Source organism: Telluria sp. ZB4P34, assembly GCF_059686055.1.
On sequence record NZ_JCASIF010000018.1, the window covers coordinates 1 to 57,671 of the forward strand.

The window sequence follows — 57,671 nt, forward strand, 5'->3', positions numbered from 1 at the left end:
ATTCTGCGCTCGGCTACAAATCGCCGCGCATGTTTAGGAAAGAGCGACGCCGTCAGGCTCTGGAAACTGACGCTAAATAGGCATCGGGCTGTGTCTGGGAAAAGCGGGGCAAGATCATGGACATTCGCCTGAGGCTTCAGACAAAGTAGGTCAGGTTCCTATAAGTGCGACAGGATGCGTGTTTGCTGACACCGAATTGCTGCCTGCACTAGAGACCTACGGAAAATTCCTCGACCAGGAGCTGTTCAGTAGCTAGGACTGTCAATCGCGAGCAGGGACTTAGGGAGAGATGCCCGGCTCAATCAGCTCACCAATTTTAGAAAACGCACAATTCGTCGAGGTGACGTACTGATTCTTCCCTAGTGTCTTTGCCCTGTACATCAACTGGTCTGCTGCTTTGAACGCGAATCGCGAAGTCGTTGCGGCCCCGGCATTCAGGTAGTAAACGCCAATGCTTGCGCCGAGTGGACTGTCAAAGAGCCTGCCGACTTCTGCTATTCGCCCTAGGAAGCGTTCTAGTGCAGCTTCTAACTCGTCACGACTCTGCATAGAGTTAGCGATGACGGCGAACTCATCGCCGCCAAATCGTGCAGCAGTGCCGTACTGACTCAACTCTACGCTGAGCCAGTATGCAACATGCTTGAGTACCAAATCGCCACCGTCGTGCCCTTGGACATCATTAATTTGTTTGAATCCGTCCAAGTCGAGAAGGATGACGGCACTGTCGCGCTTGGCGGTAAAGCTGCTATTGCATGCCTCATCTATGAGCTCGTCGTAGCTGATTCGATTCCGCAGCCCTGTCAGTGAATCGGTGCGCATCTTTAAGGCGAGCGCGTCAGTTAACCTGAAGACATAGAAGGGGAGGATGATGATAGCAACCATGAGCCCAACCCGAATGGCTGGGAACTGGGCCCAGTAAGGCGAGTACAGCAGCGCAGCACAGGTGAGCGTTGAGCCGACCAGCTTCGAAAAAACGGCGTGAGTTCGGCCAAACCGTAGACCAGTTCCGAACGTCTGCATTAAGGGTATGAAGATAAACGGTGCTGCAATTTCCCCGGTGAGGTAGAGCAGAGCCGCAAAGTGTGCATGGTCCAAGAAAGTCGAACTCATCTGGCGCACATTGAAATTACCTAATTTCGAGTAGACAACGCACCAAGCGATGACTGCGTACAAAAACTGCGCGGTTACAAGAAGCCATGCCGACGCTACTTCGGGGGTGTTGTAAAATTGGTCATTTAACAGAAGATAGATTGTGAACGCTGGCGCCCAGCACAGGCGTGCGGTAGCTTGACCAAGCTCGGTAGCGAGGCCAGGTATGACAAAGAAGGGAGCTGGTTTTAGCTTACGGAGCGTGAATCGAGGCATGGATTGTCAATTTTTACGTCAGTATTGTCGCATGGCATCCTTCAGTTATGCTTGGCAATTCGTTTTTGTCCCGCTTAAGTTTCTTCTTATGGCATCCAGAGCAAGGTTGAGTAGGATACGAAGTAGGTAGATTGAATGCGCTCCGACAACAAGAAAGCGGTAGCAAGACTGTCAGTTGGAACATGGACCTATGTCGGTTAAGGCTTCCTACTGCTGACTTCAATGGATAAAGAGCCCCCTTGAGCAGTTGCTCAGGGGGCCAATGACATCCCTATCATAGCTACTTATACCAGGCGCTGAATTGCCTCTCGAGCTTAGCTCGTCGTCGATGCCGCAGCATCGTTTCATACTCGCGCCGGTCCAGTTCCCTTTTGTCGGGATACTTCGGAGGTTCGTTCACACGAGTGTAAGCGCCGGTATAGATGCCGAAAGCGACAAGTGCTGCAGTGGGCGAACAGATGAGAAAAATGATGCCAGCATTTAGGAGCAAGTCTTGCATGTCAGCCTTTTGTTGTTGACCTGAAATGTATAGCGACATGCGTGAATTGTTCACTCCTAGACTAGCAACTCACTTCAGCTCAGCTGAACCGTCTGCGTTTAGCAACTTGTATCGCATAGGTGACTCTTCGAGCGCATTTGTTCGGCGAAGCGTTTCGATTAAGGCGTCTAGATTTGCATAGTCAAACTGGGCACACCACCTAGCCATCTTAGCCAAAGCGCCTACAAATCCTTCTGGTTCGTTGTTCCTAGTTAGAACCCGAGCACAGTCAACGTACTGTGGATGGTAGAGAGTTGGAATGATGATGCGGCTTAGTCCAACGCGCGTAAGCTCTGCGTTCATGACCAAGCGAGATAGCCGACCGTTACCATCTTCAAAAGGATGCACTTCTGATACGAGGAAGGCGTAGTAGACTGCACGAGCAAAACCTTCTGGAACGGACAAAGCTAGTCGGGAGCCTTCTTCTAACGTTCCGCGGACCATACCCGGGTCAACGAACTTGGTTGTCCCTGCATAGTTCACCTGAAGCTTTGGCTTGCCTGGATTGACTTCTGGCCTCTCCCGAAGCATGTCTGCATGCCATGTCTCCAAGCCAGTCAAGAAATCTTCGCCAGCAACTGGAGGACTGTTTCGATAGGGGACAGTTGTAGCCAAACGGAACACGCCAAGAATGTCGTGGGAATCCTTCGGACGCGTTTCTACAACTCGATTGTGTAGAACGATGTCCCGGGCTTCTTCAATGTCGAACTTCGTTCCTTCGACATAGTTAGAGAAGTAGGATTCGATGAATGCAAAATTGTGACGTGGGTTCCCTGGTGGGAGTGTGCTTGCGATACTTGGAAGTGCAGTGCCTCGAAGACAGTTTGCCAACACTTCAAAGCGATGCATACGCTCGGTATCGACGGGAGTCCCTTTTAGTAGAAGATGCCCATCTTTCGTACGTAGCTCACCTCGCTCGTGTGTGCCAAGCAGGGCGCCGATGATGGTTCGGAACAAAGACACTTCGTCGTGTCGACCTAGGGGCTCGGCCAGCGCGGCAGCTTCATCCCTTAGTTGATTCAACGCTTTCTCGCCAGTTGCATTCAGGATTGTGATGAGTTGATGCTCTACTGCTTCACGGCCGGCTTTACTTGGCGCCTTGCGCCCCAGGTTCTCTAGCAGCATTCGAGCACGTCCAGCCCAGTACAAACCAGTGCTACCTAACGGCATGTCGCTAGCAAATGGTCCTGGTCCTTGAATCAGAACGATGGTTAGGGCAGGCAACTTGATAGTTTTCCTGTAGAGCGTTGGATGTGAAAGCGTCAACGTACCATCTGCTTGAAGACCTGAGGTCATTGCGCTGATGTGAGAAACGACGCCTCCAGGTACGATGGCTCCTGCAATGCGTTGCCAGTTGCGTCGTACACAGCCCTCAATCTCGTCTACGGTAGGTCCACATTCGAGGTAGACACTCGAGTGTATTTTTTGTATCTCACCAGCCTTAACACGGCGCTGCATTGACCTCAGCTCAGCAGCGGAGAGTGAGGCTCGGAGAGTGACTTCCTGCAATGGTTGTCGCTTCTCTGCGAAGTTAAGGCTACGATTCATAAGAAATGTCGTGTTCGAGCGAAGAAGTTAGAGTTTTTGTCGTAATTTAGCGAAGATACCTACGGTATGTTGTTGTTGCAAGTGTAGAAAGGCCCAAGTGTCGTAACTTAGCGAAAAACTGAGGGATAGAGATGTAATTTGTCGCTTTATGGCGAAAAAGATGGTCAAGTTGTCGTGTAATGGCGAAGTTAAATAAAAAATAGGGAGGAGTTGTAGCTACCTACCTATCCATAGATGCTCAACAATGGGGTGACACTCATGCCTGCTCCTACTGACACGAAACTCTAACCTACTGTTGTTGAAGTAACTCTATAGTTGGCCGAGTATCGCTTCAAGAACAGGACACGGCGGGGCGTCGCAGTTTAGTCAAAGGAAATCTGAGCTCACTCAAAGCTAGTCATAACAAGCGTCAAATTTCGCAAATTCGTGCGTATGGTTGCAAAAATGTAACGCGCTTCCTCTATACTTCTCTGAAAATCTTCAGCTCTATCAAAGGTACAGAAAGTATGGGTTCATCTATAGTTCCGGCACACACCTTCTTAGCGAACGGCGGGGATGTAGGAGCCATGCTGCGGGACCACGACTGGTCAGGCTCGCCTCTTGGTTCCCCGGACTCATGGCCACAGTCGCTGCGGACCATTGTGAGCATGATGTTGAACTCGAAGTTTCCTATGTTCGTTGCTTGGGGACCAGAGCTCGGCCTTCTTTACAATGACGCCTATGCGAAAATTCTGGGGAGGAAACACCCCACTGCGCTAGGTGGTCGCTTTCAAGAAATGTGGTCCGAGATTTGGGATGACATCCTGCCTATCATTGAACAGGCCCTGGAAGGACATGCGGTCTATTATGAGAACCTGCCTTTCACGATGAACCGGAACGGACACGACGAAAAGACCTGGTTCACCTTTTCCTATTCTCCCGTACGTGATGAGGACGGCCAGGTAGGAGGTATGTTCTGCGCTTGCACCGAGACAACTGAGCAGGTGCTTGCAGAGCGACATCGTGCTGAGGAACTCACCCGCCTGCAACAGCTTTTCCAGCAAGCTCCGGGCATTATTGCTGTCTTGCGAGGGCCGAATCATATCTTCGACATTGCGAATGAGGCATACGAGCTACTCATCGGTCATCGCGACATTCTGGGGAAGCCAATTCGTGACGCTCTCCCTGAGCTGAGAGGCCAAGGCTTCTTTGAACTTTTAGACGAGGTCTATGCTACTGGCCGGCCGTATTTTGGCAATGAGGTACCGGTTAGGTTGCAGCGGCAATCCGATAGCGAGCTTGAGGAACGATTCGTCAACTTCATCTACCAGCCGACGTATGACCATCGTGGGAACATCACTGGTATTTTTGTAGAGGGAAGTGATGTAACGGATTCAGTAAAGGTTCACCGAGCGCTTCAGAAAAGCGAGAGTGAGCTACGAGCAGCCAGTCGACGAAAGGACGAGTTCCTGGCTATGCTGGCACACGAGTTACGCAATCCCCTCGCCCCCATCGCTACTGCTTCAGCCCTACTTAGCGTAAGTCCTCAAAACGAAGCGATTGTTCGAAAGAGCAGTGAAGTCATCACTCGTCAGGTTGAGCATATGACTGAGTTAATTGACGACCTGTTGGATGTGTCGCGTGTGACGCGAGGCTTGGTGACATTGCAACAGGAAACGCTCAGCCTTGCGAGTGTGCTGGAAGGAGCTCTTGAGCAGGTGCGCCCGCTCATCGAAGCTAAGCAGCATAATCTCGTCATGCAGCTGCCAGATGAGGCACTGTTCATAGATGGAGACCGAACCCGCATGATTCAGGTCTTCTCAAACATTCTGAACAACGCTGCGAAGTACACACCACAGTGCGGACATATTGCAGTATGCATCGTGCCTGGTGAGGAACACGTGGATGTTGTTATAGAAGACGATGGAATTGGAATTGCACCCACTTTGCTCCCCCATATCTTCAACTTGTTCACTCAAGCAGAGAGGTCACCGGACCGCGCGCAAGGCGGACTTGGACTAGGACTCGCGCTCGTAAAGAGTCTGCTTGAGATGCAGGGTGGAAGAGTCACGGCATGGAGTAAAGGGCTGAACAAGGGGAGTCGCTTTACGGTGTGGCTACCTCGAGTGTTGTCGAACAATTCAGTTTGCGACTTGACCGTTGAGAACTGTGTACAACCAGACCCCGCAGGGAGAAAAGTGCTTGTTGTTGACGACAACCAAGACGCTGCAGAGACACTGCAGTTGCTGCTGGAAGCAACAGGCCATGAGGTTTATATCGCCCATAGTGCAGAAGAAGCATTGAGGCTTGCGAGTGAGGTGTCGCCGGCTGTCCTCTTCTTAGATATTGGTTTGCCAGGTATGGATGGGTATGAGCTAGCGCGACGTCTTCGTACCTATCGTTCGACAGCGTGTTCCAAGTTCGTTGCCTTGACAGGATACGGACAGGCTGACGACAGGCAGCGTGCCCATGAAGCAGGCTTCGACGACTTCTTGGTCAAGCCTGTCATGCTAGATGATGTACTAGCTACGATTGTTAAAGCGAATCCCTAGCGGAACGTCACTTGCTGCCAGACTACCTCACCATGCTTTTGAGCTGTAGATGGACTTGTGCTAACATCGGCTCAAGGCATCTGGGCCCAACCTGCTCCCGGGTTAAAGCAGACTTCTAAGCATACGTAGCACTCGCATTCCATTCATCGGGTCACAGTGCGTAATCGGGAGACGCGTCGACCTTAACGACTAATGACTGGAATTTCACCGTGGCCAACTTCGCTTTGTCCCAAGTGTCAGTGCGTTCGCTCAAGAATGCCTTGCAAGACCGGTTCCCCTTCGTAAAATCTTCTCATCTCAGCGAAGCAATTGCCGCAACGCTTGGTTTTCGCACACATGCTGCTCTGCTAGCATTTACCTCACGTACTACGGCTGTACCCCTCGTCTTTCTGGAACACGAACCATTCATCCAACGGTTGCAAGAACTCGGCTACCCGAATGTCGAGCCATTCGAGTTCAGTTCGGTATGGTTAGGTGGAAAAGGCGTCCCAGACGAAGCTCGAAGTTTGATTGCACAGCTGCTCAAGCTGGAAGAGCGACCAGAGGGCCGGCGTCATCAAATACATGCTCTAGGTCGTGAATGCGCTACGTTGTTCGCCAAAGCCTTTGACCTCGGATATGTTGAACCGCATATCGACGATAAGCTGATGGTAAAGCGTCTGGACCGCGGCGTTGACCATAATACATGCCGTCTAGGCTGGGGCAAGGCAATTAACACGAATCAGCCTTCGCTAGACTTCCCTGGTAGTGACCACCAGGTTCGCTTCTACAAGCGACTGCCGCTTTCCAACGGGAAGTACGTTGAGTACAGCACTGCCCTTGTCTCAATGCCCTACAAGGGGTCGTTCCGAACCGATGAGCTCCCAGCGGCTCGAGCATTGGCTGAGCAGGTAGGTTGGCAGTGCGAAGAGTTGCCAGACTGGACTTGGTATGCAGCACATGCTACTACGCTCATCTTGTTCCACCGAACGACCACGCACGACGAGATGCTCAGAATGTGGTCAACGTCCTTCAAGCGCTGGCTCATCGAAAACAAATCTCGGCTGTACAGAGGGGCTAGCTTTGAGCGGCGCCACGTCATCGATGACGCTATCGACTGCCAGCACTTACCTTTGGATGTCGAAACCTGGGATGAACTGCGGGAACGCTACCTGAAAGAATTCGCTCCCATCATGTACTACATCGAAGACGAGCCAATGGCACGCGCGTTCAAGAAGCTGTTCGACAAGTGGACGAAGGAGCGAACGACATCAAGAAGGAAGGTAGCTTAACCAGTCCATCGGACTCGCAACACAGTTTTACAAGCGAGCTAAAATTCAATTTTTTTGTTGGCTGTCTCTGGTGCCATGACTTCTGCTGTGTATGTCTAATAAAAAAGCCGAGCAATTGCTCGGCTTTTAGGAAGATTGTATCTTATACCTCAAACGAAGTGGCGATTAGGACTTGCGACGCCTCACTGCACCAGCTGCGACCAATCCGAGACCAAAAAGTGCTACGGAAGTTGGTTCTGGGATATCAATTGGACTATTAGCCGGGATATCGATTAATGTATTAGCAGGAGCAGGAGCGGGAGCGGGAGCAGGAGCAGGAGCAGGAGCAGGAGCAGGAGCAGGAGCAGGAGCAGGAGCAGGAGCAGGAGCAGGAGCAGGAGCAGGAGCAGGAGCAGGAACAGGAGCAGGAACAGGAGCAGGAGCAGGAGCAGGAGCAGGAGCAGGAGGAACTGTAGTTACTTTCATGCTATTCTCGCTTGCAGCAACATTGAGAGTTTTTCCGGTAGATTGCTGACCCAAGTCAGCAGCAAACCTATAGCCACCATTGTTTGAAATAAAGTTTTCAATATTAAGATTGTTCATGCTAACAGTGAACGTGAGCGGGGTACTATAAGCTGCGCTCATGCCATTTCGGATAGCACTAGCGAAGTCAATAGCGTGGCCAAATTCCCCGAAAGGAGCTTGGCGGAATGACGGACCACTCATCACAAGGAAGTCGCTAGCATTTTGACCAGTCAACGAGACAGCGGCTCTATCGAAACCGGAAGAAAGGTTGAAAGCAAACTGGAAGTGGGGGCCTTTGGTATTTGCAAATAAAAAGCCTGTACTTGGAGCGACAACGAAATCCACTGCTCCATTACGCTGTGTCATCTCTACCGTTGCGTATGAATTTGTAGAGAGGCTACCCAAACTGTCGACGACATCAAGCTTATAGCTAACGGTTTGCCCGACTGATAACGGAATAGCATGGCTAGTATTCAAAGAAGCAATGCCAACAAAAGCTATAACGAGTGACCTCGTGAAGAGTGTCAAAATTTTCATAATCTCTCTCGAGCGATATTGTAAGAAGTGACAACTCAGTCAAGGGTAATAAACCCGATTTCCAAGAGTCTTCGGTCGCTCATGTGGCACTGCGCACCTAAGTTCAGAAACAAGAGCACCAAGCGGAAGAGTGGACTGTATTTATAACTACAGGTCCAAATGTCAGAGTGTGTAGGAATCATCCTACGTGCAGTGTCGGCTGACGAGGCTTAATTTGCAAGTAAATTAAGCAAGCTCAACATGAATACAACAATTATCTGGTGGAAGTTATGTCATAAATGCAACAATGTCAGGGGGCGACCGTTATTGTCAGCTGCCTTCAAAAGGTCAGGATTGAATGCTGTTGCGCCTCCATCTGAGTCATCTCCCATCCGTTGTTGCCAAACTTTTGGAAGAGGCGGCCTCGACGAACGAGGCTCCTAGGTTCAAAGCTACTATCTATAAATATCCACCCAAATGGACTGGAGTCGAACGCACCAGGAAGATGCTTCAGGTGTTCGGGCGCCTCAATCAGGGTGGCTTGGGACATAGCCGGTGTTGGCCATACCGGATGGGTCGGTCCATCCATCCCTTCATAGATGAGTCCGGTCCGCCTATCGAAGCCGATTCTTGCCATGTTCAACCCTATGTTTAGAGGTCTTCAAACGCTTGCGTTTTGTTTGAAATCTATGATTCCTCAATCTGCATCAGGCTTTGCCTATTGAGGATGCTGCGTGCAGCACGTAACCGAACACCAGTAAATCCAACCCAAGCGTCGCAAAAGACGGTTTTTTTTTCGAGCCACGAACCAACTAACGCTCCTCCTGAAGTCTTGTCGTCGATGATGACGTATGCAGGGGAGGCCGCAGCGTTCTTGTCGAGCCAAGCTTCGATTTCGCTTAGTCGGCTCGACGCACCGTTGCGCGGAGTACACCACTGTTCGCAAAGGTTTTCTTGTACAAACTGCAGGCCTGTACGGTCCAGAACCTCAGTGATTTGTTCTCGAGTAAGGTACGAAGCCCAGGTCGAGGTAATCACGTAGTTTGGGATAAACTCATTGTGCAGCGCAACTAGATTGCGCTTCGCAACCGTGTCAAAAACGTCGTGCCACAGGTCGGGCATAGCATTCGTTGCTTTATTGGCAAACGAATCTATAACTTTATAAACGTTCTGAAAATGATGTACAGCTAGTACGTCATCAAAATCCAAAAATACCAACGATTTCATAATCCTGGATTTACAATGTCTTCTAGTGCTTCACGTTCCGCGTGCTTACCGGCCAAGACCCAAAGTCTTAACCACACTTAATTGATTCGTACGATGTGTCAAGCTTAGGTCGTGAAACCACTTCTAATGTTAGAGGCTATTAAACTGCTAACTGAATAAGTATCGCGGCCCGCCTTTTTTGCACGATACAACGCGGCATCAGCAGATTCCATCATTGTCCGAGGCGCAGCGAATGCGCAGTCACTCAATGCAGCTCCAATAGTCGTTGTTACACTAAGAACCTTACCTTCCACTACAAAGGGCTCGCGAACTGACGCAAGTATTTTTTCTGCTACCAATTCGACGTCGAACAGGCCTCGTACATCGTTGAGCAGAACAGTGAATTCGTCTCCTGCAAGTCGAGCGACCAAATCCGAACCACGAACAGCCGCCCTCAAGCGTGACGCGAACTCAACAAGCACAGCATCACCTATCGCATGGCCATGTCGGTCATTAATTCCCTTGAAGTGGTCGACATCCAGGTAGAGCAGGGCAGTATAGCTTTCCGGCTGTACTGCTCGCTCACTTACAGCGTTCAAGGCGCTCTCAAAGTGGCGCCGATTTGGTAAAGAAGTCAGGGAATCAGTGTGTGCCAGTGCATGCAGGCTTCTCTCATGCATGCGGGAGGTAGTGGCATCTGTTGTAAGGACATACACGCCTACGACGACACCGTTTCGCTTTTGCGGCAGGAAGATAGAGTGAACAATGCGTGTATGCTTGTTGCGCACGATTTCATGCTCACACTGTGAAGCGCTACCACCCCAGGCGCGTTCAATTGTCTCCTTCTGCTGTTGGTAGTAGCCTGTTCCAAAGGCCTCCTCCATCGTCTGTCCAAGGATGTCCTGTGGCTTTTTGCCAAGCCAAGCTGAGTGAATTTCGTTGGCAAAAGAGTATCGCTGCTCTGCGTCTAGCTGAGCAATGAGGACAGGAACGTTATCAGTAATGGTCCGCAGCCGTTCTTCACTGTCGGCCTGACGCATCTCGCTCAGACGCCGGGCAGTGATGTCGTATGCCATAGCGAAAAAGCCGTCAGATTTTCCGCTGGAACGTTGTGGAACGAAGCAGCACTGATAGTACTTTTCACGATTTTCTTTCTTTTCCACGTATTCGAAGAAGACTCGTTCCCCCGTACGAACTCTATTGATATAAGGCTTAATTCTCTGGAAGTCTTCAGCACTGTAGGCACACTCGACCTCTTTACCGATGAGCTCAGCTTCACTCTTACCGTAAGCCTCAAGAGCATGTCGGTTTAAGAACACAAATCGACCTTCGGCGTTGACCTTGCCCATCATCGCAGGAAGGTTCTCAGTCACGGTGCGCAGCCGGCGCTCGCTAACAGCAAGGCGCTCACGAGACGCGTTAAGCTCTGTGATGTCCTTCATGGCTACAACTGCACCTAACGCGCGACCAGAAATTCCGCGGAGTCGTCTGCCACTAGCCAAGACAGTGTGAGCCTCGCGATTCGCCGGAGCGATTACAATAGCTTCGTCGCGTACTGGGACGCCTCTCAAGACCCGGATTAACGGAACGTCGTCCAGTTCGAGTGGCGTTACGCCGTTAGCCTGGAAGAGCGAATAGTATTTGGGCCACTCGGCCGACGCGACTGGCTTCATGTCCAAACCGTGAAGTGCTCGCGCCGCTCGGTTGAACAGCGTCAAGTTACCGGCAGCGTCACAAGCTACAACGCCAACATCAATGGATTCAAGAACTGCGTCTAGTAGCTCCTGCTTCTCTTCCAGCTGTTGTTGTGTACGAATGCGCTCGCTGATGTCATTGAGGAAGGCGCCGAAGCACCGCTTTCCCTGCCATTGATAAGTGCTAATCGTCATCTCAACAGTAATTTGCTTACCGCAGGCTTTCAGCGCAGGTAGCTCAATGCTTTTGTTGATTACCGGGCCTTCACCAGTCTCTAGATAACGTTTCATGCCTCGGCTGTGCGCTTCACGCAGACTTGCCGGTACGATTAATTCTGCAAGCGAGACGCCAACTGCTTCTTCGCGCGTCCAGCCAAAAATCCGCTCAGCTGAGCTGTTCCACTCAATGATGGTGCCATCTTGGTCAGCTGCGACGAAACCGCTGTACGACGACGCGACAATCGTGCGGTTCCAGTCTCGCGTTTGGCTAAGTGCCTGCTCGACAGCTTCGCGTCGACTGATTTCCAAAGACAGCTCAGTAACTTTGTTTTCAAGGTCGAGCGTTCGAATGGTGATTCTTGACTCTAGTTCAGCGTTCAATGCCTTAAGGGCATGCTCTGCAAGTAGCTTGGCTGTTTCGACCTTAGCATGCACAAGTTCTTTCTCGACAAGAAGTGCGAGGTCGATGAGGCATAGACGTTCATCCTCCGTAATTTTTCTCGGAATCTGGTCGACGACACATAAGGTGCCAACTGCCTGGCCGTCACTATAGATAGGTTGACCGGCATAGAACCGAACATTTGCTTCACCTGTAACGAACTCATTCTCTGCAAAGCGAGGGTCATTCGTAGCATCTTCGACAACTAACATCTCGCCAGCGGCGACGGTATGGCTACAAAAGGCAACTGAACGTGAAGTCTCTGTAACGTCTACACCGCAACGAGACTTAAACCATTGGCGGTTCTCATCAATGAGCGCAACTACAGAGATTGGTGCTGCGAAGCACTTTGCAGCTAGGCGGGTGAAACGGTCGAATCGCTCTTCTGGCGGAGTGTCTAGCACCGATAGTGCATGGAGTGCCACTAGCCTTTCGGCCTCATTCGAACAAATAGGGTGAGTCACGCTAACTCCAGAGGGGAAACATTGCCCGGCATGGCTCGTACATACTTAGGCATTAGAACTGACGATTTCATCCTAACACGGCATGCTCCCTGGAAACAAAAATGTTGGATTTGACGAAGATAGTTGTTGCGCCTTCCCAACATGACGAAAATGACGACCGTCTACGATATGTTCCTTCACTAGCTATGTTAAAAAATGTCATTGTTTGCGAGAGCTTGCAACAGAAATGCTTGCGCTAGCGATTCAGTGTGAATTTTGTGTTGACCATGCGCTGCTACGTGTGCAACGTGCGCGCCGTAGAGCGGATGGCGACATTGAACACCGACGTTGCGTGTGCAGAAAACACTAGGTTCGAAGACGCCTAACTTCTTCATTAAAGTAACTGTAGGGGTTGAAGTTGGGCGCGACGACCTGTGTAGCGATACCAATTTATTCTTTTTTGCGCGCGTTCCATAACCAATTTAGGCATGCGGCTGTGATGCGGCGGAGATGCTGTCCCTAGTTACCAAGTGGGGTATGCGAAGATTTCGAATGCATGATACAAAAATCGACGCTGTCACTGTTTTTTTTAATAGCAACATCGCACTATCCAAGGGCCGTTACAGTGTCAGACCTGATGTCTCCTAGGCGCGCCTGTCGTACTGTCCGCGGTAACCCTACCTAGCTGGAATTAAGACAATATAGCGGCAAATGTCACCTTGAAAGAAATTCAATGGCCTGCGACAGCAGCTTTCCTAGCGTAGAAAGCAGATACGGCCTCGATTTCCTCAACAGTCATAAGTCGTGCGACGTTGCGCATTTGCTGCTGTCCATCGTTGCGACGAGTGCCTTCTTTGAAGGCATGCAACTGCTGAACAAGATATTGCTTTGGCATGCCTTCTAGCCAAGGTGCGCCCAGCTTCTGGTCCACACCACCATGGCAGGAAATGCATGGCGCGATGTTTCGCATGGGGTCTCCAACTCGCACAAGGGCCGGCAACGTCTCATCATAAGTTGTAGGTGCTGTGCGTGCCTTCGGCAAGCTGGCGTAATAAGCTGCAAGGTCACTCATGTCCTGCTCCGACAGGTTTTTCGACAAGGCGACCATAATCGGATTTGCGCGGTCCTCATTTTTGTAGTCGACGAGCTGCTTACGGATGACTTCCGGATACTGACCAGCCAGATTTGGCGCGTCGGACCGACTCATCCCTTGCGCACCGTGGCACATCGTACAGTTCAGTGCAAGAGTTGCACCGCGGCCGACCGAGGCTGACGACGCCTGTTTCGCCATCGCAGGCAGGAGCACCACGTTCGTGGATATGACGGGGGCCTTCTGGTCGGGGCTATCAAGCCACTTACTAGGTACCCCAGCAGCGCGGCAAATGCTGTCCCAGAGCCCCTGGGCTCTGAAGTCAGCCTGGGCGGATGGCAGCAGTCCAAAACCGATGAGGATAGATGCTGCAGTAAGGGCCACAAGCGCAACGACGCTTACCCAGGTCCACCTGTTCTTCCGGGAGAAAAATCCGTGTTCTCGCATTACCGTTCTCCGACAGGGACAATAGGAACTGAAGCTTCTGGAGTTAGCGCGAGCTGTACGATAGGGTAACCGTAGTTGACGACCGTAAGCGCTATCATCATCGCGACCCATAGACCCAAGCTGTTGAGAACCGCAGGAGGTTTCGTTCCTGGATGAACTGCTTTACTAAACGCGAATTCCGGCACTAGGGCAGACTGTCGCTTAGCCGTGGCAAGGATGTACAAGAACATCGCCGCGGAGATAACCAGGAGGAGGCCACCGAACGTGGAAATCGTGACCGTTATCGCTTGAGGTTCAAGCGCCGGGTGTGTGTAATCGTAATAGGCCATGCGGCGAGGCGCACCCAGAAGACCAACCAGGTGCCAAGGCATCGTAAGAATCATCATCCCCACGAACCAGAGCCATAGCTGTGTCCTCACGAGCTTTGCAGACAAGGGTCCTGAGTTTCGGAGCTGAGGCCACAGCTCGTACGCGACCATGAAGTACATGATTACGATAGCTCCGGCGAAAATCAAATGGAAGTGCCCTGTGACCCACTGCGTGTTATGGATGGATTCGTTAAGTTGGTAACTCATGTTGATGATGCCGCCGGCGCCTCCGAATCCAAGCATGATGAAAGCAAAGGTCACTGCGAGCATCATCGGATTATCCCAAGGGAGAGCCTTTACCCATCCGAAGGGTCCTTTGCCGCCCCGGAGCCGGCCAACTACCTCGGCCGAGGCAACAATCGTAAAGACTGTCAACAAAGTTGGTATCGACACCATGGCCGTCATCGCCGCGTGCACGAACTTGAAGCCGGCACCCACCTGCGGGTCGGCGAAAAGGTGGTGAATGCCGATTGGCATCGAAAAAACTAGGAAAAGTGCGAAGGCTACCCGGCCCATCGTATCGCTGTAGAGCCGCCCGCCAATGGCTCGAGGGAAGAGTGTATAGAAAGCGATGTATGCAGGCATGAGCCAGAAGTAGACGATGGCATGCAGCGTCCAGGAGAAGAATACTCGCGCCAGGCCAGCGTTAATTGTGTCGGTAAATCCTAGAGATGCCGGCAAAATGAGCGTCAGGATTTCAACAGCTGCGCCAACGGATGTCCACGCCCACAGATAGGCGCCCGCCACATTGCCGTACATGGCTAAGGGCACGGTCGCGCCAAGGTTGGCCTTTTTCCAGGCATACAGGTTCACCGACATTAAGGCAACCCATATCCACGAGCCGACGACGACTAGCACGATGCCAAGATAGTAGAAGCTGCTAGCAATCATCGGTGGGTAGAAGGTATAGAGCACTGACGACTTGCCAAGTGCAGTCGTAACGGCAGCCATCAGAGTTCCTGCAATTACGAGCCAAAAGCCAGCCCAGGCCCAACGCACGCCTTTAAGAGGCTGCTTGAGAGATAGCTCTGAAATTGCATAGCCAAAGCCCATGGCGACCAATGTCGGTAGCACGTATCCCATGACTGTGCCGTGAGCGGTAACTGAGCGATAGTAGTGCTCAGGGTTGTTCACCCAGGGGGACAATGGACTGCGAACGTACATCTGCCACTCGCCCAGCAGAATGGCGGCAAAAAAGGCAATAAACGCTACCCAGAAGTGTGCTAACACTAGTCTCTTAGCGAGATACACAGCTCAACCTTTCTGCCGCTTTTGCTTTGGCAAAGAACTCGTCGGGAGGGATGACTTGAACCTTGGCCCACATAGCTTCGTGTCCAGTGCCGCAATATTCGTGACACGGCATAAGCTGCTCGCCGGTTTTCGGGAAGGACGTCGTAAAGGTCGATACAAAGCCCGGAATGAGCATTGTGTTGGCGTTCGTACGACCAACAACAAATCCGTGGATTGCGTCTGTGCTTGTACCTCGGAAGGTAACCGATATACCAGCCGGGACAACAATACATTGCGGCGAGAATGAGTATTGCTGAGCGATAAGCCTTACGATGACGCGACCATCTTTTTCAATCGATGTGCCAAGGTTGTTCTCGACAAACTCACCTTTGAGGTGGAGAGTTTTTACGTCTACCGTCTCAACGCGCGAGGGCGGCATAGAAGACCAATAGACACCAGTGAAAACCATCATCGCTATCAGTGAAAGGATGATGAGACCGACGATAATTGCCCAGCGATGCTCAGCTGAATTAGCAACCGCTTCTGATGCGTGGGGCCCATCCCTATGAGGGTCTACTGGCTTAGATGACGTCATTGAACTGTGCCCCGAGGAAGATACACAACGAAGTAGAAGATGAAAAACATGGCAACTACAATGGCTGTCGCTACTCCAGCTACCGCAAAGGCACCGGACGGACCTTGGCTCACAATCTCATCTATCCTTCGCTCGAATTCGATTTCGCTCTCGTCTGTTGGCGTCATGGTTTGTCCTTATTCCGGCAGTAAGGTACGCAAGTCGTTCACCTGCTTGGCATTGACAGGAGTACCCGTGTTGCCCCAAGCAACGCGAATGTAGGTCGTCACTGCTGCTACTTCATCATCGTTCAGGATGTGGGAGAACGGCGGCATACCGTGCGGACGTGGGTTTTTCTTGGTGCCAGGCGGGTACCCCCCGTTAAGCACCATACGAATTGAGTTCACCGGTGTCTCCATCGTGATTGATTGGTTTCCTGCCAGAGGTGGGTACGCTGGAGGTTGGCCACGACCGTCTTCGCTGTGACACATTGCGCACTGGGCGACGTACACCTTTCTTCCTAGTTCCATTGTTTCTGGACTAACCATGCGCGATTGGCTAGTCGGTGGCGGAGAGTTGTCTTTTTGAGGCAAAGCCTTCAGGTAGACGGCCATCGCTTTTGCATCTTCATCAGTCATATATTGCAGGCTGTTGAATACAACTTCAGCCATCGGGCCGTATACAGTTCCACGGTGCGACACCCCAGACTGTAGCAAGTCCGTAATTTCTTTAATTGACCAGGTTCCTAATCCTGCTTCTCTATTCGACGTGAGCGAAGGGGCGTACCAGTTCTGGTTCGGAATCATCCCGCCTTCAAATGCCTTTGCCTCGCTTGAGCCACCAAGTGCGTTCACCGCGGTATGGCACATGGCGCAATGGCCTAGCCCCTTGACGAGATAGGCGCCACGATTCCACTCTACTGACTGTTGCGGGTCTGGTTTGAACTCGCCTTCCTTGAAGTACAGTGTCCGCCACCCGACCAAGAGGTCGCGATTGTTGTAAGGGAAACGCAGCTCGTGTGCTCGATTTTTCTGCTTAACAGGCGCAATGGACATCAAATATGCATAAATCGCATCCGAGTCTTCCCGGGTAACCTGAGTGTATTGAGGGTAAGGCATTGCTGGATAGAGCAATTCACCGGTGCGTGAAATGCCCGAATGCATCGTTCGATAGAATTCGTCTGACGTCCAAAGTCCAATGCCAGTTTTATCGTCCGGCGTAATGTTAGGAACGTAGAGGGCCCCAAACGGGGTAGGCATAGCGCGTCCGCCTGCGAAAGGGACACCGTTGGGCTGAGTGTGGCAGGCAATGCAGTCCCCAACGCGAGCCAGGTATTCACCTTTATTAATGAGCTGCGTTGACGCATTTAGTTGAGGGGCTGCGTTGTTTTGAGGCAGCATCCCTGGGCGCAGAAGATAATAAATACCTGCGGCGGCAACAGCAAGAGCACCTACTGTCAAAGCGATACGAGCACTTTTACGCATAGACACCTACCGTTGACTGCCACATGCGAATGGCATTCTGACTAAGTTAGAGGGCTCTGGCGACGCATTGGCCGCAGGCGTTTGAAGGGCAAGGTAGCCAGCCACTGCAGAGATGTCCTCGTCCGTAAGGCGGATGGCAATTCTCTTCATGCAGTCAGGTTCAGCCGCATGGCGCTCACCAACTTTCCATCTAGTGAGCTGGCCGACAACATAGGCAGGCCGTAGTCCAGCTAAGCCAGGAATTCCGGGTTCCATTCCCATGAGGTTTGCACCGTGACAGGCAATGCACGCAGGCAAGCCCTTTTTTGGGTCGCCGGCGGTAACAAGCATCTGCCCACGTGCCGCGGCGGCTGCGCTCAAGACAGGACGCTCTTGAGCACTATAAGCCGGCTTTTGGGCAGCGAAGTGCTCCGCCATCTCCTTGAGATATGCATCGGGGAGATATGCCACCAGGTAGTTCATGGGGGGATAATGTCGCGTGCCGTTGCGGAAAGCCTTGAGCTGGTTATATAGGTAGCCCGCCGGTTTACCGGCAATTCGAGGGAAGTAACCATTGTTGGTGCCTTGCCCCTGCTGACCGTGACAAGTTACGCACCCTTGGACACGAGCCTCCATGGAATCAAGCTTCTTGAACGCGGGGACGTCGTGACTTGTTTGGGCATGAGCAGGTAGTACTACGCACAAGCTAAGGATAGCTGAGCAAGTCTTAGCCAAATTGACGAAACCATTTGGGAACATGAAGGTTCTCGCTTGAAATCTAAATGCGCCAACAGAAACACATAATAAAAACGCCGGATTTGATTATTTGATTTGTAACGGTATTGTCACGCCTAGTGTAACTATGGAAAGGTAAGGCTGACGCACGATTGCAGTAGATTAACGAATGGCAAGACTGAGGCGTGATGACGGCTCAGTTATAGTGATTAGAAAACTTGAGGGTGAGGCAGCACTACTGCATTAGTAGTGCTAGGACTGCATAATTGAGATTAATTGAACTTATAAAGACTCTATTGCCAGGTAAGCAAAGTGATTTTGAAGCCGTTATCTTGATGTACGGTTTGCTCAAATAGCGACCTTGTAGGTTCAAACTCTCTCTGTTTTCTCACCCACCATTGAGCGTCAATTTCATACCTCTTGTAATGTAGCCCTATCGAGTTTCGACTTTCGCTTACGTGCGGTAGGGCATCGCCTTTACGTAAACTCAAGGGCATCCCAAATTGGTCATTGCGAACACTGTAGCGAACTTGATTGTCTTTAGAAAAGACTATCGCACAAGGGAGCTCATTGAGCTCAATATAGCGCCGGGCTGTCATTTCCAAACTAGTTTCGAATGTGGTAGCTAGCTTCGTAACCTGGCTCAAGTCAGGGGCGCCAGCAACTTGGAGTTGACTCATCACAAGTGTGCGAGGCATGAGAAGCTCGGCCGAAAACCGATTGGCCTCGATTTCCCATTCTGATTTGGCACCATGCCTTAAATCTTGAGCTTTACAATTAAACTGGCTTTGTCTATGCCATGGAAGCAAAAAGTGGCCAAGCTCGTGTCCAATAGTAAACCGCTGGCGCGGTCGCGGGTCACGACTACTGTAGAAGATTGCTCCATCAGATTTCTCTGCATTGGTAATTAAAGCTCCAGAAAAGCCTTCACTAGCAAAGCATTCGATTTTCGAAATCCCGGCAAGCGTAGCTAGCTCTTCAATGGGAACTGGAAGAGGTAAGTCAGGATTTTGCTCCACAATGGCGTCAACTAACTGTTCAGGACGAACAAGGTCTGCCAACTCAACTAAATCAAGCGTTGCCATCCTCAGTGACTTTCTTACTCTTAAACAGGTTTAGCGTCTGCTTGAGTATTTGACGTTCTTCGTCAGATAACGATTTGAAGTCGCGGAAGAATTGTTGAGCCTCTATATCCTCAAATGATGTCGATTCTGCTCCTATTAAAAATTCTATAGGAACAGAAAAGTAGTCAGCAAATCTCCGGAGAAGTTCAATAGAAGGGTTTTCACTTCTTCCCTTTTCCATCTGCCATACGTGCGTTTTTGATACGCCTACTACGTCGGCGACGTCCTGCAATGACTTCCCTTTCCGCAATCTAAGCTCGGCAAGTCTTGCTCCAATTGACATAACGATAACCCTCCTTCTGCAAGCCAAATTAACCCATTAGACAAGAGTATAGGAAAAAACGCACCATACAACAATAGTTGACGGCAACATTTCGTTCACTTAGTATTACGAGGCGTAAGGTGGGGTTCTCGCTTCAGTCAAAATTAGGAGTAGTAAATGAATAAAGTAGTCAATAAAGTAACGTTTTACCCGGTTAGTAACGGCGATAGCAGCCAAATCCTGCTCTCGAACGGACGTCGTATCATGATGGACTTCCATCACCGGGCTTGTGGTGAAGACGAGAAGTCGCCTCATATCGATTTGATTAAGCACCTGCGTGCAGAATTTAAAGCAGCTGGCCGGGACTACGTCGACGTGATGGCGTTCACCCATGCTGACCTCGACCACATCTGCGGCTTCAGTGACTTCTTCGAACTGCAGCACTCGACTACCTACCAGGGCGGGGACCGCATCAAGATTCAAGAGCTGTGGGTCCCGGCTGCTGTTCTGCTCGAGCCAGCGAAAAAAGACCAGAAAAGTGATGATTTTTACATCCTGCGCCAGGAAGCGCGTTATCGTCTGAAAAAAGGTGAAGGTATTAAGGTCTTCTCAAAGCCGGACGCTGTGCGCAAGCTTCTCAACGACGCTGACATCAGTATCGAAGCACGCGAACACTGCTTCGTCGACGCAGGCACTATCGTTGACAGCTTCACGCTGGCAGATGATGGCGTCGAGTTCTTCGTGCACTCGCCGTTCGTTGCCCACGTCGACGGTACCGACTTCGAACGCAACATTGCGTCCCTGATTTTCAACGTTCGCTTTGTTGTCGGAGGCTACCAGTACGACTACTTGGCATGCGGCGACACCGAGTACGAGACACTCGGCCAGATTGTCGAAATTACCCAGGCCCACAACAACGACGACCGCCTGGCGTGGGATTTGTTCAACATTCCACACCACTGCAGCGCCTTCGCTCTTGGCCCTGACAAAGGCGACAAGGAAACGGTGCCGGATGCCGGCATCGAGACCATCCTCAACGCCGGCAAGCGTGACTGCTATCTGGTGAGCTCCAGCCGGCCGATTCCCAATGTGAAGGAGTCGTACGAGCAGATACAGCCGCCGCACATCCAGGCACGCAACACCTATGAAAAGTATGTTCGTAAGGTAGGTGGTCGTAAGATGCTGGTCACCATGGAGTATCCAAACGGCTTTACTCCTGAGCCGATGGTGTTCGAGATTAGCGAGAAGGGCCTTGCACTGGCCAGTACTTCTACTGCAGCAGGTGCGGGAGCTGCCATCGTTTCCGCAACGGCGCCGCGGGCGGGCTAATCATGGACTACATTGTCCTTCCAGGGTATGCCCCACTAACGACTGATGGGGTAGCGCACAGCCTGCCCCTGACGTTAGCGTTGTTCGATGCTGTCGAAAAATCGAAGACTTTCGACCTGGTCGAAGTGGGGAACGTCGAGCATTCTGGCCATGCCGGTGAGGTGTTGATTGTTGAGCTCAGCTGTGACGCCGTCCCGTCTCGCAACCTTGTCGGTATCGAGTACCGTGAACGGTTCGCTATTGTAGTGCGCTCGTACAGCTTGATACCTGAGGCCTATCCGTTGCGTACGGACTTCCCAGATGTCTGGCACCGGAACCTGCCTCTCGCGGGTTACCCTCCAGACCTTTGTCTGTATTACGAGCCGGTGCGTGCGACCCGTCGTACTTTCACGGCCGAGAATTTTCTAAAGCGGGTGGAATGGTGGGTGCAGGCGACAGCAAACGAAACCTTGCACGCTGCGGACCAACCGGTCGAGCAGTTGTTCTTCCGGGCGCGGTATGAAATCGTACTGCCGTTTGACTTCGAGGCACGCTACGAGGCGGGAGAGTCGTTCTGCTTCTGGCGTATGGTCACCAGAGCCAATGATGCAACTACGCTGATGGGGATGTTCGCAACTCCTGACAAAGCTAGTAAGGAAGCGGAACCGTTCTCGGAATTTCTTTTAGTGAACGTTCCCCCAAGGGTACACGGCGCAGTAACGTTGGCACCCAAAACGTTAGGGGACTTGCACGACTGGTTGCTGGCCCAAGACCTTGACCTTAGGGCGCTCCTGACCGAACGCATTCAGGAAAAGGTTGGGCCAGGGGGTGAACCGAAGAACACTGGTCCTAAGACTCTTACTTTACTGCTGCGAATGCCAGTCACACGAGAGGCGGAAAGCGCTGTCGAATCAGTGCAGCATCGCGCTTTTTTCGTGCCGGAGCAGCTTCTCGAAGTTGGCGAAAAGTTGGGCGCGCTCGCTGAACATGACGGGAAGTTTTACAGGTATATCGGCATGCAAGGCACTGTCACGACCGAAGAGTGGCGGAGCGTATCTGTTGAGTCAACCGAGGTACTGTTCCAAAATAACCAGGAAGCTGCGCGGCGGCAGTCGGGGATTCGTGACGCAGGACCAAGGGGAGTACTGCTGGGTGTTGGTGCACTTGGTAGTGCCATTTACGATATTTGGGTTCGTTCAGGATGGGGCTCCTGGACGCCGGTCGACAAGGACCATGTAAAGCCGCACAACATTACCCGTCATACCGCCACCTACATGGAGGTTGGCATGACAAAGGTCGACGCGGTAATCCAGCATGCTCACGAGATTGCAGTAGGGCAGACTCATCTTGCTGGGCTCGAAGTGGATGTTGTTGAGTCGTCCGATGCTAGACTCGAAGAGCTGCTGACCACCTCCGAACTGGTTGTCGACGTGACAACGACGCTCGACTATCCTCGTAAAGCAAGCGTCAAGGCGAAGTATGCACGGCACATTTCAGCATTCATTTCGCCGAGTGGTGCTGATGGCGTCCTACTCGCAGAAGACTCGCAACGGAAGACGACGCTCATGTCACTTGAAGCTCAGTACTATCGTGCGATGATTTCGAGCGAATGGGGCGTTGAACACCTGCGAAATAACTATGGCACGTTTTGGAGTGGGGCCGGCTGCCGCGACATCTCGGTCGCTCTGCCGTATTCGCGTGTACTTGCCCACGCCGCAACGCAGTCTGAGCAGATTATGATGTTGTCTAAACAGGATGCTGCTGCCATCCGCGTGTGGGTGCGTGATACAAGCACTGGTAGCGTGCAGCTGCAACCAGTGTCTGTCCAAGAGCAGGTGACCTATCCACTAGGGCCTTTCACGGGATACATGGACAAGGGGCTTGAAGCGAAGTTGTTCCAGATGCGCGATGCCGCACTTCCCAGTGAAACCGGCGGCATCTTGCTCGGTTACTGGGACTTCAACATCAACGCCCTGGTTTTAGTCGACGCACTGCCAGCGCCTTCAGACAGCGTGTCTGACCGTGAATCTTTCATAAGAGGCACCGAAGGGCTGCTCGATGCACTAGTTGAAGTGCAACGGCGCACTGCAGGGATTGTCGGCTATGTTGGGGAGTGGCACAGCCACCCTAAGGGCGTTAAAGCCCAACCCAGTTCCGATGACCTGGTCCAACTGGTAACGCTGGCGAAACGTATGGCCGAGGACGGCATGCCAGTGGTGTCGATGATTATCGGAGAAGGGGAAATACAACTGATGCAAAGGCAAGCTACTTGAAACCGATTTTGTTAGTGCTGTCAGGCGGAGGCATCCGGGCAATGGCATTTCATGCCGGCGTCCTTCGCTTTCTGGCTGAGCACAAGGCTATGGAGCGTGTCTCGAGCATCTCGAGCGTATCAGGCGGCAGTCTAGTGGTGGGGCTACTGATGCATCAGAACCAGAACCGCTGGCCGTCTAGTGAACAGTATCTAGGCACGTCTTTCGTTCAGCTTCGAAAGACTCTGACGACGACCAGTCTCGAGGCAGGCATAATTCAGGAACTCAAGCGGCCGGCGAACTGGAAATACCTGCTGTCTCGAGCAAATATTCTGGCGCGCGCGATTGAGAACACGTGGGGCATACATTCAACGTTGAACGACTTGCCGGTGAAACCAAGCTGGTCCATCAATGCTACTACGGCAGAGACAGGCAAGCGATTCAGGTTCAAAGGTGGAGAGCTTCGTGACTGGGTTCTTGGCTCGACCCAAGCTAGCGACTTTCCTCTTAGTGATGCTATGGCTGTGTCGGCAGCGTTCCCCGGCCTCATAGGTCCCTATGTGCTGAACTGCCGCGACTATAAATGGGAATTGCCCATCTATGGGCGAACAGAAGCTACGCGACCAGCTCATGAGCGCTTTGACAAAATTCATCTGTACGATGGCGGGGTGTACGATAACCTGGGCCTTGAGGCATTTTTCGACGCGGGAAGGGGTCCGAAGGCCGGCATGGACGGAACAATTGTTGTCTCAGATGCAGGGGCACCATTACCAACAGGCTTTAACATGGGCAGGCTAAACCTCTACCGGCTCAAGCATGTCGCCGACATCATGTCTGACCAAGTGCGGTCACTTCGCGTCCGTGGCCTGGTTGCACATGCTCTAAAGGCGCCAGGGAATGCTGCGTACTTACGTATTGGCGCCACCGCCGATGAGTTCGCAAAACAGTTTGAAATCCCATGTCCTGAGGGGCCATGGATGACCAAAGAGCAAGTAGCAGTTGCATCGACATTTCCGACACGTCTTATGCAGCTTACAGAGGAAAATTTCGATATCCTGGAACGGAGCGGCTACGAGGCTGCCGCTATTGGAACGATGGCGTTCCAGTTCGTTTGAAGCTAAAAGTATTGGGAATAGCTCATTAACCTGTCGAGCCTATGAATATGACTCACATAAGCGAGGGCGCCTGTTCGGCTGAGCAGCAACTCTCAATACATTGCCTTCTAGGGCAGTGTCTGCTGAGGTTGCAAGAGTACGAGTCTTTGCTAAAGCGGATACTTCCGTACACTGCCATCAATGGAAGCCTTACTGAAATTTCTGCGCAGGCCGCGCCTGGCTCATCCCTTAAAAAGGCAATGATGGGTACCCTCGTAGGTATGTTTACGGAAACCGTTCTAGTTCCCGATGAGACCGACGTAGAGACCAAACAAGCATCTGCAGAAGTCAACAACACAATTTGGATGGCAAGCCGAACGCAAATCTTACTTGATAAAGAGCGCTATATTGCCCTAAAAGCTAATCTTAAAGAGCTAGTCACTCTACGTAATGACTTGGTGCACCACTTCATCAATATGTTTGATTTGAGTACGAAAGATGGTTGTGCACGAGCTGAAGCGTTTTTGAAAAAAAGCTACAAGAGTATCGATGAGCACCTCAATCAGTTGAAAGCGTGGACTGAGGGAATAGCAACTGTGCAGGCCGCTCTCTCTTCTGTCTTAGCTGGAAAGGAGTTTCTTGATTTCTTGGATGGGATTCTGCCCGACGGCACAGTTCAATGGGCGAGGAGTGGCATCGTGCAAGGACTCAGGAATGCTGAGGAAAAATTAGCCATTGAGGGTTGGACCCCATTAAGCGAAGCGATTATATGGATGTCCAAGAATGCGCCGGAGCAAACGCCTAAGCGCTATGGATGCACCAGTTGGCGCCAGGTCATTCATGAGTCACGCCAGTTCAATACGCAAATGAAAGTACTGAGTGAGCCATCTTTAGACGCAATAGAGTCGCTTCCCAAATCAGTATGGTACCGTAGTTGTAGGATGGCGTTTGAGCATTAATCATACTAATTTCCCATGTTTTCACTCGGTAGGCCTTTGAGCCAAACGTAAAGAGTAGTCAAGCGCATAACGTTATCCCAAATGATGTCATTGCTTAGATGGTCCAAGACCGAACGTGGGTTACCAAGTCATGCATTGAGACTAGCCTCACAAGACATTAACATCGGCCGGTATCCGGTTGCTCCCACGTACTGCGCATACAAGAAGTGCAGGATATTTCCGCTCGAATAGTCGGATGCGTATTATTCGGGACCATCGTCACCTGGAAAGCAGCGGTTGATGACTAAAACATAGGGCTGAGAGAGTTCAATACTCATCCAGGCCGTCTAGGGCGCCGTCGGCGGTCGTGTTGTCGGAAAAAATTAGGTGAACACAGGACACGCATTGCAACCAGTCTTGGCATTCCTACTTGCTCCATAAATAGCAATGCTGGATGCATCCCATGTGTGCATGATAAACGTAATCCTTCATCTACATGAGTAGCAATTTGATGATTAATGCGCGCTTCATTCGTGCTATGTGTGCTCATGCGCTCTCCACATTTGAGCGGTGTATCCTAACAGAAGTGGACATACGTGCGACGCGGCATTAAAAAGGTCCACAAACTGCAGACTATATTGAATAAGGGCAACTTTAAATTTTACTTCGAACGTAACTCAACGAGTTGTTCGCACGACTGAAATGTGCGCCCAGAAGAAGTTGTTTAGACTACATTGACCTGGCCACCGCGTGGCACTTCTCGTTTGGCTTCGCCCGGCGACTAGCCGGGTTTTTTTATGGATGAGACAGATTGTTACCATCAAGGACTTGAATCTTGTAGTTTTGCCGTCACCCGAGTCAAAGGGGGACACAAATGAAATGCGCATTGCTTTTAGAGAACGACGATTTTGAACGTCACAGACTCGTGAAAATTCTTCGATTGCTGGGCTATGTGCCGGCGCCAGTGAGGACAGCCGAGGAGGCTTTAAACGTTGCAGATGCTATTAGCTTCAATCTCATCATTACGACCACAGCGTTCAAACCGAACGATAGAAGAACCCTAACAAGTGAGTTAAAGCGGTTAGCGCCCGAATCCGCCATTGTGCTTGTTGCTTCCAAAGACGAAGAGTACCAAGAAGCACGAGCTGGACGTTATCCATGTGTGAGTGCTGTGGTGAAGCGACCAACGACAATGGACGCGTTGTGGCGTCTCATTCGATTTGGTATTGAAGGGTTTGCCCTACATTCGTTCTGCATGCCGCCCGGTCAGGAGCGCAGGCGAAAGATGTCTTAACTTATCTATGGTGGGCTAAGGAACATTTTACGGTTAGACGAGGTTGAGAGGATACGAGTGATTGTTAGCAAAGGTATGTTCATCTCGACAAGGTAGTTCTTCGCTTAATCATATCCATAGGTTCACTGTAGACGGATGCCTACTTCAATCAAAGTTTGCAGATGTAGGTTGCGCCGTCGTTCAATTTGCACTGGTCACATCCACAAATAGTAGATAACGTCCAGCAATAGCAGATAATATTCGACTCAATTGCCCAAGGTTAACGTTGGTAAACGCTAGTTTCTACATATGCTCAAGCTCATAATTGAACTAATGGCATTAGTAAGGTGCGAACCTTCCATAGTGCAAGGTGTGATGAGAACCAATAGGCTGAAGGTCCATATGCTTTTCTTGAATCTTCGCAACATTCTCGTTTAATACACGCCATTGCTTCCTGGAAATTTGTCCGCTGTCGCATGCACTATCAGCCATGGTGCGAAGAATCGATATTTTTTCTTTACAATCGTCCGAGTTGAAATCAAGCTTGTGAAGCATTGCTTCAAGGCTACTTATACTCAAAGACTTAGTCATAATTACTAGCTTTTCGTCAAGTTTTTTAAGCAGATTCAACCTGCTCTGATGAGCTACAGCCAGAATTCGCTGTTCAGTAATAGCATACATCATCTTTTAAGATGTAGTTGAGCGCGTCTTTGAATGACTCAAAACGAGTTTCTTCAAAAAAATTTGCGGCTACCTAAGTTATAGGAACCAGGACTGTACGGTAGAAGCGTTTCTCTAGTTTAACAACGGCTCTATCAAATGGCTTCTGTATTAATTTGCAGAGACTTGAACAACTCAAAAACTTTACATTCTAAATGCAATCATTTGGCGGCATAGACAGTGGTAACGCCATAATATGCGGTATGACGGCTTTCATAACGAGTATTTATTTGTCAAAGGTTCCGGGCTAACATATCGGGAAGGCCACGATAAACTTACTCCCTTTGCCGGCTCCTGCGCTAAATGCGCTTACTTGGCCATTATGTAGGTGAACCATTGTTTTTACCAAAGCTAAACCAATTCCTAAACCTCCTTGCGAGCGGTCGGGAGTCCGCTGAGCTTGGGTAAAGAGCTCAAAAATATGCGGCAAGAGTTCACCATCTATGCCAATCCCATTGTCTGCAACCTCAATACAGACAAGCTCACTGCTCGTTGAAACTGTTAAAGTAATTTCTCCACCTTTTGGAGTGTATTTGGCAGAGTTGTTCAGCAGATTTGAGAAAATCTGAACTAAGCGAGTCCGGTCGCCAAAAACCATGGGACGTGTAGGGTCGTGCGTTATGATTAAAGAGTGGGCTTTAGATTCAATTAACGGCTTTACTTGTTCAACAGCATTGTCCACGATTGATTGAATACTCGTAGCAGTTTTGTCCAGCTCAACAAGTCCGCGCGTGACACGAGAGGCGTCAAGCAAGTCATCAACAAGCGCCGTCATGTGCTTAACCTGTCTTCCGATTACTTCACTCGCATGCCGGACCTTTGCATCGCCATGAGAGATTATTCGTAACATCTCGGCGGCCGTGCTGATAGGTGCTAGAGGGTTACGTAGTTCGTGCGCTAACATTGCAAGAAACTCATCCTTGCGGCGACTGTTAGCCATTAATTCAAGTTCTGCCTGGTGGCGTTCTGTAACATCAACCGTAACGCCTCGAATTCCAATCGGTTTTTCGAATGAGTTATACCTAACACGACCGCGACTCTCTACCCATATCTGCTTGCCATTGTCTGGACGAATAAACCGGATAAATACCTGATAATTGCCAGAGTGTGTAAGCGCCTCCGCGTGTGCCTTTTTAATTAATTCACGGTCATCAACATGTATATGTTCACTGACTTCAGCCATTCGGGTGGGAGTCATACCCATAACATTTGCCACATTTTCTGAATACCGCGATTCGCCCGATTCTAAGTCCCAGTCCCACACAATCATCTTCGCAGCTTCGAGTCCGTCTTTGAGACGCTCCTCACTCTCGCGCCGCGATGCTTCAGCTTCTACAGCTGCAGTGACATCGTATCCTTGAGCAAAAATACCAATGATTCGACCATTCTTGTCGCGATAGGGTTCGTACACCAAGTCAACGTATCTTTTTTCGATAGGACCGCCGGGCTCTCGTTGTACCGCAAGAGGCATAGCATGCGTAGCCCATGGCTTACCTGTCGTGTATACTTCCTCGAGATGCTTTTCAAATCCTTGTCCGGCAACTTCTGGCAATGCTTCCCAGACAGGCTTGCCGATAATTTCTCTGTGCCCAATAAGCTGATAGTAGGCCTTGTTGGCGAGCTCAAAAACATGCTGTGGGCCCATCAACACAGCTACGAACCCTGGAGCTTGGTCGAATAAGCTACGGATATGCTCCCGTTCATTGTTGAGAATACGTGATACGGCCTCATGCATTTGTGCTTCATTAAAGTTTTCACGTGTGCCGTCGTTAGCAGGTTCAACTCGCAGCGTGACTACTTTAGATTCCTTGTTGACTGAATACAAACTCGTTACGTCGATTGCGTTCTGGAACACAAAGAGTGGCTTACCATTTTCGTCCATAACAGGAGTGTGAACAGTGCTCCAGAAGCGTTCCTCGAATCCTGGGCCGTTCTCAGTTTGGACAGGAACAGCATATCGGAGAAAGGGAGTCGTATCGGGGACACGCTTTGCCAACGCTCGAGCAATCGAGGCTTTCACCTCAACCATGTTGGTCGAGTTCGGGTCGTAAGGATTTGGAGGGAATGCGTCGAAGACATAGCGTCCTACTAGTTCCTCTTCAGTACGGCCGACTGAACGCAAATAAGCGCCGCTAGCTCCAATAATCGTTAACTCGGTATCCATCACCAAATATGGATAAGGCGAGCATTTGAAAAGGGCTTTGTAGACAGAGAAGTCCATTGACACAGTTTGCAATCCAGTATCGGTGTACAAGCTATCCCATCAAATGTTAAATATGGGAGCTTGCATTTAACATGTGGGGCAAGTACAAGCGACTAATTTAGGTGGCTTGTACGGTAGTGGAAGTTGGCAGGTTCTATGAGTGTACGCTGCTTGGACCGGTTTTCGCATTATACGCTGACAGCATTAGAGCAATGGATGAGAACAGATTCAGCAGCAGTAGACTTCGTCCCGTTTGCTGAATTATCGCTGAGTTAGCGCCTACTAGAACTATTCGGACGTAAGGGAAGCAATTTATAGCAGTGAAGTCGTCACCTTGAGGCCCTAGATGAGCATCACCTGACGGAGTCAACAGGCACAAAACACCCGTCCAGTTCGTAGCCTAGTTCTTCCGCTTAGCGGCCGACGTCTTTGCATGAACCTCAGCCTCTGCCGCTCGACGCTTGCGGACTTCTGCCAGAAGCTTTTTCGTCTGGGCGCGGTGCTTACGAATCGCATCTTCTAGCTCTGCCGACGTCATGAACTTTGGTTGCTTGTCTTTTAGGAGCATGTATGTATTCTACCTGGACAATCGAATACGTGCGAAAATGTCACGGTTTGTTGCAATTATTATAATATTTGTAACATTAACGTTGGACAAGGGCTGGAGGAACTCTTGCTCTGCAACCGCGGCCTCAACCTATGAGGACCAGTCAAGCTCTTTTGAACGGATTCTAAACCGGTCACTTGATGACGCTTCCAAACATCAGCTCAGCACCCAAACAACCGGCAGGAACTGCTGCCTTAATGCACGATTTCCCAACGAGTCAGCACGGCCAGAATGGCTTACTCGTCGACCTCTAGGCTGCGTCTATGTCAGCCCAACAGTCAAAAGCAAAAAGCCGGCGGCACTTTGGAGTAGTTCCGTCGGCTGCGATTTGCCTGTTGTGCAGCTTTAGCGCTTGCTGGACACAGTCCAACGTTGCCAGCACTACAGGGGTACTAGTTCAGGTATCCGAGTGCCGGACACCACCTGAGTGCACCATGCTGCGATGAGTTCAGCCTTCTATTTCCCAACGAGGAAGCGAGTGCCGATACAACTTCCGGCTAGCGTCCTGCTGTCGAAGCGACACCAAGAGCCTGGATGCGTGCGACATCCACGTTGGTTTTCTTGCGGCTAGCGATATCTACGTCATCCTGGTGGTTGCCCAGTCGCTTATGCTTCTGTACAGCGAAGTTCTTGCCCGAGGCTAGTACGAATGGTCGCACCAATTAAGCGCATGTAATGCAGGAGTAGAGTGAGTTGAGGTGTAGCAGGTCAGTATAATGAGCGACCCTAGGTCTAAGCACTTGCTTGCGCATGGCCAGGTTCACAAATGAGATAGGCCTGACCAGCTGCAACTCAAATGCGAGGCAACGTAGTAAGTAGAACGAAGACTTCCGCCTGGTTGACCAAACATGTACGTCCTAACAAAGCAACTAAGGACGTACCTGAATGGTAACTACATTACTTAATACGATAAGCTTCTTTATCTTTTCCATCAAGCCAGCGCGGTGCGCGGCCGCGGCCACTCCATGTTTGACCAGTTGTGCTATCACGATATTTCGCATCAACAGCCCCACGTTTTTTTTGTGGCTGTTTTTGTTGAAGTAAGTCAGAAATACTCAAGCCGTACTCGGACATAAGAGATTGCACACGCTCTTTGGCTTGAGCAATCTCCTCTCGCCGCGCTTGTTCTGCAAGATGCTTCAGTTGTGCGATTTGTTCTTGGTACTCTTGGTATGAAGGCACTTTTAATCGGGCTAAGTTAAAGCACGTAAAATATAACGGACTCCAAAATATTGCAAGTCATAATAAACTTAACGAATTCGGAACGGCAGAGGAGCTGCCGCCTACTAAACGATGCAAGTGGCTCGTATGTTTGAGTCACGACTGTCGCTGTGAAATGGTGCCAGTCGACGCCGTGTGTGCTACAAAAAGGTGCAAAAGTGTAGAATTCGATATCGTGTAGATGTAACAAGTGTTACATTTACGCTACAGCAGAGTGAGCTGTTTCCAACGATATTCATGAGCATGTACCTATGAGCGGCACGGCAAACGTAACAAATCCAGACAATGAGGTACCGATACGTGTTCTCATAGTCGATGACAACGTTGACTTAGCAGCAACAATAGGTGCTCTATTTGTTCATTTCGGCTACACTGTTGCCGTTGAGAATTCACCGTATAGAGCACTGCAGCTTGCCGAGAACCAGGCATTCGACTTTTGTTTACTGGACATAGGATTACCCGGTATGGATGGGTATGAGCTGATTTCCAAGCTAAGGTCCTTACCAAACACATGCTCTGCCGTGTTCGCTGCCCACTCTGGGTATAGTTCAGTCGATTATATGCAGAAATCTTTCAACTCGGGCTTCAGTTACCATTTTGTTAAGCCTGCCGACGTCGAGAAGGTGCTCCTTGCATGCGCCAAATCGAGGCAGGGCCATAGATAACTATCCTAGAATCACGCCGCAACCATTGCTATCGGATGAGCGATGGTATCAATTCGATAATATTTTGTCTTTCTTTGGTTGTTAGTCGCGCAGCCGATAATATTGCTTGACCTAGCCTTTCTTCACATCTTTGCACACATCCGTGTGCTGCTCAGTCGAACTGTTAATTCAACTCTCTTCGGTGAGACATATGTATCTGTGCGCCAGACTTGGTTTAGGCCGAGTACACTTGCGGCCTGTTTATCCTGCCCACAGAAGTAATAACATTCCAATCTTAGGGTCGTCAAATACACCGTGCCTACAGGAGCAACTGTAGAGTGGCCCCTAAACTATCGAGCCATGCTAATGCGCTTTCGATTCAATACAAAACTGCTACAGTTCCGCATCACCCAAGTTGTGGTGCTACTTTGTCTTTTGTCGGCCGTAGTCTTAGCTTCTATCGTTCTGATTTCAATTGAAGGAAAGATGAAGCGGGTAGTAGGCAATCAGCATTATTCATTAGTCTCAAGCGCCGCAAATTTTGTTGAGCGCGACATAGAACATAAAAAATCCCTCTTAAGTTCTGTCTCCCATTATGTCAACTCAGCAAGAATAGCGAGTTCTGATGATTTGGTAAGGTTACTTCAGGAATTTAAATCGCTAGACAAAGAATTCGTTAATGTTGTCATCCTAAATGAAGAGGGTGAAATGGTGGCGAATATGCGCGACAACGTAGGAATTGGAAGTCGTGCTGGTCAAGAATATGAGTTCTTCAAAAGAACTATGAATTCGGGAGAAGGCTTACTTTCGAAGCCTTTCAGCAGTCCGCTAACGGGGCAGCCTGTAATTGTTATTACACAGCCGGTTAAAGATGATATCGGAAACGTCAACTTCGTTATTGTTGGCGGAGTTGACCTAAGCAACCCGAGACTGCTTGAGCCGCTGCAAAATGTAAAGCCAGGCAAAACTGGCTACTTTTTCATCATCGACGATAGCGGAACAATCATACAGCATCCAAAACAAGCGCGAGTGCTCGCTAACGTCTATAAGGAGCCAGGCGGACCCACTGCGGTCACTGCTGCTGCGCTCAAAGGGTTTGAAGGCTGGAAAGAGGGAAAAGCTAAAAATAGCCTAGATGCCTTAATTGCATATAAGAGAATCCAAGGTACATCGTGGCTGATGGGAGCGGTTTATCCAACTGCTGAGGCGTTTGTTGCTCTATCAGAAGCAAGAACGAACGCATGGCTGGCCTCAATATCAGTAGGCGCGCTCGCCGCACTTACAGGACTCATGATTACGAGGCAATTGTTGCAACCATTATCGAATCTACGTGAGAATGTGTCACTTATCACCGATGGTATGGCTGAAATAAGTGTTCTTGAGTCATCGCGACAAGATGAGGTGGGTGACTTGAGTAGACGATTTTTTGCGCTATCTCAGCAGCGAGCGCTTGCAGAAGCTAAGCTGGCTGACCTAGTCTTAGAGGACCATCTAACAGGAATTGGCAACAGGCGAAAATTTGAAGAAACCCTTGAAAAATCTTTAGCTAAAGCGGAAAGAAGCAAAAAACCAATTGCGTTAGCTTACTTAGACGTTGATAAATTTAAGGCGATAAATGACACGCATGGTCACGGTGTGGGTGACAAGGTTTTGATAGAATTCGCGCGACGTTTAAGCTCGCTAGTTAGAAGCACAGATACTGTCACAAGAATTGCGGGCGACGAGTTTGTCATCATCTACGATACGATAGCTGACGACACAGAATCAAATGATTTCGCAAATCGCATCCTAGAGGGCATTCGAACGCCATTTGACTTGAGTTCTGTCCGGTTATCCGTGACGACGAGCATAGGGTTTGCGATTCATAAATCGGGACCTATTTCTGTAGATTGCCTGTTAGGTTTAGCCGACGAAGCTTTATATGAAGCAAAGCATGCAGGCCGCGACACTTTCGCAGTAAAAAGCACAGAAGACAGTCAAGTAGCCAGAAAGTCCAAGATTTGCTTAGTAAAAAGCCGGTGAACCTGCTACCTTCAAGCCTTTAGGTTTACTACTATATATACTTGCTCATCGTTGCCCAAAGTAAAGTTGCACTAACAACCTCAGCCATATTCTCAACCAGTTGGTGCACTTAACAGAGTACAGTCCGGGTTGAGCACGGCGCTACAGTTTTCGAGCGCTGTAACAATAAGCAATTGATTTAACCGAAAGGTTAGGTCCGCAAGCTAGAAAATATCTAACAATTGAGCGCCTTGTAAAAAAATAGCTCATTGGAACAGATGACTTCACATACTCTGCTCTCTTACAGTTTATTAGTTTGATTTAATAGTAACGGCTGAGCACCTTTCGTTAAGGAACTTAACTGAAAAACTGCAAGTGCATGTGATATTCCTTCAGTTTGCTCCGCGACATTAGTTGCGGCTGCTGCGGCTTGTTCAACTAAAGCTGCATTTTGCTGCGTTATCTCGTCCATCAGTCCAACGGCTTGGTTTACCTGCACGATGCCTTCGGTTTGGCCTGCGGTAGTTAACGCAATTTGGTCCATTACTTCTTTAACTGCTGACACCGCTGTTATAACCTCATCCATATTTGCACCTGCATTTCTCGTGAGAACTGCACCTGCATCGATATTCTGCAACGAAACGTCAATGAGGTTCTTGATTTCTTTAGCAGCTGCTGCGGAACGATGAGCTAACTGTCTGACTTCCGACGCAACTACTGCAAAGCCACGACCATTTTCTCCTGCCCGCGCAGCCTCAACTGCCGCGTTAAGAGCAAGAATATTTGTTTGGAATGCGATACTGTCAATCATGCCGATAATATCTAGAACGCGGCGGGATGAGTTGCTGATGTCGCCCATAGTTACGGTCATCTCCTTGACGGCAATGCCACTACTGAGTACTAACTCGGCTGCTTTTCCCGCGAGGACGTTCGCGTTCACAACGTTGCTCGCATTCTTCTGAACATTATTTGCGAGTTCCTCCATGCTACTAGCGGTCTCCTCCAGGCTAGATGCCTGTGATTCAGTGCGCGAAGACAAATCCATATTGCCAGTTGCAATTTCATGGGTTGCCACTCGCATTTCGTCGAAATTGCCTCTGACATCGGAAATAATGCTGCATAAGTTGATATTGGTTTGACGTAGGGCTTTAAGTAGTTTTCCGACTTCGTTATTGGACGTTGTATTTATCTCGCTGGTCAAATCGCCGCCAGCCATATGACGTGCAAATTTTAAAGCAATGTTCACATCTGTGAGAGTTGTATAAAGGCTGTACCAAAGAAATGAAAGACATGTTAAACCGAGGACGCAAGCTACAGGAATTGTCAATGGCAGCTCTTGCAATAAAGACCAGCTAGCTAATGACATGAGCAGTAAGCATACGACTGCACAGATTACATTAACCTGTCGCGTCAATGAGAGTTCTAGCGCTCGCTTTACACGACGTAGCGGTGAAGCACTAACAGCCCGACCTTGGCGAAGTAGTATTTTCTCGGGATTGCCGCGTTTCATTCTAGCGTATAGCTCTGCAGCAGCTTTGATTTCCGCCTCTGTGGGCTTGGTCCTTACCGACATGTATCCAACTGGAATACCCGCCTTTAAAACTGGTGTTACATTCGCGGCTACCCAATAATAGTCGCCATTTTTGCAGCGGTTCTTAACAATCCCACTCCAAGGCGCACCACTTTTAATCGTCGCCCACATGTCGGCAAATGCTTCTTCAGGCATGTCGGGATGGCGGACAATATTCTGCGGCGAACCTATCAGCTCCGCTTCAGTAAAACCTGAAATGTGAACGAAATAGGGATTGGCAAATGTGATGTTACCTTTAAGGTCGGTAACGGAAACCACTGTTTTCGACTCAAGTAATTTAACTTCAGTAGTCGTAATTGGTAGATTTGCACGCATAATATCTTGTCAAGGATGAATGTTTTATTAGTAACGGTTTTTATTGCATATTTTTAGCAATTATTGCTGCAGAGTATAACGTGAGTAGTTTTGGATGCCACCTTATGAGTTAGAATTTCTGTATAAATACAACAAAAAGTTACTAAGTTGATTTGAATTATTGACAGAATGACTTGTTGTACGTCGCGACACGCCGTATCTTAATCATTCAAATAAATTAATGTTACTATTTTCGTAGCAGGGAAATTGTTATTGGTTTATCAAAGTTGCACACACACGCGTTCTTAATGCAACTGCAGTTAGCGTAGTTGAATCGGACTAGCTGTTAGCTCTGTAGTTGGGCGGGCGCCCGTGCAAGTGGTTCCGATACCAGTAGTGCAAGGTTTATGCTCGCAATCCGCGTGCTGCGAACTTGTGCAGGGCCTCATCGAGTCAGGCAGAACAACGTTTTGCAACTTGTACGAGAATGAACGTAAGAGAACTTTGGACGTGCTGGAAATCCAGAGACTATCCTTGCGTTCGGACCAGCAGGCGTGACAAGTTGGTGATTCAGAACGGAGCGTTTGAGCTAAATTCTCGCAGATGGAGCACCTTGTCGGCTTCTACGTGGCGCCCTGTGTGTAGGGTACTTCGTTCCGACACAAGCTGCCCTTTGAAAGGCTGCGGTCAACCCGTTCCCTTACGTTCGCGAGCGTTTTCTGCCAGCACTAAGTGCAACCATTCCTGGCGCGCGAGTCAATGCAGATGGGCCCTGGTAGAATGTTGTCCCAGGCCGGGACGTACTCACGGATACTTGCAGCTCTTCAGAATGGTTGCATTTCTTATGAGCGTGACTTCATCGTACTAGCTTGGACGCTCTGAGCCGAATACACACATCTCGGCATCGGTACCAAGATGACCTATACGGTTTCGATGTTTAAGAGCTACTCATGCCGAACTTTGCCTCAGTAGATGGGAGTACCACCTCCTGTCCCATCAGGGTAGCTTCGATAGAGCGCCGCTAGTGTTGGCGGATGTACTGCTGCCCCTGAACTAATTGAAGAGCACGCGCTGCGTCCAGTTTTCGGCTTGCTGTGGCAGTCTCTAGGCGTAGAGCAATCACTGAACTATGACGAAGCAGGTGATTGGGTGCCGCCCCGACGCTAAGCGCACCATAGGATTGATAGCAAGCTCTTGAGAGACGTGCAGCCGCTAGATTAACAGTTGACTTCACCTTGCAAGCGTACAATCGTCGGAACGCATGACTCTCGTTCGAGCGAGCCTTTCTTGGCCTTTCGCAACCTTAGCGATAGAATCCTGCTGTGAAGCACCTAATCGCGTAAATCTCGCTAATGACACTTACCTTTGTATCTCAGCTGCACGTTTTAGTAGTAGAGCGTGACAATGAAGTTCGTGCTGTGTTGACTACGCTGTTGTCTGCCTATGGCGTAAGCGTGAGCACTGCAGTCGAGGGCTCAGAAGCACTCGCTCTGGCAGAAGAGAACCCTCCTCATGCAATTTTTACCTCAATCGTATTTGCTGACATGGACGGGTTCGAGCTTTGCCGAAGGTTACGTGCAGCGCCTACGACGTCTCACAGTTTGATTGTTGCGCTCACCGGGTACTCTGAGGATGGGATTGAGGACCGGGTGAAGGACGCAGGTTTTGACCGCTACCTGTTGAAGCCCGTTAGCTTACAAGTCATCATTTCTTTGCTCGAAGACTTCGCGAAGCGACTACACGTGGACACTGCGGCTGGTGAGACTAATTAGCCGTAGCTACGTCGCGTCACTGCCAGCTTACCGATAGCACATCTATGTATCGGCCGAACTGTGTATCCGTTGACGAAGCAGTTTTCAACCACCCAGAGAACCTTACGTCAGATGCTGCTCTTCCACAGGACGCAGCGCATTTAACAGTTGCATTAATTCGCCTTGTGCCGCAGACACTGCAGTGTCAAACTCGTCAAAAAGGGCAGACGTCCAACCGCTTACCTGAGCTTTATTGCGATAGTCTTTGATAATGAAGTGCAGAGACTCAACAACCTTGCCTGCTTGAAGTATGTCAAGCGTATCCTTGAATCCTGTCTCAGCCTCGAACGCCAGGTGTACATAGCGCTCGAGCGCATCAAGACTTGATTGCCCAGTCCATTCCAAAAGCTGCTGCTTAATAGTCTCTATAGAAAGCATAGCTCTCTTCAAATCGCTTATGTTCTCACAGCGATGCATCCTGATGAGAGTTCTGAGTGTGTTCGTGATGTAACGATGACGGAAGGCATGCAGGCAAGCTTCCTCATCATAAATACCTGCGGCCATGCGTAGCAAGTAAAGCTCAGCGCTGAGGGTATCCACCGCTAACGGCTTACCGCTGCGACAGCTGACAAATAAATAGCCATGGTCATTTTTTGCCCCAATCGTCTTATTTATGATTAGGCGACGATAGTGCTTGACGAACGAGAGAATCTCTTTCAAGTCAGCTTTTGTTACCGGAACGTAACGACAAGCATCATCACGCTTCTTAGCCGAGAATATCTTGAGTTGGCCAGTTTTTTCCGCTTCGTCTAAGTCTTTCAGCTGAATAAATGACACCTCAATCCGTCGACCGCCAGTCAACTCAAAAAGTCGCAGCATTATGAATCTTCGCCGAACTAAATATGAGGTTTGGCCAGACGCATCATTTGCCTCATAAAGCTTTTCAATAGCGTCAGCCGAAATCGGTTGCCGGCGCCTCGTAGGATTACCTCTAGGAAGGCACTCGTGAGTCCACGCTAGGGCCTTGATTTTTCTCCCGCCCTTTGAAAACTCTACTTGCACAAGCTCCGCTTTAATGCTCCCCTCGGGTCCGATGAGATTGAGCCCAGGCATCAGAGTATCTATATAAGCGAAGAAACTCATGGCGGTACCGGCAATAGTCCTAACCTGATTGACCCCACGTACATTGGTATCAGGCTTATCTAGTCTTTTCTCTTCTGAAAGATAATTGACGAATGCAACAAAGTCAGCATCTTCTAGTTCGAAAAATTCGCGCTGAGTGTCAAAACACCACCGAAGCAGCGGACTTAAATTTTTTGCCCAAGTCAGTAGTGTGCCGCCTTCATTTCGTCTCGACCTTCCTTTCTTGAACCCACTCAGGAGATACAGGTTTGCTAGCCAGCACGGCGAGCCGTCAGGCCAGAGCAGCTGCGCAATATTGTCTCCTGGTATAAATTTGACACCGTCTCGGCCAAGCGACCACGGAAACATGAACTCCTTAGGAGTGAGGCAGTAGAGCTTCTTACTGGGCTTCATTCTTCAAACCGAACTGGAAATTTTCTAAGGAATTCACTCTGCATTTGAAGAAATTCCTCCGACTTTTTTGCGTTGATTGCGAGTTTGCGAGCGTAGGCCATTGTTTCATTCAAACGCTCAGCAAGAACAACCATTTCGCCGCGCAGAGCAGCATTTTCGGCTTCCTGCTCTTCCAGTTTTTGTTTATAGAAGGCTATTGTGCCGCGGGAAGGCTGTGAGAGCGTCACCAGATGTTTGCGAAGACTGTCTAGCGCAGCCTTGCGATAAGAATCGAGCGTCTTGAACCCGCCGACAATCACACTATCAGCCGCGCTTTTATGCGTATTCAGAGACATACTGACAATCTTTTTATCGACTAGCTCAAGCGACGCCAAGCCTCCTTGGCTACTCAAGCTAGCTAGAAGTACCGCTCGCAACCCGTCCTCGATTCCCGCTGAGTCTTTGCAGCAGTCCTTAAGTAAATGTAATTCAGCCACTACCGAGTATCTCGTTGGTGATTCAAGGTCCGCGCCGAAGACTACATCTCCATGCTCAGGTTGCTTAACCATTCATGTCTCCAACGGCAAATCTTGGCGCGCGAACCTTGTACAAAATTTTGTACTCTTCGCCATTCGGTCCTTCAATGAACTCCGGCTCAATCTCTGCTTCATTCGATTGCAACAAGTCTTCGATGTATGCGCACACGTCTGCCTCAGGGAGCACATGAAGGGCATCCAACGTGACACCGTATCGCTCACAGATTAATGCAGCCAGTGATTCAGTTGCTGCGCTATCAGCTTTGATGAGTTCAGTCGCAACCTTAGCCTTCACCTGACGCAACACCTTGCCTTGCATCGCCTCAGTGACATACCGGTAGGTTAGCGACGGCTTCTGGTGCCCCAGGAAGTAACGCAGCACATGAATGCCGCCGAAGCTGCCCTGCCAGAAGAACAACATCGCGAAGTTCCGTCGCAACTGATGTGGGCGAATGTAGTATCGCGCCCCATTTTCATCTGTGCCCATCTCGAAGTAGTCGCAGAATCGGTCCAGACAAAGTCTCATCCATTGAGCACTGCTCTTACTCGTGCCATACGGTGTGAAGTTAGCTCTTTTCCACATGAAGCGTTGAAGCAGCGTAGGGGACGACTCATACCCCAAGTCACTCAAGCGTTCGCTTAGCTCAGCTAGCAAGCCAAGTGCCTCGGCACCAAGTTCCGGAAGTGGGCGCAATACTCGTTTGCGTAGTTCGCCAATGTTTGCCTTCCCAAGGTCGAATCTGAGGAAGAAACGGTCTCCATCTTTCACAATGCTGTCGCGTGTAAGACCAAGCAGCTCAGAGGCTCGTCGTGCCATCAGCGTATTGGCCAGAATGACAATTGCTCCAAGCAAGACCTGCAGCATCTGATAAAGGCTGCTACCGCGCCGAAGCTCGGCAAAAAAATCTTCAGCAGCGCTTTCTATATTCTCAAAGTTCGTAATTCCAAGGCGCCGCAGCGACACGGGGACGTCCAGCAATACGTTCTCCTGCCAGTCCCTCTCCGCCAAACTTAAGTAGTAGGTGACCAAGTCGTGCCCATACTCAAGGTAAAACTCAATCGCATGCTTGAAGCTCTGATTAGCTACTTCAAATGGCAACGTCGCGAATCGACCTTTCTGCTTCAGACGGCCATTCTTGAGTGCCTCCTTTTCCTCCAACGCAGATAGGGCGTCCTCGGATACCAAACATGTCTCAGGAGTGACTCCGACCTCCATAACGCTAAGCGTTTGCATGTAGCTCTGCACAAATTCTGCAGCTGCTCGTTCGTCCTCCCCACCAGGATGCACAGCGACTGCTGGCAGCTCGCGGAGAAATTGCTCGCGAGGTTTGAAATTCAAATAGTCGAGCTCTAAATTATCGAACTTGAGGTTTGAAAGTACACGCTCGCCAATGATATGAGTGAGAAGCTTATTGGATGTTAGCTGAAGCTTGAACACATCGTCTTTTGAGCCAGAGTGGTAGAAGCCGTTCTTATGGAGCCATACGCGGGCAACTTGCACTTGCTCTTCACTCAGCTCTTCTGGAAGCTCCAGCGATTCAGTCTCGAAGATTGCCGGCAGGCGTTTCCTAGCGGCCTTCATATCCTCAGCAGTCACCTTCAGCGAACGAACGAACTTAAAGATGCGTTCCTCCGGCTCATAAATGTTATTTTTGATTGCTCGGCTGCTCGACACGATGTCGATGAAATCATGAATATCATTTTTTGATAGCTGTCGATATCCGGCGCCGTGTGCTTGAATGAAGCTTCCTCGGAGAAGAAAATGGTCAAGCACGTGCAGTGCTCTGTTTAAGTAGGACAGGCCAGTGACCGTAGATTGAACTGCGACGCCCACAACTGTCGGGTGCGTTTGCATGCAGAGGTAGCGTTTGATTGCTTCAAGCAGCTCTGCGTTGGAACGATGCGTTAGCAGCGAACCGTCTGATAGCGTAATCCCAAAGTCAATTGTGATAACGGAATCGCCAAAGCGGCACTGCCACACATTCTCATGGAAGCCGCTTGTAAGCCACTTTGCGCCGACCGCTTCTACGTTTGCAAGGCGAAACTCGTTGATAAAGGATAGTTCTGCTGGGAGCGAATTAGGCACGGACTGCTTTCAAAAAATTGTCACGAGATGCATCAAGTGATGCAGCTTTCATCAGCTTTTTGATGCCGCGGTCGGGATACGCATCGCTTTCGATATGGACTTGCAAGCGCTTAGCAAATTCATGCCAGTAGAGCGCTTTGTCATGAACCTTGTCTCCAGCGGCAAGCGTGAACTCAACTGCATCCTTGACAGACAGAAGAGTAGAGAAGATGCCGTGACTGGCTGCCACCATGATTTCCTTCACCGGCGGCGTCGACTGCTGGTCAGATTCTCGGCTGTCTTCAATTTCTTGCTCGTCAAAGAGGTCAGGCTCCTCGGCGCCTTGCGGAATCAACGGTTCAAGGGCATGATTTTTTAGGAACTCATCGAGCTCTGTCGCGTTTGCAAAGCGCAAAGCTCGTGTCATATAGGGTGTGCCACGCGTCGCTTCTACGATGAGCAGATTCTGGAAGATGCGAATCCATCGGACAGCAAAGTAGTCCCAAATCGCATCAGGCAGATAGTGCCGCATTGATGTCTCAGGGTCATTGCCCAGTTCCCTCGCCATCGCCTTGATATCGAAATCCTCAAGGAATTTAAGGATGCCTTTCTGGGCACGAATGCGATTGATGGTGACGAATTCGGCAAGCTCGCCCAACGTAGCCTCGTTACGCTGCGCGAATGCTCGGAAATACGAATTGATGTTGCTTGTCCTAATAAAGAACGCAGGGTTGCTAAGTGGCTGACCCGAGTAGATGAAGAGGTTCTTCCAACCCTTGACGTGGTTGTCTTTCATATACTTACGTAGCGGTGCAGTTAATTGCAGCCAACGTTGCATGAGAACGTAGGCGCGTCCAGAAAGAACGACGTCATGCCATCCCTGTTGGCCGGCGCGCTCCTTTCGCACACTTAACGTAAGCGTATTGTCTCCGCTGTTCACAGCGTTAATCCTGGTGCCGTTCCCGTCAAGAAGCTTGGCATCAGCTAACGCAGATTCAGTAAACCTCCCGTCGACAGATGTAAGGTATGCCATCATAGCCATAGCGTCTTCACGATTAGGAATACCTAGCAATTGCGCAAGCTTCACCTTGCTAACGCCATAACGAGCTACTTTTCCTGGATACGCAGCAGTTTCAATTTGACTAGTGTCAACGTATCCGTTGTACTCTTGCTTAAAGTACCGAACAGCTTCGACTAAGGCCTCCGGGTTCTTTTTCGGATTTAATGATTCTATAAGGTCTTCGCCTTCAGGTAATCTGTAGGGTTGAGAGTTAGAAAGCGAAATTCCGCGTTCATAGAATTGCCATAAACCCTCGAGATGAGCGTCCAGCCAGTTTTGAACGGTTGTGAAATCCTGATTTATCTGACCGAAAATGACGGCGGTTGTTGCCTCGTCATTAAGATGCAGTGGTACAGGCGTAAGTAATTTGTGTGTGACACCTGACTCGTCATCGCTAGCGTCGCTCTTTCGTTGATGCCGAACTTCCTTTACATAGGCAAGGGAGGGTTTCCCTTCCGGGATGCCGAACAGTGGCGTCGCAATAACGTTTTTCTTAATCAGAATCTCCAAATAATTCGTATATCGCCCCCATGTTTTTTGTAGACTCGCTAAAGTCCCCTCCTTAGCTCCTCCCTTCATGTTGAGCATTTTTCTGAAATGCGTTTCCATGAAATCGACAACCATATCGCGGACGAACTGGCTGTCTTGTAGCTGTGCTTCAGTTATTGCCCGGCCGGCCTCAGCTTGAGCAGCAACAAATTTTGCGAAGGTCGTTCCGAAATCTCTAAGTGCAGTATCCTTCGCTTTTGCCCTCGCGATGTCATTGAGCGCAGAATGAAATCTCATCGTGAAATCACGACCTAGAGCCAGGGTCATCGGTCCTAACAATACGTTATAGGTTTCTCCGTCTTTATCCGTAAGAAGAAAAGGTTGCATTTGACCGGTCTCACTCTGACACAGCTCCATTCCATCGAACGCTTGAGCAAGCTCATATGGCAGAAATTTATTCGAGTTTGGAACGAATGAAGACAGCTGGATAGAGAATTTTTGCTTGAGCTCTCGGAGAAATGTGTAAAACGCCCGTGCATAAGTAAGGCGTACCGAAGGCGTTAGAGCATTGAACTTGTTGGACGCGAGTGCACTGTAGAAAAGGTCTTGTAGCTCGGTGAACCGTCTTGTTCCGAGGTGTAAGACAGATGAAACCGGTGGCTCATCAATGACACGAAGCAACCTGTCAAACATGAGTAGAGCACGTTGAACATTGTAACGAGCACTTTGTGTGGGTAAATTGTTCAGCTCAGCAAGGAGCTCCGACAGAGCCATGCCTTCGATACGGGTAAAGAGGCGGGTTGGCTGAAGCCACTCTTCCTGCTTCACTCGCAGTAGCTTTTTGCTGACAATTGTCATGTCGTTGCCTGGTCTGTCGCTGGTCTGCTTTGGCATGTATGTCGTTGATTTGTATGGTGGAGATAGCTCATTCTTAACGGTTGACAACTGTTTGTCAATCAAGGAAAGCGGGGGCAACCACTTCGTCGAGGTCTGCCTGGACGAAGAAGGCTCCGTCTGGGTGATGCTGCACTCCGGCTCGCGCGGCGTCGGCAATGCGATCGGCACCCATTTCATCGAGCTGGCGCGCCAGGACATGCGGCGCCACATGGTCAACCTGCCCGACCAGGACCTGGCCTACCTGAAGGAAGGCACGGCCCACTACGACGACTACGTGGAAGCGGTGGGCTGGGCGCAGAAGTACGCGCGCATCAACCGCGAAGTCATGATGCACAACGTGATCCATGCGATGCGCAAGCTGATCCCGAAGCCCTTCGAAACACACGTGGAAGCAGTCAATTGCCACCACAACTATGTGCAGAAGGAGCGCCACTTCGGCCAGGACGTGTTCGTCACCCGCAAGGGGGCGGTATCGGCGCGCGAAGGCGAGCTCGGCATCATTCCGGGATCGATGGGCGCGAAAAGCTTCATTGTGCGCGGCAAGGGCAACCCGGAAAGCTTCAACAGCTGCAGCCACGGGGCCGGACGCGTGATGAGCCGCACCGAGGCCAAGCGCCGCTTCACCAGGGCCGACATGGAGCGCGCCACGCAAGGGGTGGAGTCGCGCAAGGACGACGGCGTGATCGACGAGATCCCGATGGCCTACAAGGACATCGATGCGGTCATGCATGCGCAGCGCGACCTGGTCGAGGTCGTGCACACGCTCAAGCAGGTGGTGTGCGTGAAGGGCTGATCGTCATGTAGGGTGGTCCGGGGCGCGTAGCCGGCTTCGCCGACCGCGCGTTCAATTCACGCCGGCATAGTAGAACATCTAGCCCTGCGGCCGCAGGAGTTGCAGCAGTTCGGCCGGCGTGCCGAATTCACGGTCCGGCGCCGCCCGGCGCAGCGCCTCGATCGGGGCATAGCCCCAGCTCACCGCGCCGAACGCGATGCCGGCCCGGCGCGCGGCATCGGCGTCCATGGCCTGGTCGCCCACGTACAGCGCGTGCGCCGCCGGCACCGCGGCCCGTTTCACCACCTTGCGAATGCGCGAGGCCTTGCCGAACACCGACATGCCGCACTCGTAGTGCCCGAACAGGCCGCTCAGGCGCTCGCCCAGCACCAGCCGCACGTTCTGTTCCGAGTTCGACGACACGATCGCCAGCCGCACGCCTTCGCGGTCCAGCGCATGCAGCACCTCGCCGATGCCCTCGAACAGCGGAATGCGCGCCGCGTTCTCGCGCATCAGACCGATGAAACTGCGCGACGCCAGCGGCAGCTTCCAGGCCGGCATGCCGACGCGGCGCATGATGGCGCGGGTGTCGTGGTGGCGCAGCTCGTGGGCTTCGTCCGGGCCCACCCGGCGGAAACCCAGTTCGTCCGCGATCTGGTTGAACACGCTGATAAAGAAGGGGAAGGAATCGGCCAGCGTGCCGTCGAAGTCGAAAATGGCCAGGCGGTAGGACATGGAAAAGGCGGGGGCAAACCGGCAGCGGTATCGGTGCCGCCGATTATAGCCCCCGCTGCTCAGATGGTGCCGCCATTGGCGCGCAGCACTTGTCCGTTAATCCAGCCGGACTCTTCACCGACCAGCACTACGCGGCGATGGCCGCATCACTGCTGCCCGCCACCGCGAGATGGCGGTTCACGGCCGACAGCACCGCGCGGAACGAGGCCGTTACGATATTGCTGTCGATGCCCACCCCGAACAGGGTCTGGCCGCTGCCCACCCGCAGTTCGACGTAGCAGGCGGCGCGCGCATCGGCGCCGCGGCCGATCGCGTGCTCGTGGTAGTCCATCAGGCGGATGTCCAGGCCCAGCGCATTGACAAAAGCGTCGATCGGGCCGTTGCCCTTGCCCTGCAGCGCCTGCGGCGCGCGGTGGCGCACCACGTTCAGGTCGATCTCCACGCCGTGCGCGCTGTCTTCCACCATGCGGTGCGCCACGTAGTCGTAGGGCGTGTCCTGCTCCAGGTATTCGCGCGAGAACAGCGCGTGGATGTCGGCCGCGGCGATCTCGCGTCCGGTCTCGTCGGCCATGCGCTGCACTGCGCGCGAGAATTCGATCTGGAGGCGGCGCGGCAGCTCCAGGCCATACTCCTGCTGCAGCAGGTAGGCCATGCCGCCCTTGCCGGACTGGCTGTTGACGCGGATGACGGCATCGTAGCTGCGGCCCAGGTCGGCCGGGTCGATCGGCAGGTAGGGCACTTCCCAGAGCGCATCCGCCTTCTGTACGGCGAAGCCCTTCTTGATGGCGTCCTGGTGCGAGCCGGAGAAGGCGGTGAACACCAGGTCGCCCGCATACGGATGGCGCGGGTGCACCGGCAGCTGGTTGCATTCTTCCACCAGCTGGCGCACCGCGTCGATGTCGGAGAAATCCAGGCCCGGGTCGATGCCCTGGGTGTAGAGGTTCATGGCCAGCGTCACCAGGTCGACGTTACCGGTGCGTTCGCCATTGCCGAACAGGCAGCCCTCGACGCGGTCGGCGCCCGCCATCACGGCCAGCTCGGCCGCCGCCACGGCCGTGCCGCGGTCGTTGTGCGGGTGCACGCTGATGACGAGCGACTCGCGGCGCTCGAGGTGGCGGCACATCCACTCGATCTGGTCGGCATAGACATTGGGCGTGCTGGCTTCCACCGTGGACGGCAGGTTGACGATCATCTTGTTGTCCGGGGTCGGCTGCCAGACGCTGCTTACCGCATCCACGATGCGCTTTGAGAAGTCCAGTTCGGTAGTGGAGAAGGATTCCGGCGAATACTCGAGTCCCCACTGCGTTTGCGGATGCTGGGCCACCAGTTCCTTGATCAGCTTCGTGCCCTTCACCGCGATCTGCACGATCTCGTCCTGGCCCATGCCGAACACCACGCGGCGGAACACCGGCGCCACCGAGTTGTAAACGTGCACGATGGCGCGCTTGGCACCGGCGGCCGCCTCCACGGTGCGGCGGATCAGCTCCTCGCGCGCCTGGGTCAATACGATGATGGTGACGTCGTCGGGGATACGCCCCTCGTCGACCAGCATGCGCACGAAGTCGAAGTCGGTCTGCGAGGCCGAGGGGAAGCCGACCTCGATTTCCTTGATGCCAATTTTCACCAGCATGTCGAAGAAGCGCAGCTTCTTTTCCGGGCTCATCGGCTCGATCAGCGCCTGGTTACCGTCGCGCAGGTCGGTGCTCATCCAGATGGGCGGCCGGGTGATGCTGCGGGACGGCCACTGGCGCTCAAGCAGCGGGACGGCGGGGAAAGATTGGTACTTGGCGGCGGGATTCTTCAGCATGATCGTGTGCTCCTGGTTGCGTTGACTGCGTGACATTGCGGACCTTGCCGCGCGGGCAGGGTCGGATGCGGCGAAGGGCTGCCGGACGGGCCGCGAAACGCTAGGCCCGGCAACCGATCGCTAGTGTTAGCAGCAGGCGAGGATGGACGCGCGAACCGGACGGCGGGGTAGGGCCGACGATGCTGCTGGATGGTGCTGGGGTGGGAAACTTGGACATCTGTTCACGTTCCTGGCTGCAACTGCTGCTGGGGCCGGCTTGTGGCCGGAGGGCATACGGCGTGGATTACGCGCGTAGTAGCAGTGCCGGCGATAGCGCGCCGGCGGCAGGTAGGGAAGTCGAAAGATGCAGGGGGAAGGACATGCGGTCCACTCTAAAAGAGAAATCGACCGCCTGTCAAGAAAAAATTTGTGCGTTGCGGAATCCTACCGTCATGCTTATATCCGTAGGGTGGGCGGTTCACCCGCCCACGCGGTGATAGCTTGCGGCGAGATCATTCGGCGCGAAAACGGAGCCACCAGCGATCACCGCGTGGGCAGAAAATCTGCCCACCCTACGCACAGCGATCACAGCTTTTCGAGCAGCTCCGGCAATTCCTTGATGAAGGCGTCGCGCACGCGCAACCCGGCGCGCCCGCTTTCGCGCTTGTCGTCCTGCACCAGCCGCACGAACACCACCGTGCGCTTGCCGTTGCTGGTCCAGCCGACCAGCCAGCCATGCGGCAGCGCGCCCGGCTCCGCACCGCTGCCGGTCTTGGCGTACAACTGCCAGCCGTTGCGCAGGCGCGGATAGCGCATGAGCGAGGCCGTCATGTCGACCGCCTTGCCGGACACCGGCAGCGTGCGCGCGACCAGCTTGCGCAAAAACACGGCCTGCTCGTCGGGAGAAATCTTCAGCGAGCTGCCAAGCCAGGCCGCGGTGAGTCCGTCGTCCTTGCCCGGGTTGCCGGAGGCGTCGCGGTTGCCGTACTCGAAGCGATCGAGGTAGGACTGGAAGCGCGCGCCGCCCAGGCGGGTGGTGACCTGCTGCGAATACCACACCACCGACTGCTGCATCCAGGCCGCCGGGGCGGTGGCGGTGCGCCATTCGGGCAGCCAGTCGACATAGCCCTGGCGGAAGGGCAGCAGCGGCGTGCGCTCGTCGAGCAGGACGCCGCTGTCGTGGCCCATCAGGCTGATTGCCACCTTGAAGGTCGAGGCGGGCGTCACGCGCTGCTCGCACTGGCCTTCGCGCAGCAGCGTCTTGCCGGTGGCGGCGTCGACCAGCAGGGTGCAGCGGATCGCATCGCCAGCCATGGCTGGCAGCGCCGTACCTGCCAGAAGCGCCAGCATCATCAGGCCTTTCGTGTTCATCCCGCCTCCGTCGAAAAGCCGGCAGTATAGCAACGCGGCATCGAACGACGGAGGCCCTGGCTTGCGGGGCCGCAGGTGCCGAGGGGGCTTTGCTGTTATACTGGACCCATCGGCAGGGGTTTGTTCGTGCCGCTACTCCCGGTATTGCACCGGCAGTCCCCATGCAGCCCGCAGGATGCGGGTTTATTTCTCCCCCCTCCTGGCAGTCGCAGGCCGGGCTCTCCCACAGTGGCCAATGCCACGAAGCACTCCCTCCACGCCGACCCGCTGCGCCGGGCCGCATCCCTTATTAGGAGCCACCATGGCAAAAGAAGAACTCATCGAAATGAACGGCCTCGTCAGCGAAGTGCTGCCTGAACTGCGCTTCCGCGTCGACCTCGACAACGGGCACAAGATGATCGCCTACACCGCGGGCCGCATGAAGAAGAACCACATCCGCATCCTGCAGGGCGACCGCGTCACCCTCGAACTGTCGCCTTACGACCTGACCAAGGGCCGCATCGTGTTCCGTCACATCGAGACCCGCGGCCCGGTGGCCCCGCGCCGGGCGCCTCAGCGCCGTCGTTAATCTCCGCCAGGCCAGGCGGCGCCTTTGCGCTGCCGCATGTTCCGGCGTGCGCACCCGCTGAGGGAAAGGCGCATTCCGGAAACAGCGCTAGCGGCGCGGGGCGAACGGCCAGCGCAGCGAATGCTGTTCGATCCAGGCGCGCGCGTACTGGAAGCCCTTGTCCTGGGCTTCGGTCGCGCGAGCAAATTCCTGTGCATCGCTCGCCCATGCATGGCTTGCTTCACGCGTGTCGGCATGGACGATGCACACGCGGCAGCCATAGCGGCCTTCTTCGGATGCGCAGAGGATGTCGATGTCGTATCCTCGGTAATGTTGGGTTGTCATAATTTTCTTTCCGTCCGCAATGTCGCAGAATGCGCGGGTGTGCGTTGCATTCACCGTACCATGATTTCGGTCCCGGCCACCGTCGGCCACGCGTTCGAACGGACGCTCCGCGGCTGAGGCTGCCGCCCTGCGCGGCAATGGATGTTTCAATCATGCGGCATGCCCTCCTACGCTGGCCCCGGTGAATTGATGACGCCGCTTGAGCGATGTCCTGCCTAAGATGGATGACTTCGCTGCGCAGGCAGTGAAGATTTCTACAACGCTCAGGCATCCACTTCAGGACACACATGACTACCGGTATTGTTAAATGGTTCAACGACTCCAAAGGTTTCGGCTTCATCACCCCCGATGACGGCAGCGGCGACCTGTTCGCCCACTTCTCGGAAGTCCGCTCCGAGGGCTTCAAGTCGCTGGCGGAAGGCCAGCGCGTCAGCTTCGACATCGGGGCTGGCGCCAAGGGCCGCCAGGCCTCGAACATCCAGCCTGCCAGCATGTAAGCGGATGGACGGCCGGCTGGCGTATTAGCGCCAGACAGGGCCACCCGGAACGACCCGATCGGCGCCCAGTGCGCCTTTTTTTTCGCCTTGTTCCAAGCGTGTTATTAACAAGCGTGATCGGCCTTACAATGTTGCTATCCTAAAAACAGGTGAGCGACGATCCATGGCCCATATCCATCCTGCCGGCTGGCGCGAGATGTCCGTCACCGGTTCCGCAGCGCGTGAAATCGAAACCCTGACGCTCCTCGAGAAGCGCCTTTCGGACACGCCTTACGAGATCTACCACGGGGTCCACTGGACCAACGTCGAGCACGGCTTCTCGGCCTATGGCGACATCGACTTCATCATTGTCGCGCCCAATGGCCGGCTGCTGCTGATCGAGCAGATCGCGGGCTTCCTCAACGAGAGCAAGGATGGTCTGGTGAAGAACTACCAGGGCAAGCCGCGCAAGATCCGCCACCAGATCCTGCACACCATCGAAGGCTTCGCCAAGCGCTACCAGGGCGAGCTGTCGATCGACTACCTGCTGTACTGCCCCGACTACATCGTGAAGGACCCGCAGCAGGCCGGCATCGACCCCAGCCACATCATCGACGCCACCAGCAAGGGCCGCCTGGGCGCGAAGATCCGCGAGATCCTGCCCGTCACCGAACGCACCGAGGAATTCGACCGCGTCACCCGCTACCTCGGCGACACCCTGAGCCTGCGCCCGGACCCGAGCTCAATGATCGGCTGCGCCACGCAGATGGTCACGCGCTTGTCCGGGGGCCTGGCCACCTGGGCGCGCCGGCTCGAGTTCTCGCCCTACCGCCTGCGCGTGATGGGCACCGCCGGCAGCGGCAAGACCCAGCTGGCGCTGGCCGAATACACGGCTGCGCTGGACGCCGGCCTGCGCCCGCTCTACGTCTGCTTCAACCGCCCGCTGGCCGACCACATCGAGCGCCTGGTCCCAAGCGGCGGGCGCGTCGCCAACTTCCACGAACTGTGCGACGCCTGGCTGCGCGCCCAGGGCAAGACGCCGGACTACGGCTCGCCCACCGTCTGGGGCGACATCGAAGCCGCGCTGGTGGCGGCCGACCTGCCGGAAACCTGGCAGTACGACGTCGTCATCGTCGACGAGGGTCAGGATTTTTCGACCATTTGGCGCGACATCGTGCTGCGCATGCTCAGGGATGGCGGGCGCGCCATCTGGCTCGAAGACCCGGACCAGAACCTGTACGGCAAGGAAACCGTGCCGCTGCCCGGCTGGGTGGTGCTGCACTCGAACACCAACTACCGCAGTCCGCGCGAGGTGGTGCAGATGCTGGGCTCGATCGGCGCGGTGAGCCAGCCGGTGGAGGCGGGCAGCCCCTTCAAGGGCGCCGACATCGAGGAGCTCACCTATCCGGAAGGCGAGGTCGAGGCGATGCTGTCGCAGACCCGGCGCGCCGTCACCCTGTGCCTGGCCGCCGGCTTCGGGCGCCAGGACATCGCGATCTGCTCCTTCCGCGGACGCGAGCGCTCGAACATCCTCAAGCTCGACAAGCTGAGCGACGCCCACACGCTGCGCTCCTTCACCGGCGCCTACGACCTGTTCGGCAACCCGGTATTCCGCGAAGGCGGGCTGCTGGCCGAATCCGTGTACCGTTTCAAGGGGCAGTCGGCGCCGGCGCTGATCTTCACCGAGATCGATTTTGAAGAGATGGACGCACTCACGCTGAGAAAACTGTTCGTCGGCATGACCCGCGCGCGCCTGAAGCTGGTGCTGGTGATGAGCGAGCGCGCCTCGGTGCAGTTTCTTGACCGGATGAGTGCGGGTGCGGAAGTCAAGCCCTGACCCGGCGCAAGCGCACATCGCCGGGAACCGCTGTTTTATGCGGACGGTATTGAAATGCAGGCCATCGCGGCACCCAACGCGTGCTAGCATTTTGCCCATCATTTCCGGAGTCAAGCACATGAAAAAACTGGTGGCGGCGAAAGCGGCGCGGATGCGCCTGAAGGTGCTGGGCGCATCGGCATTGATGCTGCTGCTCGCGGGCTGCGGCGACCATCCGCCCAAGGATGACGACGATGACGACGACACGCCGCCGCCCGCGGCCATCACGCTCGTCGCCGGCGACGCCAGCGTTCCCGGCAGCCTTGATGCCACCGGCGCCGCCGCGCGCTTCAACGAGCCGAGCGGTATCGCCGTCGATTCCGCGGGCAACCTGTACGTCGCGGACCGCCGCAACTACACGATCCGCAAGATCACCGCGGGCGGCGTGGTGACGACGCTGGCCGGCTCCGCGGAGAAGGACGACACCGTCAATGGCACCGGCAGCGCGGCGCGCTTCATCGGCCCGGTCGCACTCGCGCTCGGCTCGGACAACGTGCTGTACGTCGGCGACGGCCGCCAGGTACGCAGCGTGACAATGGCGGGCCAGGTCGGCACCAGGGCAGAGATCCGGGTGGGCAGCAACGTTGACGGACGCAGCCTGATGCTGGCCAGCATTGGCGGCATCGCGGCGGATACGCGCGGCGACCTGATCGTGGCCAACGGCCACAGCGTGCGCCGCATCGCCGCAAACGGTGCGCTGACGATGCTGCAGGGAGAGGCCGAGTTGCGCGACACCTGGGGCACCCGGGCGCTCGTCCAGCGCGGCGTGGCGGTCGACAGCAGCAATAACGTCTATGTGGAAAGCAACGGCACCGTCAACAGGACCAACAGCAACAGTGTCGTGACCCAGAACGTGCTGACCCTGCTGGCCGGCGCGGTGGGCCAGCGCGGCGCGGCCGACGGCGCCGGTGCTGCCGCCCGATTCGAAGACGTGGTGGCGCTGGCCACCGACCCGCAAGGCAATGTCTATGCGGCCGACAACGTCAACAACCTGATCCGTAAAATCAGCCCCGCCGGCGTTGTAACCACGGCCGCGGGCACGCTGAAAGCCACGACGCTGGCCACCGGCGCGCTGCCGGGCCGCTTCCCCAGCCTGCGCGGGCTGGCAACCGACGGCAAGGGCAACTTCTACGCCACCTCGGGCAACGCTATCGTCAAGATCAGGCTGCCATAAACGGCCTGGCCGTCGGCTCAGCGGCCGATGGCGGCGGTGGCCACGCCCTGCGCCACGCTGTTCTTGCTGGTGGTGGTAGTGAGCGCGAACAGCGGCTTGCGCGGCGACTTGTCCGTGCTCCACTCGTAGGCGACGGTGCTCTTGACGCCGTCCGGCCCTTTTTCCGAGGTATTGCGCTTGCGTTCGCTGCGGAAAGGCTCGGGCGCCTTGCCCACCGCCTTTTCGAACATGGCCTGGGCTGTCGCGGCCGGCACTGTCTTGGCGTACAGCGCGCACAGGTTCTTGTCCGAATGGACGACCATGATGAACTGCCCGTGCTGGCTCGGCACCGACCAGGCATTGCCTTTTTCTCCCTGCAGGAACACTGCCGCGGCCTCGGCCGGCAGTTGTGGGAAGCTCGAGAGCTGCTTGCGCAGGCCATCGAAGTCGTGCAGGTATTTCAGGCAGTGCGTGGAATAGATGTTCATGAAGGCCGCGGCCTGCTGTTCAGGCGCAGCGATGGCGATTGAAGAAGCCAAGATTCCTCCAAATGTGATCGCCGCTTGACGAAGAAGTCGCATGGTTTTCGTGCTCCGGCTGGTTGCGTAGTCGTCCTACTATAGCAACTCAGCACTGAAATCCGGGCTTGCCTCAGGCAAACGTACGCGGGGAGGGGGCGTGGCGCGTGCCGGCGCGGGACCGCGTTACCGGCTGCCTGCTCTGGGCGGTATCTCGCCGAGATCGACGTAGACCGGCAGGCCCAGCTGCCGCGCGGTCTGCACATCCATGTCCGCACCGCGCGACTCGCCCGCGATGCGGTAGACGGCGTCGCACTGGCGCAGCATGCGCTGGGCGACTTCGTAGAGGAAGCCTGCGGGATAGATTCCGGATTGGCGGCCGGTGGCATGCGCCAGCGGCAGCGCGGCCCATTCGCCAGTGAGACCTTGCCTTTCGTTGGAGCAAAGGGCCACATTGACCTTATCTGGCGGAGCGCTCGAGGCTACTACCAATGCGTTGGCTTCTGCGATTTCTCCGAGCAAAACGCCATTTGGCTCGGCCGCTAGCGTAGACGATAAGGGTCAGCCGACACTGGCTTGTTCAGCCAGCTCCGGGACCTCCACAAGGAGCCGGGCGATCCGTTGGTACAAGCCGAGCTTGAATTCGTCACGGTCCTTGGAAAAATGGCAGCGGCGATGACAGTTCGGGCAGAGTGCCACCGCGTTCGTCGTTGTATCGGAACCATGACTGGACAAGGGCATCACATGATGGACTTCGAGATACGGTAGACCATCCGTCCCAAGGAATGGAGCGGGGCTACCGCAACCCTCGCAGAGGCCACTTGCCGCCTGGAGCACCCAGGCTTTCACGGCAGGATCGCGAACATAGCTTGTCGTTGTCGTCGTGACAGTGGCAGGCGCTTGCCTTCCTTTGGGAACAGCACCAAGATGCCGTCGCCTCAACTCGGAAACACGCCCCGAAAGCGCCTCGGTATCGGACGTTGGAACATATGCTTCCAGCGACTCGATCCCCTGAATGCTCAGCAAGGCGATCATCTTTGCTTTGACGGATGAGCCGATGTTCCGTGCTGGAAGATAGCCGGCAATGTATGGCATTTTCAGCTCATACAAGGCCGCTGAGATGTTCTGCATCCGGAACTCGATCGACGCTTGTGTCCTTCCGGCGAGTGGCCCGGCACGCAGCTCGCGATTGACCGCCGCCTTGCTATAGCCCTGGCCGTTCAGCTCTGCATGCAACATTTGCAGGTAGGCCTTGATCGTGGCGGCTAGCTCAGCGTCGCTCCAGGCATTGGAATCGCGTGATGGTTGAGATACGTTGGACATGAAGTAGGCAGTGTTCTGCACCTCAGTCTACTTTCTGTTCAATATCTCTTCAACAATAACTTGCTCGGGCCTAGCGAGGATAGGTGCGATGTGCGCTCTGTCTTCGCTTGCGCTCAAGTAAAGGTAGAAACAGTTGCGCGATGTAGACGCGAAGCGTCATTAGGCCTTGGCAACTAGAATATCTTTCCACCTATCAACGGCGGTTTGGTAGCATCGTGACATGAAAGATCTTGCCCCTCATGGACTAACTCCTCCCCGCATCCGCCGCCGACAAACCGTAGCGCTCGCGCTGCTCGTCGTCACAGGCGTCATCAATTACCTCGACCGTGCCACTTTGGCCGTCGCCAACGAGTTCATCCGGGCCGACCTCGGTCTTTCGCTCGGCCAGATGGGCGTGCTGCTATCAGCCTTTTCATGGAGCTATGCACTGTGCCAGCTTCCGGTGGGCGCGCTGGTCGACAAGATCGGGCCGCGCTGGCTGCTCGGTGCAGGCTTGGTGGTGTGGTCGCTGGCGCAGGCAGCCGGCGGACTCGTTTCTACCTTCGGCTGGTTCGTGCTTGCACGAGTAGTGCTCGGGATTGGGGAGGCGCCGCAATTTCCGGCAGCCGCACGCGTTGTCAGCAACTGGTTTCCGCTGCGTGCACGCGGGACGCCGACAGGGATCTATAACTCTGCCTCCCCGCTGGGCTTCGCACTTGCCCCTCTGTGCCTGTCACCCCTGATCGCCGCGACGAGCTGGCACTGGGCCTTTTTCGTTACGGGAGCCCTCGGCATCGTTGCCGCCGTCGTATGGGTCGCTCTTTATCGCGACCCCGTGCGCGAACAACTGACCGAGGCCGAGCGTGCCTACCTGGACGAAGGCCAAAGCGGCGAGCCAGCGCCGAAAACGGATTTCGCCGCATGGCGCGCGCTATTCCGCCATCGCGCTACCTGGGGCATGCTGCTCGGCTTCTTTGGCTCGGTCTATCTGAACTGGGTCTTCCTCACCTGGCTCCCGGGCTATCTGCGCACCGAGCGTCACATGGACGTGGCGATGGTCGGCTTGGCGGCCACGATTCCCTTCCTGTGTGGTTTTGCCGGCGCGCTGTCGGCCGGTTGGGCTTCCGACCGGATTACTCGCCGTGCGGCATCGGCTGTACAAGGCCGTCGCACCGCGGTGGTGCTGGCCATGCTGGGCATGGTGGCCTTTACGATTCCGGCCGCTCTGGTCGAAAGCAACACCGCGGCCATTGCCTGCATCTCGGTCGTCATCTTCCTCGCCAATGCAGCATCGGCCTGTTCGTGGTCGCTCGTGACCGCAGTCGCGCCGCGTAGCCGCATTGCTTCGCTGGGTGCTATTCAGAACTTCGGTGGGTTCATCGGCGGCGCGCTAGCACCGATTTTCACGGGCTATATCGCGCAGAGCTGGTCCTTCGTGCCGGCCTTGTTGACAGGGGCTGGCATTGCCTTCCTTGGTGCGATGTCCTACCAGTTCCTGGTTGTCCGTCCGATTCCTGAGCAGGAATAAAGGGTTCGCTTCTACAAGGAGAGCATATGGTGCGTCGGTTGAAGGCAGCGATTATCCTACTTTGCGTCAGCATTGGGCCGGCAACGGGAGCACAAGACAAGCTTCCTGCTGACGTCGCCAAATATGTAGACCAGCGTGAAGGCTGCGACCACTTCCGGGGAGAGTTGCCGGACCCGCCCGATGACAAGCGCATGCGGGAAGTCGAGCGCGAGATTCGCAAGCTCTGCACAGGCACCGATAGTAAACTGCAGCAGTTAAAGCGCAAGTACGCCAGGGACCCGGCAGTCATAAAGCGTTTGAATGAGTTCGAAGAGAAGATCGAGGCGTCGCCGCGATAGTTCGAATTGCACGAAGGGGGCAGCTTGCGTCCTGCCGCCTCATGGTCGGAAGCAAAAAAAATCGGCCCACGAATGGGCCGATTTTGTGAACGGAGCGAAGCTCCTCAGACGTCGATATTCCCCGCCTGCAGCGCATTCGTCTCAATAAAGTTACGACGCGGCTCCACCTCATCCCCCATCAGCGTGGTAAAGATCTGGTCCGCCGCAATCGCATCCTCGATCTGCACCTTCAGCAGCCTGCGCACGGTCGGATCCATCGTGGTCTCCCACAGCTGCTCCGGATTCATCTCGCCCAGACCTTTATAACGCTGCTTGGTCACGCCGCGCTCCGCTTCGTCACGCAGCCACAGCATGGCCTCGTGGAAGCCGCGCACCGCGAACTCCTTCATCTTCTCGCCTTCGCCGCGGCGGATGATGGCGCCTTCGCCGATCAGGCCCTGGAAGGTGGCGGCCGCATTCGCCAGCACGGTGTAGTCGTTGCTCTGCACGAAGTCGGCGTCGATCGAGGTCACCTGCACGTTACCGTGGCGCATGCGCTCGATGCGCAGCGCGTGCTTTTCGCTCAGTTCGTCCGAACGCACCACCACCTTCACGGCCGGGTCCTTGATTGCCGCTTCCATCGCCTGGGCCGAGGCCGCGGCGTCTTCCAGCGTCGTCATCTGCAGCGTCACGCCGCCCATGATCGCGGTCAGCGCCGCGCGGTCGATTACGCGGGTCAGGCGCATCATGATGGCGTTGGCCAGGTTGTACTGGCGCACCAGCTCGCCCAGCGCTTCGCCGGTGATCGGGTCGGCGCCGTCGCGCGGGATCAGCGACGCGGTGTTCAGCGCCACCATCATCATGTAGCTGGCTTCTTCCAGGTCGTCCTTCAGGTAGCGCTCGTCGCGGCCGGCCTTCA

General features: G+C 53.3%; 43 protein-coding genes and 1 pseudogene (1 of these 44 running past the window's edge). 17 read left to right on the plus strand and 27 right to left on the minus strand.

Features of this window, described 5'->3' with window-relative positions; all coding sequences use genetic code 11:
* Positions 1 to 279: 279 nt before the first annotated feature.
* On the minus strand, positions 280 to 1,365 hold the full coding sequence (locus tag AC56KL_RS20345; RefSeq protein WP_497181993.1) for a GGDEF domain-containing protein: 1,086 nt from the start codon (positions 1,363 to 1,365) through the stop codon (positions 280 to 282).
* 568 nt (positions 1,366 to 1,933) lie between these two features.
* On the minus strand, positions 1,934 to 3,199 hold the full coding sequence (locus AC56KL_RS20350) for a Fic family protein (protein WP_497181994.1): 1,266 nt from the start codon (positions 3,197 to 3,199) through the stop codon (positions 1,934 to 1,936).
* Between the two features lie 899 nt (positions 3,200 to 4,098).
* Here AC56KL_RS20350 and AC56KL_RS20355 point away from each other — a divergent pair.
* Together AC56KL_RS20355 and AC56KL_RS20360 are read left to right on the plus strand one after the other, a co-directional pair.
* Entirely contained in the window at positions 4,099 to 5,982 is a 1,884-nt protein-coding gene (locus tag AC56KL_RS20355; protein ID WP_497181995.1) for a hybrid sensor histidine kinase/response regulator, read from the plus strand.
* Positions 5,983 to 6,191: 209 nt separating this feature from the next.
* Complete coding sequence (locus tag AC56KL_RS20360; protein ID WP_497181996.1) at positions 6,192 to 7,253, plus strand: hypothetical protein; 1,062 nt, start codon at positions 6,192 to 6,194, stop codon at positions 7,251 to 7,253.
* A 165-nt stretch (positions 7,254 to 7,418) separates the two neighbouring features.
* Here AC56KL_RS20360 and AC56KL_RS20365 read toward each other — a convergent pair whose 3' ends face one another.
* The 10 genes from AC56KL_RS20365 to AC56KL_RS20410 form a co-directional block, all read right to left on the minus strand.
* Positions 7,419 to 8,294 carry a PEP-CTERM sorting domain-containing protein gene (locus AC56KL_RS20365; RefSeq protein WP_497181997.1) on the minus strand — a complete coding sequence of 292 codons (876 nt, stop codon included), beginning with the start codon at positions 8,292 to 8,294 and terminating at the stop codon, positions 7,419 to 7,421.
* 666 nt (positions 8,295 to 8,960) lie between these two features.
* The gene (locus tag AC56KL_RS20370; RefSeq protein ID WP_497181998.1) at positions 8,961 to 9,500 is read right to left on the minus strand and encodes an HAD domain-containing protein; all 540 of its coding nucleotides are present in this window, start codon (positions 9,498 to 9,500) and stop codon (positions 8,961 to 8,963) included.
* Positions 9,501 to 9,604: 104 nt separating this feature from the next.
* A complete protein-coding gene (locus AC56KL_RS20375) occupies positions 9,605 to 12,295 on the minus strand; it encodes a sensor domain-containing diguanylate cyclase (RefSeq protein WP_497181999.1) in 2,691 nt (896 codons plus the stop codon).
* A gap of 709 nt (positions 12,296 to 13,004) precedes the next feature.
* On the minus strand, positions 13,005 to 13,811 hold the full coding sequence (locus AC56KL_RS20380) for a c-type cytochrome (RefSeq protein WP_497182000.1): 807 nt from the start codon (positions 13,809 to 13,811) through the stop codon (positions 13,005 to 13,007).
* The gene (locus tag AC56KL_RS20385; protein WP_497182001.1) at positions 13,811 to 15,430 is read right to left on the minus strand and encodes a b(o/a)3-type cytochrome-c oxidase subunit 1; all 1,620 of its coding nucleotides are present in this window, start codon (positions 15,428 to 15,430) and stop codon (positions 13,811 to 13,813) included. Before AC56KL_RS20385 ends, AC56KL_RS20380 begins: the two co-directional genes overlap by 1 nt.
* On the minus strand, positions 15,417 to 16,004 hold the full coding sequence (locus AC56KL_RS20390; protein WP_497182002.1) for a cupredoxin domain-containing protein: 588 nt from the start codon (positions 16,002 to 16,004) through the stop codon (positions 15,417 to 15,419). Before AC56KL_RS20390 ends, AC56KL_RS20385 begins: the two co-directional genes overlap by 14 nt.
* A 176-nt stretch (positions 16,005 to 16,180) precedes the next feature.
* Complete coding sequence (locus tag AC56KL_RS20395; protein ID WP_497182003.1) at positions 16,181 to 17,467, minus strand: c-type cytochrome; 1,287 nt, start codon at positions 17,465 to 17,467, stop codon at positions 16,181 to 16,183.
* Positions 17,468 to 17,473: 6 nt separating this feature from the next.
* Positions 17,474 to 18,082 (minus strand): c-type cytochrome, encoded by a 609-nt coding sequence (locus AC56KL_RS20400; protein ID WP_497182004.1) that lies wholly within the window; start codon positions 18,080 to 18,082, stop codon positions 17,474 to 17,476.
* Positions 18,083 to 18,474: 392 nt separating this feature from the next.
* Positions 18,475 to 19,266, minus strand: coding sequence for an ImmA/IrrE family metallo-endopeptidase (locus AC56KL_RS20405; protein ID WP_497182005.1), 792 nt, complete (start codon positions 19,264 to 19,266; stop codon positions 18,475 to 18,477).
* Positions 19,253 to 19,588 carry a helix-turn-helix domain-containing protein gene (locus AC56KL_RS20410; protein ID WP_497182006.1) on the minus strand — a complete coding sequence of 112 codons (336 nt, stop codon included), beginning with the start codon at positions 19,586 to 19,588 and terminating at the stop codon, positions 19,253 to 19,255. Before AC56KL_RS20410 ends, AC56KL_RS20405 begins: the two co-directional genes overlap by 14 nt.
* Positions 19,589 to 19,744: 156 nt before the next feature.
* Here AC56KL_RS20410 and mblB point away from each other — a divergent pair, with 156 nt between their 5' ends.
* The 5 genes from mblB (at position 19,745) to AC56KL_RS20435 (ending at position 26,453) form a co-directional block, all read left to right on the plus strand.
* Positions 19,745 to 20,896, plus strand: a complete 1,152-nt coding sequence (mblB, locus tag AC56KL_RS20415) for an anti-phage 6A-MBL system MBL-fold protein (RefSeq protein WP_497182007.1) — start codon at positions 19,745 to 19,747, stop codon at positions 20,894 to 20,896.
* A 2-nt stretch (positions 20,897 to 20,898) separates the two neighbouring features.
* Positions 20,899 to 23,148 carry an anti-phage 6A-MBL system cap2_3 protein gene (gene cap2-3, locus AC56KL_RS20420; protein WP_497182008.1) on the plus strand — a complete coding sequence of 750 codons (2,250 nt, stop codon included), beginning with the start codon at positions 20,899 to 20,901 and terminating at the stop codon, positions 23,146 to 23,148.
* Positions 23,145 to 24,242, plus strand: coding sequence for a patatin-like phospholipase family protein (locus tag AC56KL_RS20425; RefSeq protein WP_497182009.1), 1,098 nt, complete (start codon positions 23,145 to 23,147; stop codon positions 24,240 to 24,242). Before cap2-3 ends, AC56KL_RS20425 begins: the two co-directional genes overlap by 4 nt.
* Before the next feature lie 239 nt (positions 24,243 to 24,481).
* Positions 24,482 to 25,180, plus strand: a complete 699-nt coding sequence (locus AC56KL_RS20430; RefSeq protein ID WP_497182010.1) for an OST-HTH/LOTUS domain-containing protein — start codon at positions 24,482 to 24,484, stop codon at positions 25,178 to 25,180.
* Between the two features lie 853 nt (positions 25,181 to 26,033).
* On the plus strand, positions 26,034 to 26,453 hold the full coding sequence (locus tag AC56KL_RS20435; protein WP_497182011.1) for a response regulator: 420 nt from the start codon (positions 26,034 to 26,036) through the stop codon (positions 26,451 to 26,453).
* 946 nt (positions 26,454 to 27,399) lie between these two features.
* Here AC56KL_RS20435 and AC56KL_RS20440 read toward each other — a convergent pair.
* Entirely contained in the window at positions 27,400 to 29,406 is a 2,007-nt protein-coding gene (locus AC56KL_RS20440; protein ID WP_497182012.1) for a PAS domain-containing sensor histidine kinase, read from the minus strand.
* 1,453 nt (positions 29,407 to 30,859) lie between these two features.
* Positions 30,860 to 31,144 (minus strand): H-NS histone family protein, encoded by a 285-nt coding sequence (locus AC56KL_RS20445; protein WP_497182013.1) that lies wholly within the window; start codon positions 31,142 to 31,144, stop codon positions 30,860 to 30,862.
* Between the two features lie 290 nt (positions 31,145 to 31,434).
* On the opposite strand from AC56KL_RS20445, the gene AC56KL_RS20450 reads away from it, so the two are divergent.
* Together AC56KL_RS20450 and AC56KL_RS20455 are read left to right on the plus strand one after the other, a co-directional pair.
* Positions 31,435 to 31,848: a response regulator gene (locus tag AC56KL_RS20450; RefSeq protein ID WP_497182014.1), complete on the plus strand. Its 414-nt coding sequence runs from the start codon at positions 31,435 to 31,437 to the stop codon at positions 31,846 to 31,848.
* 345 nt (positions 31,849 to 32,193) lie between these two features.
* Complete coding sequence (locus tag AC56KL_RS20455) at positions 32,194 to 33,849, plus strand: sensor domain-containing diguanylate cyclase (protein ID WP_497182015.1); 1,656 nt, start codon at positions 32,194 to 32,196, stop codon at positions 33,847 to 33,849.
* Positions 33,850 to 34,129: 280 nt separating this feature from the next.
* On the opposite strand, the gene AC56KL_RS20460 is transcribed toward AC56KL_RS20455, so the two are convergent.
* Entirely contained in the window at positions 34,130 to 35,734 is a 1,605-nt protein-coding gene (locus AC56KL_RS20460) for a methyl-accepting chemotaxis protein (RefSeq protein ID WP_497182016.1), read from the minus strand.
* Positions 35,735 to 37,065: 1,331 nt separating this feature from the next.
* Between AC56KL_RS20460 and AC56KL_RS20465 the strand changes: the two genes are divergently transcribed.
* Positions 37,066 to 37,485, plus strand: a complete 420-nt coding sequence (locus AC56KL_RS20465) for a response regulator (protein ID WP_497182017.1) — start codon at positions 37,066 to 37,068, stop codon at positions 37,483 to 37,485.
* Between the two features lie 102 nt (positions 37,486 to 37,587).
* Here the strand turns inward: AC56KL_RS20465 and AC56KL_RS20470 are convergent, their stop codons facing one another.
* Genes AC56KL_RS20470 through AC56KL_RS20485 form a run of 4 tightly spaced genes read right to left on the minus strand, consistent with a single transcriptional unit; the run spans position 37,588 to position 44,023 of the window.
* Positions 37,588 to 39,000: a tyrosine-type recombinase/integrase gene (locus AC56KL_RS20470; RefSeq protein WP_497182018.1), complete on the minus strand. Its 1,413-nt coding sequence runs from the start codon at positions 38,998 to 39,000 to the stop codon at positions 37,588 to 37,590.
* Positions 38,997 to 39,548 (minus strand): hypothetical protein, encoded by a 552-nt coding sequence (locus AC56KL_RS20475; RefSeq protein ID WP_497182019.1) that lies wholly within the window; start codon positions 39,546 to 39,548, stop codon positions 38,997 to 38,999. The genes AC56KL_RS20470 and AC56KL_RS20475 overlap by 4 nt, the downstream gene beginning before the upstream one ends.
* On the minus strand, positions 39,541 to 41,601 hold the full coding sequence (locus AC56KL_RS20480) for a site-specific integrase (RefSeq protein ID WP_497182020.1): 2,061 nt from the start codon (positions 41,599 to 41,601) through the stop codon (positions 39,541 to 39,543). The genes AC56KL_RS20475 and AC56KL_RS20480 overlap by 8 nt, the downstream gene beginning before the upstream one ends.
* Positions 41,594 to 44,023, minus strand: a complete 2,430-nt coding sequence (locus AC56KL_RS20485) for a hypothetical protein (protein WP_497182021.1) — start codon at positions 44,021 to 44,023, stop codon at positions 41,594 to 41,596. The genes AC56KL_RS20480 and AC56KL_RS20485 overlap by 8 nt, the downstream gene beginning before the upstream one ends.
* Before the next feature lie 76 nt (positions 44,024 to 44,099).
* Here AC56KL_RS20485 and AC56KL_RS20490 point away from each other — a divergent pair.
* Positions 44,100 to 44,819 (plus strand): annotated as a pseudogene (locus AC56KL_RS20490) (RtcB family protein); the annotation flags it as partial.
* A gap of 78 nt (positions 44,820 to 44,897) precedes the next feature.
* Here the strand turns inward: AC56KL_RS20490 and AC56KL_RS20495 are convergent.
* The 3 genes from AC56KL_RS20495 to blaOXA form a co-directional block, all read right to left on the minus strand.
* Positions 44,898 to 45,533 carry an HAD hydrolase-like protein gene (locus AC56KL_RS20495; RefSeq protein ID WP_497182022.1) on the minus strand — a complete coding sequence of 212 codons (636 nt, stop codon included), beginning with the start codon at positions 45,531 to 45,533 and terminating at the stop codon, positions 44,898 to 44,900.
* Positions 45,534 to 45,660: 127 nt separating this feature from the next.
* Positions 45,661 to 47,343 carry a 2-isopropylmalate synthase gene (gene leuA / locus AC56KL_RS20500; RefSeq protein ID WP_497182062.1) on the minus strand — a complete coding sequence of 561 codons (1,683 nt, stop codon included), beginning with the start codon at positions 47,341 to 47,343 and terminating at the stop codon, positions 45,661 to 45,663.
* Positions 47,344 to 47,904: 561 nt separating this feature from the next.
* Positions 47,905 to 48,690: a class D beta-lactamase gene (gene blaOXA, locus AC56KL_RS20505; RefSeq protein WP_497182023.1), complete on the minus strand. Its 786-nt coding sequence runs from the start codon at positions 48,688 to 48,690 to the stop codon at positions 47,905 to 47,907.
* Positions 48,691 to 48,991: 301 nt separating this feature from the next.
* Here blaOXA and infA point away from each other — a divergent pair, with 301 nt between their 5' ends.
* Positions 48,992 to 49,258 carry a translation initiation factor IF-1 gene (infA, locus tag AC56KL_RS20510; protein WP_497182024.1) on the plus strand — a complete coding sequence of 89 codons (267 nt, stop codon included), beginning with the start codon at positions 48,992 to 48,994 and terminating at the stop codon, positions 49,256 to 49,258.
* An 87-nt stretch (positions 49,259 to 49,345) separates the two neighbouring features.
* Here infA and AC56KL_RS20515 read toward each other — a convergent pair whose 3' ends face one another.
* Positions 49,346 to 49,582 carry a hypothetical protein gene (locus AC56KL_RS20515; RefSeq protein WP_497182025.1) on the minus strand — a complete coding sequence of 79 codons (237 nt, stop codon included), beginning with the start codon at positions 49,580 to 49,582 and terminating at the stop codon, positions 49,346 to 49,348.
* A gap of 287 nt (positions 49,583 to 49,869) precedes the next feature.
* Between AC56KL_RS20515 and AC56KL_RS20520 the strand changes: the two genes are divergently transcribed.
* The 3 genes from AC56KL_RS20520 (at position 49,870) to AC56KL_RS20530 (ending at position 53,108) form a co-directional block, all read left to right on the plus strand.
* Entirely contained in the window at positions 49,870 to 50,079 is a 210-nt protein-coding gene (locus AC56KL_RS20520) for a cold-shock protein (RefSeq protein ID WP_497182026.1), read from the plus strand.
* 163 nt (positions 50,080 to 50,242) lie between these two features.
* Positions 50,243 to 51,895, plus strand: coding sequence for an ATP-binding domain-containing protein (locus AC56KL_RS20525; RefSeq protein ID WP_497182027.1), 1,653 nt, complete (start codon positions 50,243 to 50,245; stop codon positions 51,893 to 51,895).
* Between the two features lie 118 nt (positions 51,896 to 52,013).
* A complete protein-coding gene (locus tag AC56KL_RS20530; RefSeq protein ID WP_497182028.1) occupies positions 52,014 to 53,108 on the plus strand; it encodes an NHL repeat-containing protein in 1,095 nt (364 codons plus the stop codon).
* A gap of 17 nt (positions 53,109 to 53,125) precedes the next feature.
* Here AC56KL_RS20530 and AC56KL_RS20535 read toward each other — a convergent pair whose 3' ends face one another.
* The 3 genes from AC56KL_RS20535 to AC56KL_RS20545 form a co-directional block, all read right to left on the minus strand.
* Positions 53,126 to 53,626: an NMCC_0638 family (lipo)protein gene (locus AC56KL_RS20535; RefSeq protein WP_497182029.1), complete on the minus strand. Its 501-nt coding sequence runs from the start codon at positions 53,624 to 53,626 to the stop codon at positions 53,126 to 53,128.
* Positions 53,627 to 53,791: 165 nt separating this feature from the next.
* Complete coding sequence (locus AC56KL_RS20540; protein WP_497182030.1) at positions 53,792 to 54,058, minus strand: hypothetical protein; 267 nt, start codon at positions 54,056 to 54,058, stop codon at positions 53,792 to 53,794.
* Positions 54,059 to 54,166: 108 nt separating this feature from the next.
* Entirely contained in the window at positions 54,167 to 54,928 is a 762-nt protein-coding gene (locus AC56KL_RS20545; RefSeq protein ID WP_497182031.1) for an HNH endonuclease, read from the minus strand.
* A gap of 220 nt (positions 54,929 to 55,148) precedes the next feature.
* Between AC56KL_RS20545 and AC56KL_RS20550 the strand changes: the two genes are divergently transcribed.
* Both AC56KL_RS20550 and AC56KL_RS20555 read left to right on the plus strand, forming a co-directional pair.
* The gene (locus AC56KL_RS20550; RefSeq protein WP_497182032.1) at positions 55,149 to 56,435 is read left to right on the plus strand and encodes an MFS transporter; all 1,287 of its coding nucleotides are present in this window, start codon (positions 55,149 to 55,151) and stop codon (positions 56,433 to 56,435) included.
* A gap of 26 nt (positions 56,436 to 56,461) precedes the next feature.
* Positions 56,462 to 56,773 carry a hypothetical protein gene (locus AC56KL_RS20555; RefSeq protein WP_497182033.1) on the plus strand — a complete coding sequence of 104 codons (312 nt, stop codon included), beginning with the start codon at positions 56,462 to 56,464 and terminating at the stop codon, positions 56,771 to 56,773.
* 104 nt (positions 56,774 to 56,877) lie between these two features.
* Here the strand turns inward: AC56KL_RS20555 and gyrB are convergent, their stop codons facing one another.
* Positions 56,878 to 57,671: the end of a DNA topoisomerase (ATP-hydrolyzing) subunit B gene (gene gyrB, locus AC56KL_RS20560; protein ID WP_497182034.1), read on the minus strand. Its footprint extends 1,708 nt past the window's final position; 794 of the gene's 2,502 nt are visible here — the last part of the coding sequence; its start codon lies beyond the right edge, outside the window; it ends in the stop codon at positions 56,878 to 56,880.

What these genes read in the sequence shown, in the direction of transcription:
- AC56KL_RS20345 (WP_497181993.1), bottom strand. Translation starts at nt 1,365, where the DNA reads ATGCCTCGATTCACGCTCCGTAAGCTAAAACCAGCTCCCTTCTTTGTC.
- AC56KL_RS20350 (WP_497181994.1), bottom strand. Translation starts at nt 3,199, where the DNA reads ATGACCTCAGGTCTTCAAGCAGATGGTACGTTGACGCTTTCACATCCA.
- AC56KL_RS20355 (WP_497181995.1), top strand. Translation starts at nt 4,099, where the DNA reads ATGATGTTGAACTCGAAGTTTCCTATGTTCGTTGCTTGGGGACCAGAG.
- AC56KL_RS20365 (WP_497181997.1), bottom strand. Translation starts at nt 8,294, where the DNA reads ATGAAAATTTTGACACTCTTCACGAGGTCACTCGTTATAGCTTTTGTT.
- AC56KL_RS20370 (WP_497181998.1), bottom strand. Translation starts at nt 9,500, where the DNA reads ATGAAATCGTTGGTATTTTTGGATTTTGATGACGTACTAGCTGTACAT.
- AC56KL_RS20380 (WP_497182000.1), bottom strand. Translation starts at nt 13,811, where the DNA reads ATGCGAGAACACGGATTTTTCTCCCGGAAGAACAGGTGGACCTGGGTA.
- AC56KL_RS20390 (WP_497182002.1), bottom strand. Translation starts at nt 16,004, where the DNA reads ATGACGTCATCTAAGCCAGTAGACCCTCATAGGGATGGGCCCCACGCA.
- AC56KL_RS20395 (WP_497182003.1), bottom strand. Translation starts at nt 17,467, where the DNA reads ATGCGTAAAAGTGCTCGTATCGCTTTGACAGTAGGTGCTCTTGCTGTT.
- AC56KL_RS20400 (WP_497182004.1), bottom strand. Translation starts at nt 18,082, where the DNA reads ATGGAGGCTCGTGTCCAAGGGTGCGTAACTTGTCACGGTCAGCAGGGG.
- AC56KL_RS20405 (WP_497182005.1), bottom strand. Translation starts at nt 19,266, where the DNA reads ATGGCAACGCTTGATTTAGTTGAGTTGGCAGACCTTGTTCGTCCTGAA.
- AC56KL_RS20410 (WP_497182006.1), bottom strand. Translation starts at nt 19,588, where the DNA reads ATGTCAATTGGAGCAAGACTTGCCGAGCTTAGATTGCGGAAAGGGAAG.
- mblB (WP_497182007.1), top strand. Translation starts at nt 19,745, where the DNA reads ATGAATAAAGTAGTCAATAAAGTAACGTTTTACCCGGTTAGTAACGGC.
- cap2-3 (WP_497182008.1), top strand. Translation starts at nt 20,899, where the DNA reads ATGGACTACATTGTCCTTCCAGGGTATGCCCCACTAACGACTGATGGG.
- AC56KL_RS20430 (WP_497182010.1), top strand. Translation starts at nt 24,482, where the DNA reads ATGATGGGTACCCTCGTAGGTATGTTTACGGAAACCGTTCTAGTTCCC.
- AC56KL_RS20435 (WP_497182011.1), top strand. Translation starts at nt 26,034, where the DNA reads ATGAAATGCGCATTGCTTTTAGAGAACGACGATTTTGAACGTCACAGA.
- AC56KL_RS20450 (WP_497182014.1), top strand. Translation starts at nt 31,435, where the DNA reads ATGAGCGGCACGGCAAACGTAACAAATCCAGACAATGAGGTACCGATA.
- AC56KL_RS20455 (WP_497182015.1), top strand. Translation starts at nt 32,194, where the DNA reads ATGCGCTTTCGATTCAATACAAAACTGCTACAGTTCCGCATCACCCAA.
- AC56KL_RS20460 (WP_497182016.1), bottom strand. Translation starts at nt 35,734, where the DNA reads ATGCGTGCAAATCTACCAATTACGACTACTGAAGTTAAATTACTTGAG.
- AC56KL_RS20465 (WP_497182017.1), top strand. Translation starts at nt 37,066, where the DNA reads ATGACACTTACCTTTGTATCTCAGCTGCACGTTTTAGTAGTAGAGCGT.
- AC56KL_RS20470 (WP_497182018.1), bottom strand. Translation starts at nt 39,000, where the DNA reads ATGAAGCCCAGTAAGAAGCTCTACTGCCTCACTCCTAAGGAGTTCATG.
- AC56KL_RS20475 (WP_497182019.1), bottom strand. Translation starts at nt 39,548, where the DNA reads ATGGTTAAGCAACCTGAGCATGGAGATGTAGTCTTCGGCGCGGACCTT.
- AC56KL_RS20485 (WP_497182021.1), bottom strand. Translation starts at nt 44,023, where the DNA reads ATGCCAAAGCAGACCAGCGACAGACCAGGCAACGACATGACAATTGTC.
- AC56KL_RS20495 (WP_497182022.1), bottom strand. Translation starts at nt 45,533, where the DNA reads ATGTCCTACCGCCTGGCCATTTTCGACTTCGACGGCACGCTGGCCGAT.
- blaOXA (WP_497182023.1), bottom strand. Translation starts at nt 48,690, where the DNA reads ATGAACACGAAAGGCCTGATGATGCTGGCGCTTCTGGCAGGTACGGCG.
- infA (WP_497182024.1), top strand. Translation starts at nt 48,992, where the DNA reads ATGGCAAAAGAAGAACTCATCGAAATGAACGGCCTCGTCAGCGAAGTG.
- AC56KL_RS20515 (WP_497182025.1), bottom strand. Translation starts at nt 49,582, where the DNA reads ATGACAACCCAACATTACCGAGGATACGACATCGACATCCTCTGCGCA.
- AC56KL_RS20520 (WP_497182026.1), top strand. Translation starts at nt 49,870, where the DNA reads ATGACTACCGGTATTGTTAAATGGTTCAACGACTCCAAAGGTTTCGGC.
- AC56KL_RS20525 (WP_497182027.1), top strand. Translation starts at nt 50,243, where the DNA reads ATGGCCCATATCCATCCTGCCGGCTGGCGCGAGATGTCCGTCACCGGT.
- AC56KL_RS20530 (WP_497182028.1), top strand. Translation starts at nt 52,014, where the DNA reads ATGAAAAAACTGGTGGCGGCGAAAGCGGCGCGGATGCGCCTGAAGGTG.
- AC56KL_RS20545 (WP_497182031.1), bottom strand. Translation starts at nt 54,928, where the DNA reads ATGTCCAACGTATCTCAACCATCACGCGATTCCAATGCCTGGAGCGAC.
- AC56KL_RS20550 (WP_497182032.1), top strand. Translation starts at nt 55,149, where the DNA reads ATGAAAGATCTTGCCCCTCATGGACTAACTCCTCCCCGCATCCGCCGC.
- AC56KL_RS20555 (WP_497182033.1), top strand. Translation starts at nt 56,462, where the DNA reads ATGGTGCGTCGGTTGAAGGCAGCGATTATCCTACTTTGCGTCAGCATT.